The organism is Butyrivibrio sp. X503 (genome assembly GCF_003625475.1).
Classification (GTDB): domain Bacteria; phylum Bacillota; class Clostridia; order Lachnospirales; family Lachnospiraceae; genus Butyrivibrio.
Map to the genome: position 1 here is coordinate 230686 of NZ_RAIQ01000004.1, position 57671 is coordinate 288356.

Consider the following 57671-nt stretch of genomic DNA (forward strand, 5'->3'; position numbering starts at 1 on the left):
GGACACAGTTAGACGCGGAGGTGCCAATAGAATCGACAATCTCCGTAAAGACATTCGTGTCCATGAAGACTTTATTTTCAGACATTTCCCCTATCCTTCCTTTTAATATTATAAGCGTATATGTGAATAACTTATTAACATAGTATCACTTATTGCTTCTCCCTTGCAAGAAAAAAGATTGAAGTTGTGAAAAAATATATCAGAATTAGCTTTGCTATATGACATCCTTTTATTTCTCGGATTCACGGTATTATATTCTGAGATGTGCAGTTCTTGTACGCATGGCTGATTTGCTCAATGAAAAAACAGGAAAATGTCGATTTCAATGAGTAACACGAAATGAGACATTTTCCTGTTTTTGAATTATAAGCAAATCGCTATGCGGCGAAAACAAGCATCTCAGGATATAATACCGTAAATTCGGAAGAAAATAGGATGTCGCCTTTACTTCCTGATTCCCGCGGCCTTAAGCAGCTCTTTTGTGTACTCTGCCTGAGGATTACGATACACGTCCTTCGTTTCGCCGTATTCTACCACTTTTCCATTCTTCATGATCATCACACAGTCGCTTATCTGGTACACTACGCGAAGGTCGTGTGAGATAAATATGATGGAAATGCCAAGTCTCTTGTGTAGCGAACGTAGAAGCTCCATGATCTGCGCCTGTATCGTAACGTCCAAAGCCGATACCGGCTCGTCCGCGATAAGGAGCTTGGGCTCTCTCATAAGCGCGATTCCGATGCAGACTCTCTGCCTCTGTCCGCCCGATAACTGCGAAGGATATCTTTCAAGCATCTCAAGCGGAAGCTCGATCTCCTTCATGATCTCTTTTACCTTGGCAAGGCGCTCTTCCTTGGTCCACTTCCTCGTCTTGTCGACTTTAAGAGGCTCCTCCAAAAGCCAGCCTACTTTTTTGGCCGGATTAAGAGAATTGTACGGATCCTGAAAAACCATCTGCGGGCCTTCATATTTCTGCCACAGCTCGCCCGTGTAGTCCTTGTTTATGCCTACAATGGCGCGCGCAAGCGTAGACTTACCGCAGCCCGATTCTCCCGCGATAGCAAGAACCGTACCCTCTCCCATCTCAAAAGAGACATCGTGAAGAATCTGCACCTTTTTATTGCCCGAAAAGAGCTTTCTTTTTCTGTTTTTGTAAAAGACATTTAGGTCTTTTGCTCTAAGTACCGTTTCGCCCATATTACTCTCCGATATCAATCTTAGGGATGGCAGCGATCAACTTCTTGGTATAAATATCCGTCGGATTTGAAAAGACTCTTGAAGTCTTTCCGCTCTCTACGATATTGCCCTTCTGCATGACTATAACCCTCTCGCACAGCTGGCTTACAAGGCTAAGGTCATGTGATATGAATATGATAGAGGTTCCCCTCTCTTTGTTAATCTTTTTAAGGAGCTCGACGATCTGCGCCTGAACCGTGACATCAAGCGCCGTTGTGGGCTCATCCGCAATAAGGATCTTGGGATTACCGATCATGGCCGCCGCGATCATGACTCTCTGTCTCATACCGCCGGAAAGCTCATGCGGATGCATGTAGTAGATGTTCTCGGCATCATTTAGTCCAACCGCCTTAAGCATCTCTATCGCTCTTTTCTTACGCTCTTTTTTATCGATATCGGGATGATGGATAAAAAGAGATTCCTCAACCTGCCAGCCGATTCTTTTAACCGGATTAAGGCTCGTCATGGGCTCCTGGAAGATCATAGAGATCTCATCGCCCTGATAAGAACGGAGCGTCGCTCTGTCGCAGGTAAGAAGATCATCGCCGTTAAACATGATCCTTCCTGTCTTTTTAAGAGCATGTCTGTTAAGAAGCCCCGCTATCGCAAGAGCACTCATACTCTTTCCGGAACCGGACTCTCCGACAATACCGACGATCTCGCCCTCTTCAAGCATAAGGTCAAAATCCTCAACGACCGTCTCAGGCTCGTCGTGATCGTGGAATTCAATATGAAGATCAGTTACATCAAGTATTATTCCCATCTTCTGAGCCCCTCTCCCAAGAATGAAAAACCAAGCACCATAAGCACAATAACAACACCGGGACATAGACAATAGCTCGGCGTTGTAAACATGTACTGCTGTGCATCCGACAACATCTTTCCAAGGCTTGCGTAAGGAGGCTGCGAACCTACACCGAGATAGCTAAGTCCCGCTTCCGCAAGCACTGCATTGTTAAAACCGATAAGTATAGAAGAAGCCATAACTCCCTTGATATTTGGAAGTATGTGCACAAATATCATCCTGACATCAGATACGCCCTGAAGCTTGGCGCTCGCAACATAGTCCATGTTCCTGCACCTAAGCACTTCGCCCCTTACGATCCTGGCAAAGCTTGGAATAAACGCTATTCCAAGTGACATAAGAAGCTGAACCCATCCCGTTCCGAAAACACTGACAATTACAAGTGCAAGAAGGATGCTGGGGAATGCAAAAAGAGCATCGATAACTCTCATGATAACTTCGTCAAACACGCCGCCGAAATACCCTGTAAGCGCGCCGATCGCAGTACCAAGCACCGCACCGATCGTAACGGTTCCGATCGCTATAAGGAGCGTTACCCTGCTTCCGTACATAACCCTGCTGAACACGTCACGTCCCATGTTGTCGGTACCCATGATATGTTTAAAAGAGATTCCCTGAAGCTTTTCGGACGCACTCATCTTGGTCGGTTCGTAAGGCATCCAAAACAGACCGACAATTATCATCAAAAGGATAATTCCGGTTATTATAAGCCCAAACAACATATATGGGTCTTTTTTTATCTTTTTAAAAGTCCTTTTTAAGTTCTTCATTCTTCAATGCCTATTCTCGGATCGATTATTCTGTAAATGATATCAACCAAAAGATTGGTCACGATAACCACGATCGCAATGCCCATGATTATCGCTTCAACAACCGGATAGTCTCTGTTGCTGATACTTGTTAGAAGTATCCTGCTTATTCCTGGTATGCTGAAAACCTGCTCAATTACGATACTTCCCGCGATCATGTCCGCAAGCACCATTCCAAGGAAGGTGATTACAGGAATAAGCGCATTCTTTAAAACGTGCCTGTACAGCACTCCGTTAGTATTGTTACCTCTGCTGTAGGCGGTTCTCGTATAATCTTTTGCCGCCTCATCTATAACGCTGCCCCTTAGCATCTTAACCGTCATTGCTATCTTGGGAAGCGCAACCGCAACGGCCGGAAAGATCAGATACCTGATAAATCCGCCGAAATCGTCCTTATATGAGATAAATCCCCCGGGAGTAAATAATCTGAGCACCATTCCAAACACAAAGCTTATGAGAATTCCGGAAAAGAAAGGCGGAATCGCCATAACTATCTGGTTGAACACCGTGATAACTCTGTCGAGAATACCACCCTCGTGCTTGGCTGTGATAATACCGAAGGGAATTGAGATCAAGATTGTAAGTAAAAAAGACATTACGGCCATCGTGAGCGTGATCGGAATCTTGCCAAGGATCATGCCGGATACGGGAACACTATAGTTGTAGCTCGTGCCCATATTACCGTGAAGAAAAGCCGTAAACCATCTGAAATATCTGATAAAAAAGGGATCGTTAAGACCCATTCTCTCTCTTGTCTGAGCGATAAGCTCGGGAGAAGCCTCCGTTCCGAGCATCCTAAGTGCCGGATCTCCCGGAATAATACTAAAAGCGAGGAATACGCATAGAGAAACCACCACTAAAGTAATTATCATGGAAATAATTTTTTTAATGATATATTTCATACGCGTATTCCCCGCATTCTTTTGTCTTCTTATGAATCCGACATTGCCCCGGATCCATTGTATGTCGTATTTACTGTGCAGGTCTGATCTTAGCTATATCCTGTACATAAAGGGGATAGAAAACATATCCCGTAAACTTCTTGTTGAGTGCCACAAACTCAGGAAGGTCCTGAATATATACGTTTGCAGCTTCTTTTGCAAGGATTTCCTCACATTCCTTGTAGTACTTGGTCTTCTCGGCATCATCCGATGTGGCCTGCGCGTTCGCATAAGCCTTATCAAACGCCTCGCTGCTGAAGTTGAACATGTTCTTACTTGCATCTGTCTCATATCTTGCAAGAAGAGCCGCAGCTGAAAGTGTTGATGCGTCAAAACCTACAACCGTTGACTCGTACTTTCTGTCATTGTAAACATCAGAGAGCCATGAGTTCCACTCGATCTCCTGGATATTGGCCGTTACGCCGATTGCCTTGAGTTCCTCGGAGATAACCTGAGCAGTGTCAACGTGCTGCTTGTAGTTGGAAGGAACAGTTATCGTAAACTCAAATCCGTTAGGATATCCTGCTTCTGTCAAAAGAGCTTTCGCCTTCTCCACATCCTGATTATAAACATCGTTAAGCTCAGGCATGAAGTACTTACCGAATGAAGGATACATCGCACTTCCGATCTCAACGCCCGCTCCGTCGGAAACAAAATCCATAATCTCCTTGGGATCGATCGCATAGCAAAGTGCCTGACGAACTCTCACATCATCAAAAGGCTTAACCTTATTGTTGAGGTAAAGAGCCTGTACAAGGTTCATTGTTCCCTCGTAGATCTCGAATTTATCGGAGAGCTGAGCTACCTGTGAGCTGGGAATTCTTGCGAACATATCGATTGATCCGCCCTCAAGATCCATAACAACCGCATCTGCGTTGGATTCGATCTTGAAAACTACGTCCTTGATATATGCCTTGTCTCCCCAGTAATCATCAAATGCTGTTACTGTAAAGTTCTCCTGTGGTGCGCTTGATACGTACTTGTAAGGGCCCGTTCCGATGATCTTGTTCTCGGGATGCTCGTTGGATGCGGGAATAATAGCAACCGTGAGCTGAGTAAGGAACTCGGAATTAGCTTCCTTAAGCACTATCTCTACGTGACTGTCATCAAGTATATTCACACTGTCTATGTTGGAAAAAGAAGAAACAAGCGGCTCACTTCCGTCAGCGCCTGCGTTACGGTCGATAGAATATTTGATATCCTCTACTGTAACAGCGGAGCCGTCGTGGAACTTGATTCCGTCTCTGAGTGTGAAAGTATATACCTTATTATCTTCCGATATTGTGTACTCACTGGCTACAGCAGGGTTAAGATTACCGTTCTCATCGGGTTTAACAAGTCCCTCGAATATGTTAAACAAAACCTCTTTGGTTCCTGCCCCCGTCGCATAATGAGGGTCAAAACTATCCAAATCCTGAGGTATACCAACGATAAGCTTAGAAAGATCATCCGCGTTTCCGGCCTGATTATCTGCCTGTGCAGCTTCAGTTTCCGGTTTCTTGGAATCTCCTGTCTTGTCACTTGAGCAGCCGCTCAATGCAACAGTCAGCGTTGTCAACACAACCATCAGAAGACGGCAGCCTACCTTTCTGCCAATACTTCTTTTAATCATGTTAAAAATCTTCCTCCTTATTGAATTATAGGCATTGGCAATGCCATTACTGATAAAATATAAAGCCTTGACAAGTCTCTGTCAAGGCTTCCAAGTCATTCTTTCTTAAGTAGCGGAGTGTTCTTATCTGTTGTATCTGTAATAGTTCCGTCAGCCTCTTTTCGAAGAACAGATTTAAGTTCGTCCATAAAGGTATTTACATCCTTAAATTCTCTGTATACGGAAGCAAATCTTACATATGCGACCGGATCTAAGTTCTTCATCTTGTCCATTACTATCTCACCGATAGCACGGCTTGGTATCTCTTTCTGCTCCATATTGAACACTTCGGTCTCTACAGAATCAACAAGCTTTGTGATCTGCTCAGCACTTACCGGTCTCTTGTGGCAAGCTCTGAATACACCGGCTTCGATCTTGGCTCTGTCGTAAGGCTCACGCACATCGCCCTTCTTTATAACAATAAGCGGAATAGTCTCCACTTTCTCATATGTCGTAAATCTCTTCCCGCAGGAATCGCATACACGTCTTCTTCTGATCGATGTATTCTCATCCGCAGGTCTTGAATCGATTACTCTTGTATCATCTTTTCCGCAGAATGGGCATTTCATACCAAATCCTCCATCTCAACAAAATGACATTTGATGTGCACTGCGGTATTGCGAAAATAAGCCACAATATATTGCCGCAAATACACGCATTTCTACCAGTTATTGTATCATTATTTTGCATAAAAAAAAAGAGGTTCTGCTCTCGCATTCGCTTGCCAGAACTAAGTAGTACACCACGACTCGATAAAACCGAGTCTGGTGATTACTTAAAAAAATACCCTCCGCTTTAGCGGAGGGCGTATTGTCTAATTATTTTCTCTGTAAGAAATCAGGAATCTTGAGAGACTTAGGCTCTACTGTGCTCTTGATCTCACTGGGACGGCTGATTCCAAGTGTAGGTCTGGGACCTGCCGCAGCTGCTGCAGAAGCATCAGCTGATGAAACACCGATAGGTGAGATTGTAGGCTGAATAGGTGTTACAGGTGTAACGGGAGCCACAGGAGCATGTGCTGCAACAGCCTGAGGCTGAGGAGCTACCGTAGCTGCAACAGGTGAAGCTGTCGCTGAAGCAACGGGCTTCACAGGTGTATTGATCTGCTTGTCGTCAATACCTGTAGCAATAACAGTAATCGTACATGATTCCTGCTGATTCTCATCATACATAGCACCGAAGATGATGTTAACATCATTTCCTGCAAGCTGGCGAACATACTCGGAAGCATCTGATGCATCCTGAAGAGTGATGTCACCGGAAATATTGATAATAACACTGGAAGCGCCATTAATCTTGGTCTCAAGAAGAGGAGACTCAACAGCCATCTTAACGGCCTCGGAAGCCTTCTCATCACCCTTACCTGAACCGATACCGATATGAGCAATGCCCTTATCCTTCATAACTGTCTGAACATCGGCGAAGTCAAGGTTGATAACAGCGGGAACATTGATAAGATCAGTAATTCCCTGTACAGCCTGCTGAAGAACCTCATCGGCCTTCTTAAGTGCGTCAGGCATTGTTGTACGTCTGTCAACTATCTGAAGAAGCTTATCGTTAGGGATAACGATAAGTGTATCTACATTCGATTTGATATTCTGTATGCCGAGCATAGCATTCTGCATACGAACACGAGCCTCAAAACTGAAGGGCTTGGTTACAACGCCTACAGTCAGAATACCCATATCCTTTGCAAGCTTAGCTACAACGGGAGCAGCTCCTGTACCGGTTCCGCCACCCATACCACAGGTAACGAACACCATGTCCGCGCCCTTAAGAGCAGCCGAAATCTCCTCGGAACTCTCCTCAGCAGCCTTCTGACCGATCTCAGGCTTAGCACCTGCGCCAAGTCCCTTGGTCAGCTTCTCACCGATCTGCAAAAGCTTGGGTGCCTTACAGAGCTGGAGAGCCTGCTTATCTGTATTTATACCGATGAATTCCACACCGTTTATATTCTCATCTACCATTCTATTAACAGCGTTATTACCTGCGCCACCGACCCCGACAACGATGATCTTGCAGGCAGATTCCGCATCATTTGACTTTATCTCGAGCAAAACGACTCCTCCTTCACGACCTATAAACTCCTGTTATCAATGATACGATTTTTTAAACCAATTATCAACCCGTTTTTTTGTTCGATAATTAATCCAAAAAAACAAAAATATCATTGTTTTTTCTCTTTAAAAGAGATGTTTTTTGTATCTTCATCATAGTCTTTCATCTCGATAATTCCTGACTTTCCTTCGAGTTCGGGCTTAGGAAGAATATTTTTTAGCTGAATAATTTTCTCGTCGATATAATCCTTGGTTCCTATGCTGACTTCAATGCCTCCGAAGTACAGGTATACGTTGTATTCGCTGTCAAAAAAAATCTTGTCCGCGTTAAGCTCATATTTTTCAAGAAGCTGAGTTATGTCCAAAATTTCTTCAAAAATTTCTCCATTTTCAACAGGGAGCTTTTCATGAATTATAACGCTGTCGAAGGAAAGGCCCATAACCTGCGGGACATCGTCCGACGGTTCAAAAGAACTTTCGACCACTATTCCGTCTCTGTCAAAATACATGTAATGGCCAAGATAAGCAATGTAGCCGGCAACAGCCTTCTCATAGACATTGATCTTGACGGAATCGGGTGAGATTATGTCCACATCCATCTTTTCTATGAACGGAATGTCTCTGATACTCTTGTTTCTGTACTTAAAAGACAGATACATCGAATTCTTACAGAACTTGTCCGTCATTACCATTTCGACGATCTCTTCATCGGTGTAGTGCTTATTTCCGTTAACATAGACATTGGTTATTGTATAGTTGTCCGCGATATATTTAATAACGCCGACTATTATCACAAAAACAGCAAGAATGATCAGTGCAATAATATAAAGACTCCTGTTATTTCTGATGGAGTCTTTTATATGCCACCCGTTATGAAACACATGTCTCCTTACAGAGGATGCTCTTTTTCTGCGTCTTCTTGCCATTATTTATCTTCCTATATTTCTTGCAACATTAAGGGCCAGCCCGACCTCAGCGAGCTGAATAATAACTGCAGATCCACCATAGCTTATGAACGGAAGTGTTATTCCGGTGTTGGGAATTGTATTGGTAACAACCGCTATGTTAAGAATAACCTGAATGGAAATATGTCCCATAACGCCGATAACAAGAAGTGCTCCCAGCATATCAGGTGAATTGTTTGCAATGATCATGAGTCTCCAGATAAGAAGAAGGAACATAAGCATAACAGCGATTGCTCCGAAAAGTCCGAGCTCCTCACAGATAACAGAGAATATCATATCGTTCTGAGCCTCGGGAATAAATCCCATCTTCTGCATACTCTCTCCGAGTCCCTTACCAAATATTCCTCCGGAACCTATGGCATAAAGAGCCTGCAATGTCTGGAATCCTTTTCCGCTGGCATGTGCATTGGGATCTATCCACGCAAGAACTCGCTCAAATCTGTAGTTCATTCCGCTTGAATGATCTGCATTAACTATAATGATAACCGCTACCGCTACGACTGCGACAAGCGAAAGAGCGGCTATAATATATTTTTTATATCCCGGAGTAGAGATAAACAGCATAACGACCGTGATTCCCATGATAATGATCGCGGAACTCAGGTTTTTTGTGATTCCGTACACCAGCAAGGAATAAAGTGTCGGAAAAGCAAGCGCCGTCAAATATCCTCTGGGAGTCAAAAGATTTTTCCTAAGCTTGATGATAAGCACCGCAGAAAAAACAATAACGGCGAATTTCGCGACCTCCGCGGGCTGAACCGACATACCCATGATGAAGATCCAACGCTTCGCACCGTTGATCCTTTTTCCGAAAGGAATAACGAGCAATATCAGCACGGCAGCGGCCACATATATCGGAAAAGCAAATTTGGCGATAAATCTGTACGGTATGTAAGAAACAATAAGCATCGCCGCAAGTCCGATAACCGTAGAAACAAGCTGATGTCTGAAATAGTATGAGGAATCGCCGAGATCGAGGTTAGCCTCGTAAGAACTTGTGGAATACACCATTACAAGTCCGAACGCCAAAAGAAACAGTATGATGAATATCAAACTGTAATCAATGTATGACTCTTCTTTTGGTTTTCTAAGTGCTCTGATCCTGTTCAAAACAACCCCTCGCCACAAAATATTATAATTTGCAAACGTATTCTTTGAATCTTTTACCCCTGGTCTCATAATTGGGGAACATATCCCAGCTTGCGCATGCGGGTGAAAGAAGAACCGCATCGCCCTCATTTGCACTCTGAGTACAGAACTCAAGTGCCTCTTCAAAAGTATCCTTAAATACAAAATCATTAAAGCCGTGCTTCTTAGCGCACTCTGCTATCTTCTCTTTGGTCTGACCGATAAGAACAAGGAGTTTAACTTTATCTCCGAAATTCTCGATCCACTCATCGTATTCACTGCCCTTGTCATAGCCGCCACCTATAAGGATGGTAGGCTTACTCATAGCCTTGATTCCCTGAATTGCAGCATCCGGATTGGTTCCCTTGGAATCGTTGTAGTAATCAACGCCATTCTTTGTGGCAACAAACTCGATTCTGTGCTCAACAGCCTTGAAGTTTCTTATAACCTCTAGGATTGTGGACATAGGAACGCCCATGGCAAGAGACATTGCTATCGCAGCCATTACGTTCTCCACATTGCAAAGTCCGACAAGATTCATGTCGTGGATATTCATGACGCTTACGGCATTACCCGCTGTGCTCATGTATATCTCGTCTCCGTCAAGGAAAAGACCGTCCGCAAGCTTTTCTTTTGTTGAAAAGAATACCACCTTGGCGGGACATCTTTTTCCGAAATCTCTTGTATATTCATTATCATAATTAAGAACGCAGGTATCGTCCTTAGTCTGATTGTTGGTGATGTTCTCCTTCATCGCAGCATAGCATTCCATAGTATGATGCCTGTTGAGATGATCGGGTGTAACGTTTAATATAGCAGACACATTGGCATGGAAATTATCAACCGCTTCCAGCTGAAAAGAGCTGATCTCTCCGACCGTAACCGATGAATCATCCATAAGAAGTGAGCTCTCCGCATAGGATACGCCGATATTTCCCACAACGTATACATTTCCGAATTGAGCCTTCATTATATCACCGACAAGTGTCGTTGTTGTTGTCTTTCCGTTGGTTCCCGTTATCGCAACCACCTTGCCCTTTGCAAAATTATAGGCAAGCTCTATCTCGCTCCAGATAGGAATATTCTTTTCTTTAATACGAAGTACAGTAGGTGAATCAAGAGGAACCGCAGGGCTTGGAACCACCAAAACCAGCTCATCAAGAACCTCATCGCTTATCTCTCCTACGATCACGTCTGTCTTATCTCTGTCTTCCTCATGAAGCTTTAATTTAATGTCTTCCACTGTCAAAGACTTGTTTTCTTCAAGAACAATGGGCTTTGCTCCCACCTTGTTAAGCAGGCTCACCGATCCGACGCCCGAAAGTCCGGAACCAATGACCAATACGTTTTTGCCAATAATATCACTTGTTTTCATTACATCTACCTCTGATTACAGTCCAATATATGCAAGCAGGCACAAAAGAATTGTGACTGTTGTAAACACGTTAACGACCTTGGTCTCTGACCATCCGCCCTTTTCAAAATGGTGATGTATGGGTGCCATTCTGAATATACGCTTTCCGTTAGTAAGCTTAAAATATGATACCTGAAGCATTACGGAAATAACCTCAAACATATAGATGAATCCAACTATCGCTATGAAGATCGGCATCTGAAGAACATATGCTATTCCCGTCACAAAGCCTCCGATAGCAAGTGAGCCGGTATCGCCCATCATGACTTTTCCGGGATATACGTTATATACAAGGTAGCCCAAAAGAGCTCCAAGCATTACACAAGATACCACCTGTGCTCCGTCGCTTCCGTATGCTATAGCGGCAACTCCGAAAAATCCCGCAACTACGGCTGTCACCGATGCACATAAGCCGTCAACACCGTCCGTAAAATTGGTGCCGTTGGCTGTTCCGATCGCGATAAAGAACATAATAGGGATATTCCAGAATCCGAAATCAAGCATTTTATCGGTAAAAGGAACTCTCATTGCAAGCGAAAGATCCGTACAACTCTCAATATAAAAAGCAAATATCATAGAAACAACAAACTGGCCGAGGAACTTCTGCCAAGCTCGCAGTCCCAAATTGTCTTTTTTAACAACTTTGATGAAATCATCAAGAAATCCCAAAAATCCAAATCCAAATGTAAGAATGAGAACGGGTATAACTTCCTTATGAGTGGGTGCGTAAAAAAGCCCTACTACCAGAAGCGGAAGGAGAAAGATAATTCCTCCCATTGTAGGTGTTCCTGTCTTTTTCTGATGGGATGCAAGTCCCTCTTTTCTCTCAGTCTGTCCTGCCTTGAGCTTTCTAAGTTCATTTATGATAGTAGGTCCTGAAACTACAGCTATCAAAAATGATACGACCACAGGAATAAACGTTCTCAAAACATAACTACTCACGATAAAACCTCACAAAATATATAAATCACTCACTACTCTTTCCTTCGGAAGCCTCTGCTGTAGGTGCTCCCGTGAAATCAGGCAAATCATCCCCGCCCATTTCATTTCCGTTTTCGGGGTTTACAAGATTACCTGTGTTCGGGTCAATATAATACCCTGTTGTCTCGTCTACGTCAAATGACTCCCAAATATTGGTGTCGTCTTCTTTCTCTTCTTTCTTGTCTTTCTTCTGCTTTTCGGCATCTTCTTTCTTTTCGCCGGCTTTACCTTCTTCAGAAGTGCCTTCCGCCTTTTCACCTTCGGTATTTTCTCCGGTTGCTTCCTCGCCCTCCGCAGCTTCACCTTCCCCGGCCGGCTGTGTGGGAGTTACCATATTGGCGCGAATCTCATCAAGCTCTGCCTGCTCCTTCTCGTTTATCTCTTCAGTCATCTGATAATTTAGATAAGGAAGAGCCTCTGTAAGAACTCTCTTAACGATCCATGTTGCGTTCTTGGCATCATCCTGCAAAGCTACATTTGGTCTGTCCACAACAACATAGATAGCGATCTCCGGATGATCTGCAGGAGCATAGCCCATGAATGATACAACGTACTGTCTGTTTCCACGGGGAAGCGTCTGCGCTGTACCGGTCTTACCGCCGATCATATAACCTGCGGGTCTTGCGGTCTTACCTGTACCCTCGTCACCCGCTACAACTTTATTGCAATACTGAATGATCTTTTCGGAAGTACTCGGAGAAATAGTCTGCCTGAGCACTCTGGGTTCTATATTTTTAATAGTAGATCCGCTGCTTGAAACAATCTTTTTTACCATATGAGGCTCGTAGTAGTAACCACCGTTGATAAGCGAAGAAAAAGCAGTGATCATCTCGATCATGTCACAGTCAAAGTTCTGTCCGAAAGCATTGGTCGCAAGATCCGTCGGTGTCATCTCTTCAGGCTTTTTGACAATATTTTCCGTTCTTGCTTCTCCGGCAAGATCTATATTGGTCTTAAGGCCAAAACCAAATTGTTTTTGGAACTTGGTGAACTTTTCTTTTCCGATTGCCTGCGCCTCATGCATAAGCGCTACGTTACATGAAATCTCAATCGCGCGTTCAACTGAAACATCGCCGTCACCGTATGTATTATGGCAGTGGATCTTCCAATCACCGATCTCCAACGAGCCGTTACAGTTATAGTGTTCATTACCTGTAATAGCCCCGGTTTCAAGTCCTGTAGCTGTTGTAAAAGGCTTGGATACCGATCCCGGCTCATATGTATCACTGATGCAGTAGTTTTTCCAAAGAGCATTGAGCTGCCTGTAAGTCTCTTCGTCGGAAAAACCGTCAAGCATCTCTTGAGTGATATATACACCGGAATCAAAATCCGATTCGCCCGGTACGAGCTTTCCTTTTGCATCCACCATGGGCATTCCGATAAGTTTGGAGGTATCTCTCGGATTATTGGGATCATAATTGGGATAACTCGCCATTGCAAGTATATCACCGTTATTAACGTTCATCATGATGCAACCGATATTGTTGGCGCCATTGCCCTGACGAGCGTTATTTGCATGTTCATCATTGTACTGCTTAATGTATTTCTCAACGATAGTCTGAAGATTACCGTCGATCGTTGTTACAATGCTGTCTCCGTCAGTAGCCGGAATCGTTGTTCTCTCAAGAGTGGAATCATCATCAAGATATCCGTACTCTCTTCCCAAGGTTCCGCTGAGCGTGTCATTATAATACTCCTCAAGTCCGTAAGTTCCGATATTGTCACCTGTTGTAAAACCGATAACATCGCACGCAAGAGTTCCGTTTGGATACTTTCTTATATAATTGTCCTCGAACCATATACCCTGGATATTCTCGTCATAGGTATCGGTTCCCGGTGTCATAAGATCCTGAAAAGGAGCGACCTGATCATACTCAAGCTTTTTGGCCAATGTATAATACTGAGAAGTCGGGTGCTCACTCAAGTAATTCCTGATCTCACCTCCGTCAAGCTTAAAGTACTTAACAAGCGCATTGACCGTAGGATCCACATACTTATCACTTCTGAGAAGGAGCTTGGCGTCAAGGATAACATTGTATACCTTCTCACTGTAAGCAAGAACAGTACCGTTGGAGTCCTTGATCTCTCCTCTTCTGAAAGGAATGGTAACAGAGTCATATTGCTGCTGTGAAAGCACCTGTTTCTCATATTCCTCACCGTTGTTCTTGGTGATCAGAATGAGTCTGACTCCTAACCCAACGAAAGCCAGTAGCACAATTACAAATAGCACTACCAGCTTTTTCTTCATTCCTATAGTAAATTTCTGTTGTTTTACACGGGCATTCTGTTTCATTTTAAAAAGCGTTTCCTTATTACTTACTCTCCGTCTGCGGTATCGGTGCAATCTGTCTTACATAATCATTACCGCCTCCGTCGGAATATGTGACTATCTGTCCGTCCGTAGCATAAGTCATACCATATTCCTGTATGGCAATACGCTTAACTTCTTCCAGGTCGACGTTGCCATTAGCTCTATTATACGCTTCATCATTATCTTGTTTCAAATTATTTAATTGACTCTCGAGCGTTGCTATGTTTTTAACGCTGTTTGTGATCTGTGACTGCAAGGAAATGTACCAAGCCAGTGTTCCGACCATGAGTACCATTGCAAGCGACAAAAACAAAAGATATCCAAGGCTCATGTGGTGACGTCTTCTGTGTTGATGTAAAGGATCGTGAACATGAACTCTTCTGCGCTCATATGCGGGTGCGTTATTTAATTGTCTTGCTGCGTTGCCGCGTACGTACTGTGCCATGTTCTCTCTCCTTTCCATTTATGATGTCATGCCTTTTAATACGTATATTTAACAGTTTCCCCGATCACTTTGCCTTTTCGAATACCCTTAGTTTGGCGCTCTGTGATCTTTTATTTTCTGAAAGCTCTTTTTCACTTGGAAGAATAGGCTTTCTTGTAATAACTTTTCCTTTTGAGACATTGCCGCATACACAAACCGGAAATTCCGGAGGACACGTGCAAGGATTCTCATTCTTTTTAAAATTGGTCTTGGTTATACGATCTTCCAACGAATGGAAAGTTATAACGCATAACCTTCCGCCCGGATTAAGGAAATCTATGAATCCGTCGAGCGAATCCTTGAGAACATCAAGTTCTCTGTTAAGTGCGATCCTAAGTGCCTGATATGTTCTCTTGGAAGGATGTCCTCCCTTTTCCCTCATCTTGGCGGGGATCGCAGCTTTTATGATCTCGTTCAGCTGATAGGTTGTCTCTATCGGAGCTTTCTCTCTTGCCATGCATATGTGCTTGGCTATATTCTTGGCGAATTTATCCTCGCTGTAATCGCGTATTATATGGAAAATCTCCGTCTCCGAATACTCGTTGACTATATTGCCGGCAGTAAGCGGCTGCCTTCTGTCCATTCTCATATCGAGCGGAACATCTTCTTTATAGGTAAATCCTCTGTCAGCGTTATCAAGCTGATAAGATGAAACTCCAAGGTCAAGTATGATCCCGTCTACGCCGGTAACTCCCAGTTCTCTGAGCCTTGAAACAGCGTTCTCGTAATTGTCTCTTATAATGGTGACTTTGTCGCCAAACTCTGATAGTCTCTCGCTTGCGGCCTTTATTGCATCTTCATCCTGATCTGTGCCGTACAGATGTCCCTTATCGGACAATCTGCTTGCTATGTGGTAGGAATGTCCTCCACCGCCAAGCGTTCCGTCGAGATATATCCCGTCGGGCTTTATATTCAGATTTTCCAGCGATTCCTCAAGAAGTACCGAATAATGTTTGAATTCCATCTATGCATCCTTACGATCCGCCATTCGCATAGCTTAGATGCTCAAGCCGTACTCGCTCATCTTAGCCGCTATTCCATTTATATCTTCAAAAGAGCTTGCTTTCTCCCACTCAGTCTTACTCCAGATCTCAGCTCTGTTTCCGACTCCGGCGATAACAGCCTCTTTCTCGATACCTGCGTGCTGTAACAGATTGGCGGGAATAAGTATTCTTCCCTGTTTATCCGTCTCAGCGTCAATGGCTCCGGCGATAAAGAAACGTCCCAGCATACGAGCCTCCGGCTTGTCCATGGGCAGTGATTGAAGCTTTTCTTCGAACTTGTCCCAGCCTTCCTGAGCGAACACAAAAAGACAACCGTCAAATCCCTTGGTAACCACAAATTGTTCACCAAGGAGTTCACGGAACTTAGCAGGAATTATGAGTCTTCCCTTGGCGTCAATGGAATGACTGTATTCGCCTCTAAATGCTGTTCCCAATTATTTTCTACCACTTTCAACCACTTTTTAACACTTTTTACCACTTAACCCCATTATAGACTATAAATTTTTATTTAACAACCTTTAATTTGAAAAAAATTCGTAAATTTAAGTAGGTCTTTTCGAATACTTCATGATGCGTTATCCTATTAGGGACGCTTAAAATTTATTACGAAAGAAAGAGGGAAAGATTATGAGAAGCAAAGCAATCGGATTTGCGCTTGCAGCTATGTTTACGCTCAGCGCCTGCTCAGGGGAAAGCGCTCCAGCGATCGATCCAACAAGCACAGACGCAAAGGCAACTGAGGCGGCAAGCTCAGATGTAACGACAACTGAAGCAGCAAGCACAGACGGAAACAGTGCTGTAACAAACACAGAAAATGCGGATACTGCAGCCGTTTCATACAGCGGTTATAAGAAGGCTTATATCGATCTTATTAAAAGTGAAAATGAGAAGATACAAACCGAGGAGCAATTATCTGCGGATGATACCATAAGCTATTATCGGATATATGACATTGACAAAAACGGAACTCCGGAACTCTTTATAGAGTACGGATCATCAGAAGACGTTTTTCACTCAAAGATTTACACATACGAAGATGACGCTGCGAAATTCATAGAAGATATTAATACAGCTTTCACTTCTCTATGTGCTATTCCCGGCGAAAACGGGGTCCTGCTCCATCTTGCTTACTTAGAAGAGGATGATTACAGCAAACTCACTTTGGAAGGCGGAAAGATAACTTCAGAATCACTTTATGAAGGCACGGTCGATACCGAAGATGAATCCAGTAAGTACAAGATTCCGGATGAAATAATACCGGGATCCTATTACCTTACTTCATATGAATCAAAAAACACCTATCCCATCGAAATGTATGAGGTGATCTCATCCGATCCTGTCACAGCGGACAGCAAGGAGTATGCTTACCCGGATAATGATCCCAATTTCTTCACAGATATCATTGCCAATGATGGTACCGTGAATGCGGTTGCCGACGAAGAATACTTTTATGCAACCGGAAAGATCCCTTTCAGTAAGCTCTTATCAGACGGTGTGACCTATGAATACATCGAAACTCCTATGACTATCGGAGATATATCATACGCCGACCTTAACGGCGACGGAGTTTATGAAGGTATCTTCTATTTAAAAGGAAACGGAAACGATTCTCCCACCGCCAGACCGGCTTTTCGTGGAATCATGAGTAAACAGGATGATGTTGTCTACGTATACCTCACCCTCTATCCTAATGAAGACAGAGTCACTGAAGATGGATTCTTTGTAACAGATCCGAATAAGCATAGCAATAATCGCCTCGTAGAGAGAGTCTTATTTGATAAAGAAAAAATCATGAAATACTCTGTTTCTTCCGACAGCATTAAGTAATATTGTATGAACATCAAAAAGAGCCGACCTCTTTTTCCAAGAGGCCGGCCCTTTTTTATTTATCATTATTCTTCTTTCTTTTCTTCTGAAGATTCTTTTTCCTCAGTATTCTCCGTGGGAGCCTTTACCTTCACAAACTTGCCCCTCACAAGGATCTCGCATACGATGGCAAATACCACGCACACGATAGCAAGTGCCATGGATACGGGAATATGTGTGCCCGCAATATACAAGCGGTCTGTTCTCACGAACTCGATCCATGCTCTTCCGAGGCCATAGCCTCCAAGGTACAAAAGAGTCATCTCGCCGTCAAACTTCTTACGCTTAATATATAGAAGCAATATTATAAGAAGAGCAACATTCCAAAGTGATTCATAAAGGAATGTGGGACTAACCTGAACATAGTTGGTCGCAGTGCTCATATGCTCTCTCATAAGCTCAGAAACGTCACTAGCTCTTACAATTTCAAGAGGAAGTCTCATCGCAAAGGGGCCGTTCGTATATTCTCCGAACACCTCTCTGTTGGTGAAATTGCCCCATCTTCCGATAGCCTGTCCAAGCACAAGTCCCGGCATGATCGTATCCGTATAGCGAAGGAAGGATTTCTTTTTAATCTTCGAATAAATAAATACCGTAAGGAATCCCGCTATTACTCCGCCATAGATCGCAAGTCCGCCGTTTCTTATATAAAGAACACTTATCGGATCACTCTTATACGAATCCCACGCAAACAGAACATAGTAAATTCTTGCTCCTATTATCGAAAAGACAATGAGATAGATCGCAAGATCCCAGTATTCATCGGGATTCTGATCGGTCTTTTTCGCAAGCTTTGCTATAAGAAGAAGTGCAAATAAAAAGCCGCATCCGATTATAACTCCGTATAAAGCTATCTCAAATCCGAAAACAGTAAAACTCTTAGGCACATTGCGAAGATAAATATTGAGATTGGGAAACGCAATGTCCATTTTTTCCATTATGTCCGGCATAGTGTTTTCTCCCCTTTAATAATGTGTAACGATCAAACGTTGAATCTAAAGAGAATCACGTCGCCATCCTGAACAACGTACTCTTTACCTTCCATACGTACAAGGCCCTTTTCCTTAGCGGCTGCAATTGAGCCCTCACGAAGAAGATCCTGATAGTTGATAACTTCAGCTTTGATGAAGCCTCTCTCAAAGTCAGTGTGGATCTTACCTGCTGCCTGAGGTGCCTTTGTTCCGATCTTGATAGTCCAAGCTCTTGTCTCGTCCTCACCTGATGTAAGGAAACTCATAAGTCCGAGAGTCTTATAGCTTGCTGCGATGAGCTTATCAAGTCCTGACTCTGTAAGTCCCATGCTCTCAAGGAACTCAGCCTTCTCATCCTCATCAAGCTCTGAGATCTCAGCTTCAATCTGAGCACTGATAACGAATACTTCGCTGCCTGACTTTGAAGCAAGCTCTTTTACCGCCTTAACATAAGGATTGGATGCTCCGTCGTCAGCAAGATCCTCATCCTTAACGTTTGCAGCATAGATCACAGGCTTCCATGTAAGAAGATCGAGAGTGTTGATAAATGCTTTCTCCTCGACATCGTCTACTTCAAGCTCTCTTGCCATCTTGCCTGCTTCGAGAACCGCTTTGATCTTATTTAAAGTCTCAAGCTCTTTGGCCGCAGCCTTGTCCATTCTGGCTGTCTTGGAAACCTTGGCTATTCTTCTCTCAAGGACCTCGAGATCAGCAAAAACAAGCTCTAAGTTGATCGTCTCTATATCACGCGCAGGATCTACGCTTCCGTCTACGTGAACAACGTTGGGATCTTCAAAGCATCTTACTACGTGCACGATCGCATCAGTCTCACGAATGTTGGCAAGGAACTGGTTTCCGAGTCCCTCTCCCTTGGATGCACCCTTAACAAGTCCGGCGATATCAACGAACTCGATAGTAGCAGGTGTCACCTTCTTGGAATGATAAAGATCACCGAGCTGCTTAAGTCTGTTATCCGGAACGGCAACGACACCCACGTTAGGGTCAATGGTTGCGAAAGGATAGTTCGCAGCAAGTGCTCCTGCATTTGTAAGTGAATTAAAAAGAGTACTCTTTCCGACATTGGGAAGTCCCACGATTCCGAGCTTCATGATTATATACCTGTATCCCTTATTTTAAGGGATTCCTTTCGTTTATATTCTAAATCTCCGACATTTCTCCGACATTTTTTCAATAATATGCCATATCAAGATATCAAAGACTTTATTTTTCTTTTAGTTCTTTTAGTATTTTTTCTCTAAGTTCTTCTTCAATTTCAGCAAGAAGTTCTTCTTTATACTCCGCTCTAATCCTTGCTTTAACTTCAGGCGAAACCTCTATCTCATCTTTAATGGTTCGTTCACCCAACTGAGCAGCTAAATAATTTGAGTATGCTTCCATCTCTCTTTCAAGAGTTGCATCAGTATTATGGACATAAAGGTCGTAAGTGATATTTGTACTCTTATGGCCAACCATCTGACTTAAAGCCTTAACACTAGCCCCAGGACGTTCCATATAACGAGTACACATGGTATGTCTAAGGTCATGCATAGACAAAACCTTAACGCCTGCTTTTTTACACAACTTAACTAAGTCAGCATTATATGTACTGTTTTTAGTAGGGAATCCTGTACGATTCAAAAACACTAAATCCTTAAATTCCTCTGGTGTCTCTTCGTTGATATTACATCTTCCTTCTTTTACACCTTTAAGAATCTCAACAGCCACAGGAGTCAACTTAACTGTACGTCTACCATGCTTTGTTTTAGGTGGTCCCCATGTCCATCCTCCCTGAGAATATCTATTCTCAAGAGTCGTAACAACTTTAAGTTCACGTTTTTTAAGATTTACATACTTCCACTGTAAACCTATAATCTCAGAAGTTCTAAGCCCTAATTCGAGAATCAGGCGATATACTGGGTAATTAGAATAATGTTTAGCAACCTCAATAAACCTTTTCTCTTCTTCAACCGTAAAGAAATCAATCTTCTTTGCGTCCTCTTCAACTTCTTCTTTAGTTGGATTCGGATTTTTGGGAATCGAAACCGTATTACTGCTCACAGGTGATATTGTGATTACCCTCTCAAGAACAGCATACTTGAAAAAGATTTGAAGGCAATCCATAACCTTTTCCATAGTGGAATATGAATAACCCTTCCCTCGTGGGCCATCAGGAATCTGCCTATACATTTCATCAAGAATCTTCTGACAATCTCTTCCTCGTACATCTACAACTTTCATACGTCCTATTTCAGGTAAGATGTTTCTTTCGAATCTCTCACGATAATTCCTCACGGTATTGGGGCGCCGCCCTGAAGATTTCATTTCAATCCAGTCTTCGTACAATTCTTGCACTGTAATGCCCGGATTATGTGATATTTCTTCGTGAGAATCTTTATAACGTGCATCAATAAGCCATTGCTTAGCATCCGCAAGCGAATCAAAAGTCTTCTCTGGACGTTTACCTGTATGAAGTTTTAATTTAGCTGAGTATTTTCCATCCTTCCTTTGGGTTAAGCCTTTTCCAAGCTCGTGCCCTTTCAGATCCTTGCCCAATAGTTCAGCTCCTTTCTGTTTTCAATAAACAAAAAAATCTAAAAAAGAGCCCAAAAATACAACGTAAAATTCTAACATATAACCCAAAAAATGTCGAGCTAAATCGCTGTATATTCAGCCTTATATCACACCATAAACGAAAAGCCAGAGGCAAACCTCTGGCTCTCCTTGCTAAGCTGTTAAGTCATAGTGACTATCAAGAAATTCCTCTAACTTATGGCGGATGATAACGCATTTGCGATCACCAACTCGGCAGCAAAACTTTGCACCCTCTCTTTTGATAAGAGAATACATTGTGTTTTCACCGATGCCTGTATACTCACAGGCTTCCTCAACCGAGATAGAGTACTTCTTGTCGATACTTAGCGCTTGCACATTTTTTTCCATGCATTTTTTCCTCTGCATGAGGTAAATTACACAAATAGAAACTGAATACAGAAAAAATATATGCAAATTAAGTATAACTCTTCACCCATAATTGCATCAACCAATTCCTCCTTATAACAAACTATCTTTTTTATAATTCCAACAAAAAAATAAAGCATCTCTATCCCCCTAAGAGGGGCCCCTGAGATGTCAGCTTAAGCAAATATATGTATTTACACCACGTGTCACTCTTTTCAATTATTGAGGTAAACTATGGCCCGAGTTTTAAAGCTTTCAGTTCCCTTGTTGAAAACATTACACGCTTTTTTGCTCAGTGTGTGTAAAATATGCAGAGCCCGATTTCACTAGCTTTATAGACATTTGGCAATTGTATTTCAGAATCATGAGCCAAATATCCAAAACAGGATAAGAACCCCTAACACATCACGCTGTTCGTGCTCGTCATAGACGAGACGGCTTCTTATCCATCGGAGCCAAAGCTCCTAAACAAAACGCAAAGCAAAAACATGAGCAAATACTTTGCAAAAATATCGTTAGGACAATAAAAAAGCGACAGCAAACGCCATCGCAAACTCGTTATATAAAATCTCGAAAAATATTGTTCTCGTTATAATAAACTCGAAAGAATAAAACTCGTAATAAAAAACTCGAAAATCAAAACAAATTCAATCAACCAGATCTACAAGTGATTCATACTCCTCAAGCATCTTTTTCTTCAAATCCTTATGACAATTTGAATACACTTCATTAATGTAATGAAATGCTGGAAGACTATGAGACGTGCGCATTTCAGCTTTAGAAAAAATCATATTAATTAATTCCTGCATAGCATCTTGCGCAGCATTGTTCATATCAACTATTTCAGCAGCAAATTTTTCATTATAGCACCTCTTGTACGATTCATTTTTCATAATGCCATCCAAAAGGAGTTTTACAACCAAAAGACTTGCATGTATGAATGGAAAATCTTTTGCAGGATTAGCTGATGTTGCCTTATTATCACTCATAACTCTCACCACCTTTCCGTTAATTAGTATATGTTAATTTTACAATTTCCCGTCACAAAAAACCATTCACATAATAGCCAAAATCCTTGATTTTTAGAGGCTTAGAAGACGTTTTTATTCTATTCATAAATGAGAAAAATAAAATTAATTTTACTCATTTATGAGAACGGATAATTCAAAAATCATGTCCACACACAAGAAATTTATTGTGCATATTGCACTATCATTTACACAATGCAACTAACCTATAAAAAACGGATAGGTCATCAGAACAAATCAGACACTATCCGCCATAAAAAATATTACTCTTACTTCTAAATTCTCGGAAAGAGATTTCCAAAATCTGGCTTCTGTTTTTTCACATCCCAGATTCCGACTTTCATCTTTTTAATTTTCTTTCCATCTCCAAAATCCAATAAATCTTCTCGATTAAATCCAAGAAGCAATTTTCTTAAACTACCCAAATCACTTGAAGTCAACAACCATGCTTCGTCTGGGTCAACAAGTTTGCAGTACGCCCATAGCTGTCCTAAATCTCGCAAAGTAAGTTTTGTCTTCTTTGCCTCAATAAAAAACAGTTTTGTTGCATTTCCCTTTCGAGCTATCCCTAAAACATCAATCTGAATATCCACTCCATTAGCTTGCTCATTAACAACTCCAAATCTTTGTAGAGCTTTATCCAAACGTTCTAGGCTTGTATCTGCAACAATAATCTCATAGCCCTTATAATGGTCTTTCAAGTACTGTTCTAGCCATTTACACATTGGCTCATATAAATCTTTTTCTAACATTCCGACTCCTCATTATAGCCCAATTCTTTTGCTATATCTTTCCAAGAATCAAAATGCTTACCCCTTATTTCTTCTGGAATAAATGGGTCATTTTCACCTGGATGTGAAGGCTTCTCTTTCTTTCTATCCGTTAATTCCCAATAGTAACGATGCAACGCTTTTAATCTGTCTTTCTTATCGCCTTGCTTCTCAATGAATATCTCGTGTTCATGCGCAAAATAATCAAGTGCTTCTTGCTTATGAATTACGCCAAATCCAACGGGCTCAAACTCAAGCGCCCAAATCTTAACTTGATGCTCTTTTTTCCAAAAATCTGGCTTTCCTTCGTTGTATTTTTTTACGTTGCCATCACGCATATTCGGATGACCCCAATCGATGTTTTGAACCGGGATATCTACACTTTTAAGCAAATTACAGAAGTCTACTACAAGCTCCCAATTTTGAGGGATTTCAAAATAAACTCTGTACTGAGGCTCTTTGAAAAAATAATTACTTCTACGGATATAACCGGTTACATCAGCAAAACCTCTTATAAATTCAACTCTTTCATCTCTGGTAAACTTAAAAACTTCTGGAGAAATTCTCATATTTGCATGGGTAGTAGCATTGCCGATATATCTCAGAACTTCACGCATCAAATAATCTTCATTTGCCTTTGTAAAAGAAATATCAGACACGTTTGCACTCTGGCTAAACTTTAATCCTGTACCAATTAAAGGCTCAATAATAGCTCTGATATCAGTTATACTTGCTTTGACATAAATCCCAACATCTTTCTGAAATTCAGTTTCCAATTTTTTATGTGGAATCTCAATGACGATTGTGGTTTCACTTGTTCCTCGCTGAACCTCGCCATTCCCCACTATCATTCCTAAAAGGTATGACATTTGTACGTTCATGTTTATCTACCCCCAATAATAAATGTTGCTTCCTTCATCTGTCTTGGATGAAATAGCTGTTCATAAGGATTTAAAATAGAGATTATATCTGGTGCACCATCATCTAAAAGTCTCTCTAAATAATTTACTTTTACTAAAACATAATCCTCTAGTTCTTCTTCCATCAATCTCATTTCATTTGATGTCATCTTGAAATACGGGTACTCCCTTTTACTTGATTTTACCTCAATATAAATTGTAGTTCCATTATCAAGGATAACCTCTATATCACATCCTCGACCTACTGATTGGTCCTCCCAGCTATTTATATCTGCTTCATCAAAGCCTCTATTAAACCAATTAAATGTATATCCCATTCTTGGTGGAATATCTAATGATGCCAGAAAATCCGAGTCTGCTACCTCTAAAAGGTAAGCTATATATGCTTCACCAATCCATCCTAAATTCGAAATTTGACGTTGGGATAACGCTGTTCCTTCCGTACTTTGTCTTCTTCTCCCTGCGCGTCTAGCAATCCCTCTCGGCTCATAAGATAAAATGTTTGGCGTTGGTAATCTCCTAGATTGAGTTACAATATCTGTTACTTCTTCGATGAAGCTCTGATAGATACCAAATCCTTGATCGAAAGCTCTTAAAAATCTTTCTCCATGTATATTGGCTACACAGTATCTAATCTGTTCAACATTCTGAATTCCATTCTTAAATCTAAAACCATAATTCGTTACTAATTCAGCAATTAAAGCATTATTATTGATTCTGTTCCCGTATCTTTCGTCTAATAAATTTCTAATTGCTTCTGGACATCCGTCAGTATCATTAAGCTGTATTCTAAATTGCCATGTATACTTCGACATAGGTTTAGTCACATATGGATATTCAGAATCAAACAGTCCTTCGAATTCTCTTCTAAATCTATTTTCCAAATTTGCGGGAACAGTAGCTGATATTGCTTGAATCACATTAGGAATTGCTAAAAATCCTATTGCAATAACCTTTTCCTCTTCCGATTGCCATATATATTCAGCCATAATCAGTTCACCTCGCTTTGTTCTACGATAAGAGTTCTATCTATCTGGTCAGCAATAGCTTTGGCAAGGAGCGGTGGAACAGCATTTCCAATCTGCTTTCTGATACGTACCTTAGAACCATAAAAGATAAAATTATCATCAAAAGATTGTATTCTAGCTGCCTCCCTTGGAGTTATCGCTCTGTGCAAATATGGGTGATTATTTGTTCCATTTGATGAAGCATCAAATCTAGTATCTATAGTCGGAGATACATCATCCCATTTCAAACGCCCCCATGTTGTCTTAAACTTTTGATTTCCTATCAGCTCATCTGGTAGAAATTCTTTTCCCTTTTCGGGTGGGATCATCTTTAACTTATCAATAGCGACTTGTTTATGGTTTGAAGCTTTATGGTTGTATAGTTTTTTGCTTCCTTTACGCATCAGTTTTTGATAATCACTCGAAATAGGCATTGAATAATCTTGCTCATATTCACCTTGCCCCGACTCCAAATATGATAAATCGCCGATAGCATCCCTTACTGTAACTACTTTATTAACAGTTTTCTTTGGGAGTGGCACTCTATTATGCTTAGAACAAATAAAAATTGCTCGTTCTCTTGCTTGTGGGACTCCATAATCCGAAGCGTTTAGAACTCCATACTCAACAGTATAGCCCAATTCCCCGATTGTTTTAACAATTTCATCTCGAAACCATCCATTTGATGCCAATAGCAAGCCTTTTACATTTTCGATAACAAAGACATCTGGTTTCAACTGCTCAACGAAATTAAGGTATTCTCTAAACAAGAAATTTCTCGGGTCTTTTAATCCTAACTTTTTCCCTTTCATTGAATAGCCCTGACAAGGGGGGCCGCCGATAATCATATTGATTCCAAGTTTTTTTGCTTTCTCAACAATGTCTGCTTTTGTCTTATCGTCTGTAATATCGCCGATTACAACATCAGCCTTGGGAATATTTCTTTTAAATGTTTCTCCTGCGTATTCATCATTATCTAACGCAATAAGTGTTTCAAAATTTGGGTTCTTATCCATGCCATACGAGAACCCACCCGCACCACAGAAGAGGTCAAGTATTCTATATTTAGCCATTTATCATTGCTCCCATCGGTAATTTATTGCGGATTAAAATTCTCTTGAATTTAAGCTTTCCGTTTATTGTTGGCTTAAACAAATCAAATGAATTATCTGAACCATGATTTGCTTCACCTATAATCTCAAACTGCTCTGGATTATACTTGTTCAGGAATGTAATAGGTACTCCCATCACGCCTTTATAATCTTGTGGAATATTTGCAACCTTAGAAACCTCAATAGCATCATATTCGTCATATCTAGGATATGCTTCAGCATCATAAAACTTTGTCAATTCAAGTCTTTCATGCCTTCTATTCATATCCATGTTTGTTAACCACATGGCATTTCCTAAGCTTCTCCACTTCTGTCCGGTAGCATCAATCCAAAATCTTGTTTCTCTTGGTTCTGAATCATCCGGAACTCTAAATGCCATATCTCCAAACTGATAGCCAATCCATGCCTTATTTTCTTGAATCAACGGAAAGATTTCTTTGTATGTTATGGCATTCTGATTACCTATAACCAAGAACTGTTTCTCATACTCTGTAACCAAAGAAATAAGCTCTCTAAAAAGAGAAAAAGGTGGATTTGTAACAACTATATCAGCAAGTTTTAAATACTCAATGCATTCATCACTTCTAAAATCGCCATCACCAATAAGTTTTCTTACAGATTTTTGACTCTGAAGGAATTCATGCACCTCTTTGTCTGTAGACGTAGGAGTAATTGTTTCAGAAACTTTAGATAGCACCAAAACATAACCATTATCATTAGATAATGGTTCCCCTTGCATATCCACTAGGCTACTATCAGTTCCCAGAACTCGTGACGCACAATAAGATGTGCAAATTAACCCCTTAAGTCCAAGAGTATTGAAGTTCTTGATAAAATATTTGGAAAAGCTAGATTCAAAAGGATCGTCACAATTACAAAGAACAGTCTTCCCTTTGAACTCGCTAACATAATGAGCCACTTCATTTTCAACAGTCTCATATGTTGTATAAAACTCATCGTTATCCTTCGCGGACTTTGCCTTATTCAATATAGCATTACCGGTGTTCTGCTTTGCTTGACGCTCTGATTCGAGAAGCTTATCTATCATACCAACTACATAGATTGGCGGCGTACGTCTATTATGCTCCCAATCTTGTAGTGTACTCGTTGGAATTTCAAACTTTTCAGCAAAAGTTGTCTGTGATAACCCCGATACTTTCCTTAATTCCCTAATCTGTGCATTTAATGTATACATGAGTCATAATCCTCCTACACCAAATTATAAGGCAATGCCCTACTCTAATCAACATACTTCGCATATACACTATCATCAGTTTTTATTTAATCCTTTTTCTCTCAGAATCTTATCCAACGTTGGTCTACTAATCCCAAGAGCAATTGCGAGTTCCTTCTTGTTGATTATTCTTTCTTTGTATTCATCATACTTTTTTTGAAAAATGTCATCATCAATCTTCTTAACCTGACCACCCTTGTATTTACCCTCGCGCTTTGCAATAGCAATTCCTTCTCGTTGACGTTCAAGAAGATTCTCACGTTCAAATTCCGCAATGGCAGCTATCATGGTAAGCATAAGCTTTCCAGTAGCAGTACTGGTATCAAAATTTTCTTTATTGCTTACAAGATGTACATTTTTCTCTTTTAAATACTCAACAATAGTAAGCAAGTCTTTTGTACTCCTCGCAAGTCTCGAAAAGTCATGAACGTAGATTGTATCTCCCTCACGGCAGTAATCAAGCATTGCCTGCAATTTCTTGCGTTTGGTATCCTTTCCGCTCACTTTTTCTTCAAACCATTTATCAATATTGTACTTTTCAAGAGCTTCCTTCTGGCGAGCATCATTCTGTTCAACCGTACTCACTCTTACATATCCAAGGTTAGCCATAATATACACCCATCTTTCTCCAAATACAGCATTCTTAAATAGAGTTTACCATTATGTAAAATCTAATTCAATAACGTTCTTTACATTTTGTAAATTAAATCTTTTTATGATTTCTATTTTACATAATCTAAGTCAAACAAAACGTAAATCTTGGGTATACCCTGTTTTTCTTTTGTTCGTCATGAAAGAGTTAAGCAACTGCGTTGCTCGGTACAAATCTTGATATAAATAAAAACATATTAAGGAGGTATCCACAATGGACGCCAATAGCTATGAACATCCATGGTGGGATGATCGCACAGCTTTCAGTCCTCAAAAGGAAGCCACAAACTCTTATGACGAAAAAATCTTCGCCACTCCAAAATCCATATACGAGTATTTCGATTCAAAGCTATATGGATGTGAGGAATATAAAAAGAAAATGTCTGTAGCAATCTGGAGTTCAATCCACAGAAACACCAAAACCAATTTTCTTGTTATTGGAGAATCCGGTTGTGGAAAAACAGAACTCGCACGTATTCTCAGGGACATCTATCCAAACACCGTGATCTACGACGCTTCAAACGCATCTCCAAAATCTTTTAGAGGAAACAACTCATTAACTGACTGCCTTTTAAATGTTGACGCATCTCAAAAGCCATGGGTTTTCATCGATGAATTCGACAAGTGTATAACCAAAGGTTCAGAAGTTGGTTCCATGATGGCTGCTGAGATTCTAAAGCTTGCAGAAGGCGCTCAAGTCTTTGTAGGCGAGGAAAAACAGCGTAAGCTCGTGGATACATCCCTTGTCAATTTTGTATTTCTTGGCACATTTGCAGAACTAAAAAAGGAACGCGAAACCAGTATCGGTTTTGGTTCAAAAGATTCTTCTTTATCGAAAGATTCCCCCATTACCAAAGAGGAGCTTATCGAATCAGATGCACTTTCAAATGAATTTCTCGGAAGAATCAATGGTGGAATAATCCAATTGCCATCTATGAACACTGAGACAGCCATGAAAATACTAAAAGACACCCGTTATAGTCCTATTTCTAAGCTTGAGAAACAATACGGAGTGTCTATCACGCTTTCTCCTGAACAATTGGAGAAACTTGCAAATATTACGCCGGAATATGGTGTAAGAGGTATTTATTCAGAGCTACACGAAAAAATCTGTGATGCTCTTTTTGAGAATTCAGAAACATCAAGCATACAAATATAACCCCAAGGAGGTTTAACATGATTACAAGAGAAAACATTATCGAAAGACTTGCACAAAAATACCCGCAGTATAACTTTGTTCCTACAGACGTTACCAAGAACGGCGACGTGCATCTCCAAGGAATCAGCGTAAGAGATAACTCTCCCATAGCTCCGACAATCTACACCGATTCTATCATCGAGCGTTGCAACGACAATCTTGACAAAGCAATTGAGATCATCAGTAACATCATCGAGCAGCATCAAGCTCCAAATATCGACCTCACCAAGTTGCAGGATAGAGATTTCATCCTAGAACGAATCCGCATTGGCGTCCAGAAGATTTCTTCCGAAAGTCTAGTCAAGCGAAACGTTGATGAATTTCCGGGGATGGAAGCATACCTTTACTTTGCCGAGGCAGGCAACGAACACGATATGTGGTCTGTAAAACTCAGACAAGAGCTTCTGGATACCGCAGGTATTTCGCTCGAAGAAGCGTGGCAAATCGCAGAAAAGAATACATTCGAAGCAACTACATTGCAGAGCATGACCGAAGTATTAGCTGAAATGATGGGAGAAGCTTTTGACCCTTGTCTAGCTGATACAATGCCATGTGAGATGTATATTGTTAGCAACAGGGAGAAATGTAAAGGAGCCGCCGGAATTCTCAATCACGAGTTATTAAGGCGCTTCGCTACAGATCATGATTGCAAAAGCATCGCGGTATTATGTAGTTCCATACATGAGATAATCCTCATCCCATTAAGAGATGCATACAGCATTGATGAACTTTCAAATATGGTTCAGGAAATCAACGCCACTCAGGTTAGCCCAGAGGACAGGCTTGTTGATAGAGCCTATGCTGTGAATTTTGATTAAGGCAGGAAGGCACTATGTTTAAGTTAAAGTTTCATGCCTCGTCATCCAATGAAGTGTATTTAATTGAGTTGGATGACGGGTCATATAGCAGCTCCGAAATAGCTGAAATCAAACCCGCTCTCAATAAGCTCATGATTGAAAATCCATGTTTGACATTTGCTAGAAAACATAAAGCTGGTTACTTCGAAAACGTACCCTCTCCGCTCGTAAATGACATTGCATTCATAACGGACTCAATATTAGGTGACTGTTGGCAATACTGTCCTGTCGATACTCCAGAAGAAGCAGAAAAGCCCGATATACGCCCATATATAGGCGCTCTAAACTTAATCAACTCCCTACTAAACCATAGTTTGCAGAGTTACCGTAGAATCCTTGAACTCGAAGATACCATAAAAGATTTTAGAAATGTATACGGTGATCTACCATCCGAAATCTTTGGAGAATCATAACAAAATGCCTACCGAACTATAACCGGTAGGCATTTTTTCTTATGAATTGAGAACATCTAAATCAATTGTATTACCAGAAAAAGACTCCATATACTCTGCGATATACTTATCAAACTTTTCCTTAAATAATCTAAAGGTAGTAGTATATTCTTCTACTTCCTCATTAGAAAGGCAAATTTTTGGAGCACTTTTGCATTGTAATTTTCCATCCTTGATTTCGCAGCAGAAGTATCTTTCATTTCTCTCCAACTTTTCAACTCTAGTAACAACAATAATAGTATTTCCTGCCCATACCTGTTTCTCTCTATTTTTTCCAATTGCAGTTATATGCTCATCTGACAGAGAATATAGAATTTTCATTTTGTTACTATCATTTGTATCTAAATAAGTTACAATCGCTTCTGTATCAGGTTCAATAAGCAAAGACTCTCCCGTTACCCCACTTGTAATTCTTTTACCAGAAAGAGCTTTTTCTGCAGCACGGGTACATATTTCCATCATTTCATTGTTTTCAACTAGTACATGCATCAAGAATCTACGTACTTTTTCATGTTCTCTAGCTCTTCTTTCAGCCCCCGACAAATAGCAAGACCGAATTCTTCTTTCTGCATCAGCCGTCAAATTAGGCAATCCAAGGCTCTTTATAAATTCATCAAAATTTTCTAGATTATAACCTGCTTCCCTCGCCAAATCATTATATGAGTAATTGTTATTTTTCTTGGTTGTGATTCTCTCTCCCGCTAATATTTTATCAATATCTTCATCAGATAGATTCGTTACAAAATCCGTTTTTTCATATGGCGCCTTCCCTTCGCTTATAGCTGCCTCAGTCTGATGCAAAAGATATTTTGCATACTTAGCATAATTACCACCATAAGCCCCTGTCCTTTCAACTCCATGGTGATACCATAATTTATCATCTATACCTTCTCTAAAAACGATACACAATGTTTCCAAAGTTTTCTTTATGCGTTCTGACTTTTTACCTGGGCAGCTCACTATTATATGCCAATGCGCCTTTTCAGAACTCTTATAATGCTTAATCGCAATAATCTTTAATACATCAGCAGAAGTAGTTTTAATAGCATTAACCAATGCTTCCTCACCCTTGGGTAATTGTTCCTCATAGCATTTTATTGCAACAGAACTATATGTACCTGTTTTTTCTAAAGGTTCACGCTTATCACTCATCGTATTACCTCCACATCATCACACGATGTTATACTCTGTTATACTATATTATACAATCGTTATAATATATTACCGTAGCTATATTATAGCCTATATACGCGTATAATTCAATATAATGTAATATTGTAATACTTGTTATACATATATTTTTTCATTTATAAATGCTTGTAATATATAGTTTTTGAAAAAATATGGGACAATGGTACTTTCCCTCTCAAACCCGCATTATCACTAGCTTTTTGATGTCTCGTTTTTATTTTTTAAATTTGAGACACATTAATCCCCATCCCAAATACCTTATTTATAAGCCTTTTCTCAAATCTGGAATGTCTCAAAAATGTCTCAAAAAATGAGACAAACATTTTCCATCACAAAAAGGAGTTTCAACCATGAAAAAACAAAAGAATTCCTACTGGGATCACTCAAAAACCTGCAAAGACCATCTAGGTAATAAATACCCTACATTAACTGCAATGGCTACCGCCTATGGATTAACGGATGCATGCCTCTCTCGAAGACTCAATATCTATCATTTTCCTCTAGAAAAAGCATTAACAACCCCTACTCGCAATTCTCCGAAGCCCATTTATGATCACAAAGGAAATTGGTTCAAATCTGTAAGCGAACTCGCCGAGCATTATCACATCGAGAGAAAAACACTAACATATAGACTCAGCCATGGTTGGACTATGGAAGAAGCATTAAATACCCCCGCAGGCGAAAAGCCATCTCGAAAAGAAAAGGAGCAACCTCAATAACGGTTGCTCCCATTTTTTTGTATTTCTAGGCTTATTTTTGCATCAATTTCATCGACATTTCTCCGACACTATCGACACAATTTTTACATTTCTAATACCTTTTAAGACTTTTTAAGGCATTTCATATTTTCAACAAATCCAGTATTTATCGTACTTTCCCGTAATTACAAGGCTTACCAACATTGTGACCTGTAATTACGATTCCTAGTTTCATGTTTTTCTCCTATATCCCAATAATACTGGGTTTCTTAAAAAATTTTTTATCGTTTTTTGTACCAATTGTACCAGAAATCCTAAGTTTTGATTATTAATTTTATCCCCAAGCAATTTCGTTAAAAAAAATTCAAGACTCATATTGCAGCCTCAAATGTCTTCATCGCAAGCTCAAGAGATTCATCTGTCACATGTACATATGTGTCCATTGTGGTGGACAGCTGTGCATGACCTAAGATTTTCTGTAGAGATTTAGGACTAACTCCTCTCTCAATACATCTGGTAGCAAAGGTGTGCCTGAGTACGTGCATACAGAAGGGTTTTATCCCTGCCTTATCACATATCTTGTATATGTCGTTGTCATAGGTTGAATTTTTCATCGGCTTACCGGTTCTCCAGTTGATGAAGATCAGGTCTCTCATACAAACCTCGCGTTCAATACCGCTTCGAGGGTCAACAAACGTCAAAACCTGTGAAAGACTTTCATCCTCTTTGCGATCCATACGTTCTTTGTAAAGCTCCATCAATATATCATAAGCTTCTTCTGTAAGGGGAATCTTCCGAAATCCTGACATTGTCTTTGGAGGACCTGCACGCCATGTTTTCCATTCGTGCCTATACTCTAATGCCTTATCTACAGTAAGCATACGGTTCTTCCTGTCAAAATTGTCCCATGTAAGTCCAATCAGTTCTCCGGTTCGAAGTCCTGTGTTTAACAGCAACCTGAACTGCTTTGAATTGCGAGTCTTCTTTGCATACTCCAAAAATGTTTCCTGCTCTTCGATAGTAAGTGCCCTGACCTGCTTCTTCTTAAGCCTCTTGAACTTAAGCTCTACAGAATCAAGTGGGTGCTTTTCTATCAGTTCGTTCTTAAGAGCACATTTAAACATGGTGCCGAGACAAATGTAAGTCTGATAGACTGTTCCTCTGGCATACACAGCCTGAATATCATTTAAAATCTTCTGGCAATGCACTCCCTTAACATCCGCAAGTAACATCTTGCCAATCTGCTGTCTGCAATCGTTATTATAACGTTCTCTGTAGTTTCGTACTGTATTAGGAGATAAATCCTTCTTAAAGTTCTTAATCCAGTAATCAAACCACTCGTCAACGGTCATGGAATACTGCACAGCAACATGATCTTCGCTCATATCCTCATACTTGGCAGTTAAAATCCATTTCCTTGCATCAGCAACATTATCAAAGTACTTAACGACTCGTTTTCCACTAGCATTCGTGAACCGGGCCAAGAAATAACCGTCACTTCTCTGACTGATTCCTTCACCTATTTCGCGACCTTTCAAGTCTTTACCCATAAGAGAAGCCTCCTTCCATTAATTACGAAAAGAAGCATTCCTACGCCGAGTATTAAATTACCACAGAAATGCGATATTATCAAGCATAGCTCCGCTTTCAGGCACCCTCTATAACGCCTCTATATCACGGAGATATTTGTCGAATGCTTCTCTCTTTATAAGTATTTTTCTACCTACCAGAAACGTAAAATTGTTGTGTGGAACTTTGCATAATTCCCTGATACGATTTAGCCCTATATTGGTGTATGCAGCAGCCTCTTCCACTGTCAGAGATGCTTTATGCCATATAGGTACTTCACAGGATTCCGAAGCCCTGTCAGGAGCTTCCTTCCTGATATCAGTTCTATTATCAGCTTTAAGTCCCAATTGAATACCTAAGGTCTTATCTATCTTCGTAGCCATGAAATGGTCTGAAAGGCTTCCAATGTACCTCACCAACTTGTCTCGGCTGATTGTAGTTATCTGTTCAGCCATGGATGCTGATTCCTCATCTAAGCCTCCCATATGGTCCAGGATGACATGTGTAGGAAAACCTTTGCTCCTATGTATTTTGGTTGTGGTGGGTATCACTGTTATGGTTGGAGAAAATCTATTGCCTTTATTATTCTGAACGACTATCACAGGTCGCTCTCCCCTCTGGACTGATCCTATGTTTTGTCCAAGGTCTGCTAAATAAATATCTCCCCTCTTTATCTCTCTCATATGTTTTCTCCTATATGGATGTAAAAAGAAGGCTGCCCACCGCCAGTACACGATGGGTGCCTTCTTACAATACAGTTATCATTTCTCTAATTTGTCCTCGACACCCCGGAGAAACGGGAATCACTAAGCGGCTGCAGCACAGCTCCATAGGTTAATCCTCCTCGCGGTTCTCGCCAGGCCGCTCCCATTGCGTGTTCAGCGCAAAGCTTACTTGCTGTGGCTAAGCGGAAGTATCATTATCCCTGCATCCATCATGGCAAATGCCGGTGCTACCGGCTTTCCAGTGAGGCTATCTCGCGCAAGGCGTACCTATGGTGCTCCGGTATACAGGAACGTACTTAGTGAATGTGTATTCTGATGTCAAGGTACCAAGGATAAAAATCCTTCTACCTATAACTACAGAAAGTGGGCAAATTATAAGTCTAAAACGAAAAAATTTTAGATATCCAGCATGTACCTTAGCTGCCTTATCCCGCTCTGGATAGAATAATGCACTGCAGGCTGCGATACTCCCTCGATGTCTGCTATCTCCTGCTCACTAAGACCATGGAAAAAGAACATACGAAGTCTTCTCTGTAAAAGCTCAGGAAGCTGCTTAATAGCCACGCGGATAAGATAAGCATTCAGAGCTTCATCAGAATCTACTTCCCTGCTAAGACCGTGAATATAGTCTGTAGCACGAAGACTTATCTCCATACCGTCCTCATAGGCATTCATGTCCGTATGGCGAAAGTCCTGCATACGGAGCTTTTTCTGCATACGCTCGAACTCTTCAAATACCTCGCCCTGCTCAGGCGTAATTATGATATAAGGCTTAAAAGATTGAAGCTCGCACCCATCAGACGCCTCAAGCTCTTCTCTGGTTAGATCAGTAGCTACAGCCCACCTAACGCCGCCTTTAATTCCTGGGTACTGTACCTCTAAGCTGTGAAGCTTAAACATATCCTGGCTATCATTTATCTTCTTTGCTATTGCAAGCTTACCTTCATGATTTTTCTCCATATTTGACCTCCGATTTTGAAAAAGTGAATAGTTTCAAAACCAGCTGTCATGGATACCTGCCTACATATGTCTCCCACTCATGCACCGCTTCTCACTCTCAGAGCACAGAAGAAAGCGCACAAAAAGAAGACGAAGCAAAACAGCGTATTTGAATAAAATACTTTCTTCTGTTTTGCTCCGCCTTCCAACGAAACTTAGCCGTTCATAGCCGTTAACAAACTCTTGCCGCCAACTGACAAGCCTTCCGGTCCCTACACCGAATACAATGCCAGCTTACAGGCAGCTCATTTCATTATTTTCTTTATAGTCACCCCTCTGGAACCTGATGCACTTCCAGAACAATACGAATACCAACATCCTCACGCTCCAAGTCTATATTGGAGCCACAATTTGGGCAGTCCATTTCCAGATCAAAGCTGCTCCCTCTGAAAAGCCTGTGCCCGCATTTAGGACAAAAAATCTTATACCTCTGTTTTTTTACCTTCTCCACCGCATAGAATTCCTCCTCACATGTTTAGTCCCCTCATGAAATAAAGCGTACGTCTTATTGGCATTATGATAACACGCATGAACACTGGAAACTCCATCAACATTGTGTCAATCTGCCCTAACAGCAGGCATCACTGTGCCATCAAGTATCCATCAAAGAACCATCAACGATAGAAGGCTGCTGTCTCACATTTTCATGCAAAACAGCAGCCTACAAATCACCTTGTTCCAACATATGAATTTTCTTCTACATCCTCCATTTCTCGCCTATGAGCAAAGCGATACAAACAAATCCCCAAAAATTTGATTGCTTCGCGCTTCTTGCGTTCAATTGATGCCGTTGACAGATGCTCGACACGAGCCATATCCTCATTGGAACGTCCACCAGACTGCAAATAGTAATTCTCGATGATCCGCTTATAAAGTGGTCCATCTTCAATACTGGCGCCTATCGCATCCAGAATCGTATCCAACACTTGCCTCATCCAGGGACAATCCCTCAGATTCTGATAAAGCCTGTCCTGATACTCCTTAGATTCCTCCATAGGCATTTTAATCGCTTCCAAGAAGTCCCTCCGCATCTGTGCCTTTTGTCTTTTGATCCCCTCTTCGTCAAGATTAAACCGAAACAACTCAGATGTCCCAAATCCATTGCGATAATGTTCCAGCAAGATCTTGGTCAGGTCGTAGACATCCTTGGGTTCGAAGCCCTCCGAAATACACAGATTATCAATCCTTTTTTCATTCCTCGATAACATATCTTATACCTCCCTCCTTGTATAAACGCGTGTATAACAAAAAGAGAAGTATCGGAACTTAAGTCCAACCTTCTCTTTAGCTATCTAGACACTAATCTGAGACCTCAATCCCGATGCGAATCCTACGTATTATCCTGTTGTCCGCCATCGACGTAGCCGCATATTCCCTCAGCATAGGCCATAAGCCTTTCTTTCTGATTCTTATCAATCAGCCTAGAGTAACTTACAAGTCTCAGCTCATACTCCGTCAGGAACTCCCCATTGCGAGCCTCCGATGACATATTAAAAAATTCGCTCAGCGATACTTCTAACGCTTCACATATCTTCTGCAATGTATCTAATCTGGGAAAATTGCCCTTTCCGCGAAGCTTGCTCATACAGCCTGTGGAAAGATTCCCCCTCTTAGTGATATCGTAATCAGACATGTGCCTTTCGCTCTGGAGTTGATTAATTCTAGCAATAATATCTTGGCCTGTTAACATGGTGAAGACACCTCCTTATCTCCCACGAAAGTGCTACACCAATATTGTAAGAAAGATTCTTACCTTAGATAATTGAATGCAGGAAGAATATAACTTCCTAAGGTAAGAATCTTTCTTTATTCATCCTATCTGTTACTTCTTTTTATTATCTTTTTGCATTTTCTTAAACATCTTCTGAGCAGCCTTTATATCCTTACCATCAATATAATAAGCAATAGCTGTCTTCCCAATAGATTCTGTTCCTGCAAACGCCACTGTTGAACTTACCGCTGAACCTGCACCGGGGAACAAACCATTCAAAAGTTTTGCAGTCTGCTGTGCAATAAATCTAAATATTTGTCCTGCTCCTGCAACACCACCCAAACTAAATATAAACTCTATAGCAGTCTCTAAGCTAATATCCCTTCCGCTCAGAGAAGCAATAAGCGATACTAAGATTCCCTGCAAAACAACAAGAACATAGATATCTGCAATAGGAATAGGTGTAATTGCTACTGTTGCTGCTATACCGGCAAATATATTAGTAATATGATTTGACAGCCTTCTTACAAGTTCCTCTAATCTAAAAGCCATCCTTAATCCCATTTGAGCTTCAGTGTCGACCATCGCTTTATCTAGCATCTGCAATAACTCATCAATGTTATATCTTCCGTCAAAAGCCATTTCTAAATCTTCAATATCATGTTTGGGCAGATTCTTTATATTTTCCGGATCAACTTCTACACCATCTTTTGTTTGCCAATCAATCAATGCAGAAATGCCAATAATATCATCAATCTTTAATCCGTTGTTGACGATGATTCCTTTGAAATATTTCACAGCCTCTTCAATTTTATCAATCTTATTCTGTGGATACTCGTTGGCTGTTTTGAATCTTGTAGGCGACATCTCATCACACTTATTCACAGCAACAATAATTGGCAATCTAACATTATTTATTTTCTTGTACTGAGCAGCAATATCCTTCATAAAGAGAGCATCTTTATCAACGTCATCTCTATGTGTGCAATTCAAAACCAACATTGCTACATCAGGAGAAAACTCATTAATTTCATTTATCAGCGTATTCTCTGCACTCTTTTCATTCAATGCCTCAGATTCTGCAATACCTCTTGTATCCAGAATCTCCATCAAAGTCCTGCCATTATCAGTACAGTTATATATCTTGGTTCCTTCTGTACAACTTCTGACATCACCTACTTCAGCAACATATCCTCCGCACAAAGCATTTACGAGACTACTTTTACCTGCTCCGGTTCTTCCCACTAAGAAAATTCTGGGTGGACGATTCTTATCTATCCCCTCCATCAATTCCTTTAGTTCCTTATCACCAAGAATTTTATCCTTGATCATTTTCTTGGTATCAGCAGGAATGGATTCCGGCAATTTATCCATCATCTCATCAAGTTTCAAGTAAAAATTTTTCATTTTCTGCAAACGCTCATTAATATCTGCGCATTTGTTCATGATAGCCTCCTACATCAAATCGGATCATTGCTGCTTAAAACATTTTAATCTTCTTAAATTATATCAAATTTTGTAGGGGCTATATGCGATATTTTGTAATCACATTTTCAAAATAGTTATAAGTTCCTCATCTAAATACTTCTTCAACATCCCCTCTACATCCACACTTCCAAACCCACCATAAAACTCCTCAGCCACACCCCCGGCGATAGCTCCGAAGGTGTCAGAATCGCACTCCAGGCTAAAGATATTTCTAATAAAGCTCTCATAATCAGTGCTTTCATAGAAACATCTCATAGCTGCCGGCACAGATCCCTGGCAGCTCTCGTTCCACTTATAGCGAGGACGGATTTCATCAAGGCTATAACCAGTACTGTATTCATACTCATCAATTGGATATTGTTCCAAGACATAATCATAGATTTCCTGCTTACTTTTACCGTGTCTTGCCATCCATATGCAGGTTGCGGTTACAACAGCGCCCTTGATTCCTTCAGGATGATTATGAGAGACAACAGCTGTAGCTTCTGCCATGCGCTGCATCTCATCGAAGTCTTCATAATACTCCCCTACGAATGCAACTCTCATAGCGGAGCCATTGCCCCAGCTATTGTAAGGTTCATGATTATCTCCATTTATCCAGTTATAGAATCTTCCGCCATATCCTGAGAATGGATATTCTCTGCCTACTGACACCATTGTCTCCACGAGATCCGCACCTGTAATAAGCGCCTTCTTAATAGCCAAAGTCATTACTGTATCATCTGTAAATCCAATAGCATCACCTTCTGCTAATGGCACATTCTTCCAATCCAGATCCTTGGGTCTGTCAAACTCAAACTGTGCGCCTAATATATCTCCTAAAACCGCTCCTTTTACTGCCATATCAATTATCTCCTTCTCTGCTTTCTGCCACGTTTCTGAAAATCAGCGTTTATCTCTTCATCCCAGTCACTGTTATCAAGGCATCCTTCAACCTCACATAGACTTTCAGCCATCATTACTGAGCAAACAGCCTTAGAAACACCTGCATATACATTGGCTGTTCCTACATCATCACAGACATAATTCACTGCTCTATCCTTGCGGATTCCGTACTTCTGAGCCTCAGCGTAAGCATCAATATTTGCACCGATAAAAATGAACTCCCAGCCGTATTTCTTTTGCTGACGCTTAACCATCTTCTCAATCTTTTCTCTGGAATACTTGCTACTTGCGTTCTCCATACCGTCCGTAGTGATAACTACGATAGTCTTCTCCGGTCTATCCTCTTCCCTGGCATATTTATGTACATTACCGATATGATGAATAGCGCCACCAACTGCATCGAGAAGAGCTGTGCAACCCCTTACGTAATACTGCTTGTCTGTCATCTTCTCAATCTTTTCAATCGGTACTCTGTCATGAATCACTTCACAGACATCATCGAAAAGAACTGTTGACACAACCGCCTTTTCTCCGGTCTTTTTCTGTTTTGCCATCATGGAATTGAAACCACCGATTGTATCTGCTTCAAGCCCGCTCATTGAACCTGATCTATCCAATATGTAAATAATCTCTGTATATCCTTTACTCATAATCCTTAACCTCCTGGCATCTCTGGTGCCTCCCTGCAGTGAGGCTTTTGTTATTTGTTGATTTGATGATACCAATTGGCAAAAGAAAAAAGGTCAACCCGAAGGCGACCTTGTAATCAACCGTTTGAAAGCGGATCTAAGCCATAATCAAACAGCACAATATCTATTTTTAATACGTTGTAATCCTCATGCTCAATGAAATACTCTACCACAGCATCTGTCTGAGATATAGGAGATAAAGCATATCCGGCAAGCTTGAGAAAATCAACAGTTTCATCTATGTTTAGACGTAAACCTACAGCTAGAGCCAACACTTTCTCTTTTGAAGGCTTCACCTGCCCTTTTAAAAGCTTTGAAAAATACTGCTTGGAAATATTTGCAGCAGCATATACTTCTGAGTTCTTGAGCCCCTTCTTATTAATCAACTTTTGTAAATGCTTTTCAAAAGAATCTGTGTAAATTCCCTTCAGTACATCTTCCAAAGAGCCTTTCTTTTTAGCCGCTTTCTCTATTGGCGCCGAGCCAACCATAGCCTGGGTTGCAAGCAAATGCCCCCGCTCACGCCTGCTAATAGAAGCTGCACCCGGAGCATTATCCTCAGGCTCTCCTTCCTCTTCATCGGAAAGCATTAAGCACTCTTCCTCAGCCAAAAGCTCATCAGGTACACCTTCGGAGCGGTACTCTTCACTCAATGCCTCAGACACATATTCATCATCAATGAAGCTAGCAACCTCTTCGCCCAGTTCGCCGGAGATTTTCACAGACTGTTGTCCAAATACTACAAGAAAAATCTCCATATCGTGTTCTTCCAGGAATCTGGTAAAAGAATCTACGGCCACCTCAACACCAAGTCTCTGTGGAAATCCATAGGTTCCTGTTGCAAGAAGCGGAAAAGCGATTGACTTGCACTTATTCTCCGCTGCAAGCTGCAAAGACTTATCATAACAAGCCTTCAGAAGCTCAATTTCACCCTTATCGCCACCGTCCCACCAAGGACCACTTGCATGGATAATATACTTTGCATCCAGATCAAACGCCGAAGTAATAGCCACTTCTCCAGGCGCAAGTATACCTATCTTCTGGCGCTCTGCCAAAAGCTTTTCTTCTCCAGCAGCCTTATATATGGCAGAATCCACACCAGCACCGATACCCACCTCAGGGTTAGCGGTATTTACTATGGCATCCGCTTTTACCTTTGTAATATCATTTCTGATAATTTGAAATGGCATTGATTACACCTTCTTTAATCGTTCTGCAGACTCATGGTAATTCGTTTCTTTATCTCATCAGATGTTTCCTGACATGACTTCATTAATTCAAGAAGCTTTTCATGATTACTCCAATGTTCCCCCCATAACTCTTCTCCTACAATTCCTATAAAATCAAGCTTTGTAGGCACATACTTTTTCTCGTATTCTTCCAGCTTCTGACATCTTTCATCTATGTCTGCGATGCCTCTTGTTTTGGGAGAAAGCGAAGCATCACTGTACATCCATTTCTTCCACTCTTTATTTCCCTTGCTCTGATTACACTTACCACAAGCAGGAACAAGATTATGTATTTCTGATATATAACCTGTAGGTCCTTTATCGACTATCAGCGGTCTAAAGTGATCCCATTCTGTATAGGTATCGCCACAATACGCACAACAAATACTCTCTCTTGTCATTCCAAGAGTTGCAAGCGCATCATCAATTTCATCGTCAGATGGATCAACTACAGGAATGATTCCATTAACAAACGCATTTGTAATACTTGATGTTCTACCGGTAATCTTTACCGGAGTGGGCATTCTAAATACCTGCTTTTTCATAGCTGAATCTCCTGGGTAATATTCTTATAAAAAGCCTTTACCTCATTTAAGTCATTCGTTTTGTTCTTGATTGGAATAGCGTCCCAAACAACACCCTTATATTGAGCATTTGAACCATCTCCAATACGTGGATCAAGAATAGATACTATGCCGTAATCGCCCTCTTTTCTTATCAGCCGACCAATGCCTTGTTTAAGCTTTAATACCATCTCTGGCACAAGTACTTCCATCAAGCCATTTTTGCACCGTTCCATCTTTTTTTCATATATAGGATCCGGCACTGGAAAAGGTAGTTTAAATATAACCAAGTTTGAAAGCGCTACACCTTCAACACTAACCCCTTCCCAATACGATCCTGCCCCCAATAAAACAGAATTAATATCACTTTTGAACTGTGATATTACCTCTTTTTGTGGAACTCTTTCATCCTGAATGATAATTTTATACGGGACACGACCAACAAGTTTATTATAAACCTTTTTCATATCGCTTTTTGCAGTAAAGAGAACCATTGCCTTACCCTTCGTGATTTCTAAGATTTTAATTAGTTCTTCAACTCCCTGTTCAATAAATAGTTCTCGGTTTTCGCTCGGATTAGCAAGGTAGTCATTGTAATAAACTATAGCCTGTTTATCATAATCAAACGGCGATTCTTTGGGTTCTGATAATATACACGATTTATCTGAAAGTCCTGTTGTTTTAAGAAAATAAGCATAATCTTCTTTGGAATCTCCGCTATTTCCCGCCGTTATCGTAGCCGACGTCATTATTGTCCTTATCCTTTTATCTGAAAAAAACAATTTTTTCACATCATTGGCGATATCCGAAGGGCAATAATATAAAACAATACCTTCTTTCTTCTTTTTAGGACATGTAATCCAAAATACGTTCGATTCACTATTTATAAAAGCTTCCAATAATCCGCGCTGCTCTTCTAGAGAATCCAAAATATCATATATATGTTCATTATTCTTCTCAAATTCTGCCGTTGCTTCCGCTGTCGTATATATATCCGAATATAGTTTCTTTAATTGATGTGCTTTTTGCATTTGTTTTTGGGGAACACTATACTTTTCAATATCACAATTATCCTTACTGGCCGCTTGGTCCTGTCTTGTGATATCCTGCATAAATGCATCAAACATAGAATCTATTATAGATATATATTCCTTTGAGCTCCTATGAATCGAATCATTTCTTCGACAAGCTTTTACCAATTTGTTTATACTTTTTTTAATGTCATAATACCCAAGTGAACCAGTTAAAGCATTTCTGACTTTTCCCTCAATATTATGTACTTCATCTATAACAACATATTTATAATCGTCAGTTAGAATTGAACGAGTATCGCCATATTCCCACGATTTTTTCATAAGATCACTGATTAGAAGATCTTGATTGCACACTACAAAACCTTTAGTTCGTCTAACCTCTTTTCTCAATCCATAATAAGTGCAATAAGTTTTATGTACACACTTATCGCACAATCTGGGATTATAATTATTTACATTTATTTTATCCCATAGTTTTTCTGATATATCGAAATCAGCATCCTCTTGATTTCCACTATTATCGATTGTGTTTAAAATAATCTTTGTCTCTTCATCACATTCTTCCGAATAATCGTGTAGCCTTTCTTTGCACAAATAATGTGCTTGTCCTTTTATCAAAATAACATCAGCTCTAGCCTTCAAGTCACTTTTCATTCGTTCGATATCGCCAAGAAGCTGATTTTGTAACGCTATCGTTGAAGTTGCGATTATTATCGGTTCCGTACACTTTTTCCAGTACAACATAAGCGGAACCAAATATGCATATGTTTTTCCTATCCCAACTCCTGCTTCGCACAAAAAATGTTTATCTTCTATCATGGCATCTACTATTTCACATGCCATATCTCTCTGTCCCTCCCTAGAACAAAGTCCCCTTTCTTCTATCTTTTCAAAAAAGTATTCATAAACCTTTTCCCCTACCCCTCTCAGGATAGTCTTCCTTTTAAAAGCCAATTCTTCTCGTTGTTTTTCATCCCAATAATTATATCCATACATAAGCTTCTCCCTTGTGATTACTGTATCATAAGCTAATTAATGGCTTTCTTGATAATGTCTTGATAATTCTATTTATACTCAAAGAGCTGTACCAAAATCTGTACAGCTCCAAAATTCATTCCTGTAAAATTTTTATACCCTATCAAATAAACGGTTGCAAGAATTGATATAATGCTACTACCGCTGCCCCAAATTCAGCAGATCCCTTTATCGCCTGCAATGCACCTATTGCTAATTTTAAATGCTGCTTTCTAGGCGTTGTATTTTTAGCTTCATCGGTAATTACAGACAATGAACTCTCAATGCTTTCTTTGTCATCATCGCTTAAATTACAATCGTCCGACTGTTTTCTAATATCAGCAAGCAATGCGGTAAGTTTATCCATATCAAGCTGTGTCACGTTATTGGTAGCATTGATAACTGCGTTATCATTTGCAATATTTACTTGCCCATCCTTAAGTGTAATGTTGTAAACAACTTTATCGTCCAAGCCCATATCTATTCCTATCTTTGTGACATAATTTTCTATATGACGAATAAGAATCATGGTGACTCTCTCATTAAACTCCTTGAGACTATCTTGAAACTTTCTTGAATGCGAGTACGACAATGCCACACCATGAGGAATTGATATACCATTGTCAACAGCATACTTTAAGATTGCATAAACATTACGAACTTCCTCTTCATCTGTATCACCTAACTCAAAGATTGCCTGCATGGATCTAACGGCTTTAAACTCCTCTTCCATGTTCTGTGTACACTCACCACAGCTAACAATATAATCATTTATGACTTCTGTATCTGTGATAAACCTTACAAATCTCGCCAGTACTGTCTTATAATCGTCAAAATTTGTTTGAAGCAATCTATTGGACAGACTGTTAAAATCATTAAGGATTTTTCTAAGATCATTTCTAGTCAACTTCATAGTTTTTCACCCCACAAAAAGGACAATAACATCCTGTTATTTTCAATAGTGGCTTTATTTTTGCCTGCTTTTTACAACACTCAAATTCAGCCACTTCCATAGCCTCTATTCCCGTCCGTATAGGATTTTCCTCCTCGTGCTTAGGGCGTTTACCAGCTTTAAATGAAACCAAGCTATTTTTTGTGCTACGCTCTAAATCTTTAAATGCATCATAAATCATATCCATGGCATAATTACTCACCATGTTTTGTGCTAGTTCTATTACATCTTCGGTCAAATAGTTGTCACTCACCAATCCACAGCTAGGACAATAAATGAATAGATTATCATCATTATTACTCTCAGCTGCAGTAATTTTAAAAAATTCTCCACAATGACCACACTGCAATAATATGAATCCATCGTCATCAGACGGAATACTTATTTCAAAACTGATATCATTTGACATCACAATCCCCAACCATCTAATAATATCTTTTCAGCGCTTATAGATTCTTTATATGCATAGCAAGTTCATATGCCAACTTGACCGGTACTGCGTTTCCTACTTGTATGCATTGATTCTGTCTTGTTCCCTCAAATACCACATCATCAGGAAATGTCTGTATCCTTGCAGCCTCTCTTACAGTAAGACTCCTATTTTCTGTTGGATGCAGCGGAAATGCATTATGACCAGGCACCATTGTTGTAGCTGGCTTGTATCGGCTTAATCTTTTATAAACATGACTAAAATTCTTAAGCTTATTTCCTTTGTAATCAGATCTTGATCCGTTAGCAACATCCTCTGGTAGCCCTTCTTCTGGTATTCCCTCTCCCTCTTTAATACATGCAATTCTTTTTGTAACTATATCATTATGTTTCATTGGAACATGATTTGGAAACTCATTCTCTTTCCCAACCAAATCCATTATTGCATCGCCTACAGTTGCATATTCTTCCTTCGATAACTTTTTCTTTGGAAAAGTAGGTTCTGCATCAACGTCATTCCTCACGCCAAGAAAAAGCACCCTATGACGCATTTGTGGCACTCCATAATCCGCTGCGCAAATCACCTCATGGTGCACTTTATATCCAATAGCCTCGAACTCAGCAGTAATTGCATCTTTTACCAATCCATTATTAGCAGATAATAAGCCACGCACATTCTCCATTAAGAAAACCTTCGGCTTTATTACATTAACAAATCGGATAAACTCAAAAACCAACTCATTTCTAGGATCCTTCACTAATCTTTTTCCGATTGTCGAAAATCCCTGGCATGGTGGCCCGCCTATAATAAGATCTACTTTGCCCTTATACTTTTCTATTTCCTCATTAGAGATTGTTCTAATATCTCTGTCCCAAACTGGCACTTCAGGATAATTTCTCTGATGGGTTTGAATTGCTGGCTCCCAAACCTCTACTGAAAACTCAGGTTTCAAGCCAGCATCCATAAAACCTCTTAAGAATCCCCCAGCACCACTAAACAAATCAATAAAACTATTTATTTCCATAGTATTTATCAAGTTCCTCCCTCAGATACTTGGCCCAGCATTGTGCCATAATTGGTGGTACTGCATTTCCCACCTGCATGCATTGTTTTTGCCTAGGTCCCATGAAAATATAATCATCTGGAAATGTTTGTATTCTTGCCGCTTCCCTAACCGTAAGGCTTCTATTCAACCATGGATGTATAGGAAAAGCATTATGTCCTGGTACCATAGTTAAAGACGGCTTATCTCTATGAAGTCGTTTGAATGTATTTCCAAAATTTTTTCTATATAACTCTGGAGGAAGCTGATCCTCCGGCAGTCTTCCACCCTCAGGGATAAGCGCATATCTTCGAATATTAATATCTCCATGCTTTAGCGCAACATGATTGATACTTGCATCGTCAGGAACAGATGCCAAATCTCCAATTGCTTCGCCAACCGTTTTATAAGGCTTTTCTTCAGAACCATCGCATGATGGAATCGGAGGAGTCATTTTTACTCCAACTCTATTGCCGTAAAAGAACACCCTATTTCTAATCTGCGGTGCCCCATAATCAGCCGCATTAAGTATCACATAATTAAACTCATATCCCGTTTTTCTAAATGTTTCTTTTACCTCTTCAAATATTCTTCCTTTATCTCTCGTCAATAACCCCTGCACATTCTCCATGACGAAAAATTTAGGTTTTAAATAATTCAGTATTCTAATATACTCTCTAAAAAGGGTATTTCGAGGATCAAATGCGGTTCTCTTTTCAGGGTCAGATGAAACTCTCTTTCCTATGGTAGAGAAACCTTGGCATGGAGGCCCGCCAATTAACACATCTATATTTGTATCTTTACCAACATATTTATCTAAAATCTCAGAAGACAAATCATGTACATCCATCCGTAAAAAAGGTACATTGGGTCTGTTCTTCTTATGCACCTTTTCACAATCCTCATCAAAATCTGTAGATAGAATTGTTTCAAAGCCTTCTCTTTCAAAACCGATTTGAAAGCCACCCGCTCCGCTAAACAAATCTACTATTTTATAATTACTCATTTTTGTCCTCCTGGATGCCTGTAGTCAGTAGTATTTCATTTATTTTAGGCCAATCAAACTTTAAGCCCTTAAACGGCCAATAATATCGCCCTTTGCCCGAAGGTATTATTATCCCAAGCTTATTCCATAATTTGGGTTCATCTCTAACATAAGCTCTTTTAGCACCTGTCTTTACAGCTGAAGGTTTCCTTGTTCCGAGAGAATTCTTGGTTTCCATATAATCATCAAACAAAACAAAGAAATCCGCGCTAGATTCAGGAATATATTCAGCACAACTTTTTTGAAACTCATCTAAATCTTTTATAAGATCCAAATGCTTGCCATCCAGTAATATGATTTTTGCTAGATAGCTGAAAAATATCTGGCTACTATCACCATTTCTTCGCTCTACCTCTAAAAGAAGTCGCCCCTTATCAGTCAAGTGACCTGTAGGCACATCCCAAAATCCCAACTGGCACATAGGTATTTTATAATTCTGCTTTTCTGCCTTAAAAGATGCCTTACTATAATTTTTGTGCCTTGGCGTTCCATCCCATTGCTTTGTTTGTTCTGATATCATCATTTCATAGAACTCAGGATAGACTTTGTTTGTATAAATATCCTCATCCAAGTCATCATATTTATCACTGAGTTCTAGCAATGTTGCAACTTCATAATGGCTTGCGTCTCTCCACCAACACCAATATGATTTTTGCTCACTCTGTGACCTTTTCTTTGTTTTTGTGTCTGACTTACTATACATTCTAAGCACAATCACATGACCTGCCATATCATATGCAACTGTCCCGATCTGAAGCATCTGTATTTCCTTTTCTACTAGACTGTCGCAATAATAGTTGGCTTCATTAAGTGCATCTGAAGGAAAGCATACAATACATGAATCGTAATAACTCAATGTATATAATGTCTCTTTAATCCAATCTTCTTCCGTTTTTGCCATCTCTGGAAAGAAGAATGCTATAGTATCTAAGTTCTCAACATTTTGATAGGCATACTCTATTTGCGGAGTATCCCATGTGGCTATTCTTCTTACACGAAGTTCTTCAGATTCTTCAGCCTTTGCAAGCGCTTCGGTTTTCAATATTTCTTGTACTACTAATTTTTTATCCATATATCCACCTAAATTTTTGAGTTTTCAAATACCGGAGGGAACTGTAATACGCTGGAATTCTCCCCCGACTCTTCGATAGCAGCGATATCATCTAGCCAAACTCTCAAAAACTGCTCCGTATTAGGATCATCACCTGTTACTTTTCTAAATGTAACTTTGTTTGGCAAACTAATTCGTGTAGGCTTTCTTCTTCCATCACTTGGTACATCATCTGACTCCAACCCATCCTTGAGATTCAATCCTGCTGCAAATCGCCTTATATCTGAAACAAAATCCAATACAATAACTTTATCTTTTCCTTCAGATATTCTTAAACCACGTCCTAGTTGCTGTATAAAAATTCTCCTTGAATGTGTAACCCGTTGAAATACAAGAATATTAACATCCGGCACATCTATGCCCTCATTAAAAATATCTACTGTACAAACAACGTTTATCATTCCATCCGCAAAATCTGCCAATATTCTATTCTTTTCAAACTGAGTCATTTGATACCCATTCCCAGAATTAGAATATATTGCCGCTGCATTGCAAAATCCCAACGCATTCAATTTTGTGCACATTATATTTGCATGATCTATTGTTCCGCAGAACACAATAGCTCTTGGATTAGGTTGTTCACTCCATGTTTTTCTCAATTCATAAACAACTGAATCATCCCACTGTTCAATGAAAAGGGTTTTATTTATCTGCTTTGGAGTAAACGACTGCCCTTCCAAATGTCTCAATGCATCCCAATCAATATTATCTGTATACATGCGATAATCGACATTTGAAAGAAATCCTTTTTTCAGCCCTTCAACCATATCAATACATACAACAGTCTCTCCAAAAATTTCAGCCAAATCCACTTCATCTGGACGCCACGGCGTAGCTGTAAGTCCTAACAAAAATGGTCCATTATATTTACCAGCTTCTGTTTTTTCAAAAATAGATTGATACATTGAAGATCCTGCATGATGGCATTCATCAACAATAATAACGTCAAATTCTGGAAAATCCTCTTCGCGCTTTATATAATCTGCAACTGTATTCACGCAAGCAAATACAAATGAAGCCCTGTTAAGTTCTCTTTTATCAGGTTCCTCATATCCATTCCAAACAACGGAGTTTTGATGCTTAGTCATAAATTTCCAAAAAGACTGCTCCAGCTGATAAACCAAAGGATTTGTATGTGCAAGTACCAAAACTCTCAGGCTATTATTTCCAGCATACATACGATGAATTGTTTCAGCTGCAATAAAAGTTTTACCCAATCCAGTAGCTAATACAGCTAATGCTCTCCCGTCCTTACGCATATATGCGTTCATAATTCCCTGAATGGCTTTTTCCTGATACTCTCTAATAGGATGCTTATTGGGAATTCCATCTCCCAATCTTGATGCATGCTCCACAAGAGTGTCAGGCGTCCATAATTGGATATTTATACCAGACTGCATTAAGTCTCTCTGATATGCCAATGCTTTTGAATCAAATCCATTCGAAGCTACTATAACTGGAACCTTCGCCTTATAAATTTGTGCAGCACGTAATGTTTCATCAATAACTTCTACTCCAACTGGTTTTTTCCAATGTTTTGCCTGAAACAGCCATCTGATTCCATTGCGCGATGCTATAATATCTGCTCCGTGATCATTGCTCTGTCCAACAACTCTGGCACCTTCAAATCCTTCAGCCATAGCAATTCTACAAATCAATCTTTCAAATGCCTGCCATGAATTTGATTTTACACTTTCTTTGTTTACAAACATTACTCAGACACCTTCTGTTTTAAAATATCAACCGCCAACATTGTCTTTTGTAGAACTAATTCGCTAGGAGACTTATACTTAATGAAGAATAAAATATCTTCCAAACATCCCTTATATAGTGCCTTAGTTCTTTCTTGCATAAAAGCTGTTATTTCTTCGCCAATACCACTCTCTGAATACTTCTCATCCCACACAGCACCATCAAAAAACAGTTCAGGTTTTACGTCAAATAAATGAATTAAAAATGCTGCTGGAACATATTTCAAGTAACTGCCATCTGACTGAAAATCTGACAATCTAGCAATATCCTCGCCCTGATTTATCATTTCATTTACGAGTTCCTTTTGCTGCTCAGAAGACAATAAATCAAAATAATTACCTAATTCTGATTTAGCAGAAAGCATCAATCTATCCTTTATAGTTCTAAAAATGCTTTCGACAGATGTACTTAAATCACTTGTACTTCCTTCAAGCCTATCAGCCCAATATTTCTCTATTATCTGCCACGCAATATACGAAGTAGAATGAGTTCCATCTGCTGCACTTATAGAACGATTAATCTTAAATATAAAGTCTGCTATTTCTTCAGCTATCAGCTGCTCAGGAATAATCTTGCACTGTTTAAACACTCGATGATTTGGATTAATAAATATAGTAATTGAGCTCAAGTCAGTTTTATCTGAATACAATGGCAAGCTTTTAGTTCCACCATTTGATTTAAGAGCTTCTTCTACTTCATATACCTGAACTTTCACAGGAGTACTTAATACTCCATTAGCGAGCTCAATTGAGCAATCATCTATTGACAATGCATCATTCTTATTGCTATGTTTGCTTAGATATTCAACCGAAAGATGATTTTCCTCTCCTCTATGTGCTCCACATGAAGTGCAGTCATCAAAGGTAGGATCATTTTTCGTTCCACATATGTTACAAGTCCATGGCTTAATTATTTCCGGTTCCTGACTCTTTCCACATTTAGGGCAAGTCTTTGCAGAAAGTGGAATTTTTTCACCACAGGAAATACAATCCTTTCCTTTTAAAACTGTTTGGCAGGATATACATACCTCTGCTTCTTCCAAGTTTTGGCATCCACAAACAGGACAAAGCGGCATCTCCTTGACAGGCTTTTTATCCGCATCTTCAACCTTTTTCCACCATTCAGCATCATCATAAAAGCCTGGTTCCTTCTTTTTGAACTTTTCATAAAACTCTTTTTCTACATCTCTACTAATACGCCTAGGCTCTTCTTTTACAGGATCCCACACACCCATATACATGTCTGTCTTACCAGCGGTTTTAACCTTTCTATAACCCTGGAACAGCTTAAATATAGGCGAATCATTTCTATCTGCCCCTGGCTGTGTAGGCTGCAATGAACTTTCTCCTCTCAGAAAAGTCATTGCCCTATGCCATTCAGGGCTGCTTCGCTGGAAATCTTGTTTCATGAAATCAACAGGAACATGATTAAGATGTACTTCTCCTACAATTCTTCCGTAATTGCTATCAATAGGATAGTCTTTAATTACTTTCTGGAATTCATCTACAAACTCAAAAAAAGCCGACTTCTCAGAAATACGAATTGCACGTCCATTTCTAATGAGATCAATTCCATATTCAGCCATATCGTCAAATCGCTGAATACCAACCCAGCCTCTTACTCTCTCTTCAATTGTTCTTGTTTCATGAGAACCACATGCAGGACATACTGACTGAAAACTCTCTAAGGTTGTGGTGCAGTTAGCGCACTTCTTCTGGGTATAAAGTACCTTGTCAAATCTAAATACTGCAGGTATTTTGCCGTGCTTATTTCTCTCAACAAATCTTTCATCGCCCCATACACAGTGCTCGAATGCTTCACATTCACCCTCATTAACAAATATTTTCACTCTATTTTCGCGCAGAATAGTTGCATATCTTCTGCCAAGTTCTTCTCTTATTTTTTTCGCACCATAGCTGACAAGATTCTTTGTAAAGCCACGGTTGTCATTTCCATTTGGCCACCAATTACTAATTTCAATTATGGTTCCATGATCCAGTTTTCCCTTGTCCACATAATATGCAACAACGTTATAATCTTTATTTGCGTTAATCTGATTTAAGTCTATCGTTACTTCCAACGCTCTGTCAGAATCTTCTCTTGCAGAATAAAACTTAGTAACACTTCCAATTTTTCCAGTGGAAATATTAAATCCCATTCCAAATAAGCCCAAAGTATCATATGGATTATTACCGGAAAAACCTGCTCTAAGAGCTTTCTCGGTAGAATCCATTGTCAATCCTGGTCCATTATCCGAAATTCTCACAACGCCCTCACCATTTGCTACCTCTTTCGCTGATGGCAAATCAATTCTAATGCAAGGGTTTGATATGTTTATTCCTTGAAGCTTTGCCGAGGAAAACGAATCAATAGCATTATCTATCAGTTCACATAATGCATCCAAAGGTTTTATGTCAGTATGCGTTAAAGCAATTAAGACTTTTGTATCCGGCGTTAAATTCAATACTACTTCTTCTGGCATATTACATGTCCTCCTGATTATTGTTTTCTATGTTAAACGACACCACGTCCCCGATATCACATACAAGATATTCACAAATTCGTTCTAAAACAGTCAAAGAAACAGGTTCTCCTTTTCCCATCTTTGCAAACGTAGACGAGCTGATATTTAAGGTTTCAATCAGGTCTTTTCTTTGCAAATTCTTATCAATTAGTTTTTTCCATAACCCATTGTATGAAATGCTCATTGCAATACCTCTCAAATAGTTTTGTGTCACGATGGCTCCATGATGTAATCATACCATACAACGAAGCTATAATCACTCAAAAACTTTAGGTTCTCGAAGTCAACATTTTGCCTGTTGCATTTTGAATGTCACATTTCGCATTGCAATATTCTCTATTTCTTGGGGCTGATTTTATCTGATTCTATTATGCACACATGACATGTCCCTTAAAAAGGACACTGCCTTTCCCAGCCCGGATCTCTCAAAGTATCACTTAAACTACCACTATCGCTCAAAGATTTACCCTCTTTACAAAAGTATGCACAACTTCCAAAAAAATGAGCAACCCCACCATAGTGAGATTGCTCATTTTTTTAATCTATAATGCCTTGTTGTCTTAATATCTCTTCAACTTGTTCAATTTTCTTCGTCTTGTATGATATCTCCATAAGCTTAATATTATGATTTTCAGCATATTGCCTTTTCAGGGAATCATTCTTGACCTGAATCTTGAATTGTTCTTCACCTCCAAACTCCTCCACTGGTCTAAAATGTTGTTCTCCCTGGCACTCAATTAAGCATTTTATGGAACCATCTCTGTTAAAGATTGCAAAGTCAAATCTAAGCTGATTAACACCGCCACAACCATATAAATCATCAAATGAATATTCAACAGCATATGGTACATCGTTTTCAAATAATATTTTTGTGACAATCCATTGAAATGATGAAATAGGATGGCAATCACAATAGACGTCACTCCAATAACCATTATATGCATTGTAGCCATATTCAGTTGGCGGATATATACCAAATTTATTACACGTAACTAATTGTTCTTTTCCACAGAGTAAGCACCTACATTTATATCGCTTATATACGGTAATATTGTACCAATATTTTTTGTGCCTTTGAGTGAACCCATAATGCGGTTCACTTTCAAAATGATCATCTACACATTCTTCAACATATAAAGACTCATATTGTTTTCCACAAAAATCCACATCATAATTTTTGGCATTAACTCTTGGTATTTGAGCAATTGTTTCAGCAAGTACTTGCTCTTTTTCTATAATCTGCTTCGTTTTGTAATCGTTATATAGGTCACAATATGTATCAGATGGAAGACTATAATCCTTAGATTCAAGTGATCCTCCAGTTTGAAGCCATCTGTTAAAATCCTCCTCAATTATTGACCCCTTTTCCCATAAAACTACATTTTCGATACCTTCATATTTTGCAAGTTTACGATAAGTAGCATTTTGAGCTCTAATACTATAGTTTCCTTTATTATTTGCATATGAAACCGGATAGATGCAAAATTTCGGCTTTTTCCCAAGCGTTTTTTCATTGTAATAATGCACTTTCCCGCATCTGCATTGGCATTTATAGTGCAGGCTAGTTTTCGATTCAATCCTGCTGATTTCTGACTGTCTCATTTTTATTTTGAAACATAATTCATACATCGAAGAATGAAATGAGTGTATCTCACTCTCCATGCGTTTTTGTTTTATACATTCCTTCCATTTTTCATATAAATCTGGATTATCATCTATCAGCTTTTTCTTTTGTAGAATAAATGGCTCTAACTCCTGTTTTTTATCATTTAATTCTTCAAGAAGTGATAAATACTTTTCTGTCTTTTTATATTCTTCTCCATCATCCAATACAGTAAGACAACCGTATTTTTTACCTATCTCAATCATTTAGGTCCTCCAAATCCAAAATAATAAAAAGCCCCTAATCAATGTCGTTGCGTTTTGATTAGAGGCGTCTTGTCTTAGATTGTTCTGTCTTTGCTTGTTTTGTCTTTGTTTGTTTTGTCTTTGTTTGCTTTGTCTTTGTTTGCTTTGTCTTTGTTTGCTTTGTCTTTGTTTGCTTTGTCTTTGTTTGCTTTTGTTTGAACAATAATTATGATACGTCACTAATGCAAATCTCGCAAGTTCATAATATGTTATTATCTTCCCAAAATAAAAAAACTGGCCAGCCCCATTTCTGAGACCAGCCAGTAATCAAAGCTAATAACAATGCCCAAACTCGCGCTTGAAGTAATTATAGGAATCAATAAAGTGCCTATCCCCATGTAGCAGATCCATAAACGAATGATAATCCACCAGATTACAAGTTCCGACTTCCATGAGTTTGTCAGCGAGACCATTTCTTAGTTCATTAAGAAACGCATCCTGCTCGGCGGGGTTATCCGTGTAAGCATAGATGCGTTCCTGGTAGTCTCCATGGCAGAACTCTTTCATCTTGAGGTCGATGTCGCCACTTTTGTAGAGGCAAATGTCGAACATTTCCTTAAAGCCGGAGAACTTGATATAACGGTTATAGCTTTTCATGGTAATTGTGAGTCTCTGACCGGAAGATACTCTGCCGATCTGTCTGATGTAGGCTTCCATGAGAATCGTGAAAGCTTCTGCTACCATCTCACTCTTCATGCGAGGTTTTACTTTCTTACCATTCAAACTCTACCACCTCCCCAGACTCATAGCTTTCCTTGATCTTCGCATAAAGCTCTTCGCGAAACTCCTTGGTTATTGGAAAAGCAATATCCTTGAAGATCGGATTTCCTTCTTCATCGACAGTTTTGGTTTTGAAGCTGGGCATTGAGACGAAGGTGCCACCTTTTCTGCTTTCAACGATCGAGACGTTTCTTACAGCGAAGCTGTCTCCAAATGTTACTGTGCACAGTCCTCTTACATTGTTGGAGCTGGCTTCTATCTTATTTGCTTTAACGCTTACTTTCATTTCTTTAATCCTCCTGAATAAAATCGTTTTTCTCTTCCTGCTGGCGCTGATGGTCGTTGTGGCGAGCAGTGCGTTTGTCCGACAAACGCTTTATGCGGCTCTTACAACACATTCTCGGAATGTGAGTTTCGGGTGCGTTTATCACGACCCTCTTTTTCATTTTTGTCAGCATCCATCTGGTATAGCATTTCTAGATTTTTCTTCGCAATCATATACTCATGCATGTCTTTGTTAAGCTGGACATATTCCAGGAACTCTTTTTTCTTCTCTTCAAGGATGTGACCATATTCATCACGGAGCTTTTGCATGTTGAGCTTCTGACCTTTTGGTACTGACTTATAGACTTCCTCTGCTGCCTTATAGAGAAGAAGCTCAGACTCGTGCTCAGCGTAAAACTTCTTACTGTAGCCGCTCTCCTTGTAGGATTCAAATACACTTCTGTTCTTGGAATAATCGATTATGGCCTGCTGTCGCTTTTTGTTTTCAGACAGAAGTGCTTCCTTCTCCTTCATGGAGTCCTTAAGTTCCTGTAGTCTTCCACTTCTTTCATCTGTAATTTTCCGAAGTTCCTCGTAGGATGAAATCTTATGATCCTGAAGGAAAAGAACAGTCTTTGCCATCTGTTTTGCATTAAAGCGCCGAGCCCAGGTTACATAACCTTTGCCCTTTCCTTCATGGAGCTTTGCTTCAATATCTTTAAGAAACTCCAGTCTCTTATCTGTAAAATGCCCTTTCCTTGAATACCTCCCCTGACTTTTCCGTTCTTTGTAGGGAGCTGGCTTTATAACAGACAAGCCATTTTCAAGACAGAGGATATCTGAAATCCTACGAAGGGCAATTCCTGAAAAGTAAAAATCTCTGAATTTCTTAGTCCCATCGATGGAGATAGCATTGAAGATTATGTGATTATGGATATGGGCTTTATCTGTATGAGTGCAGACCGTGAATGCGTATTTTCCTTTGGTGAACCTCATGGCAAGCTCGTATCCAATCTCATTTGCTTTATCCGGCGTTATCTCTCCCGGCTTAAAGGACTGCCTGATCTGGTATGCGATTATCTCTTTTTTCCTGATATCCCTGACACTGTTGTGGTACTGCTGGTGAGATAACAAGAACTCTTCATCAGCGGTTTCGATATCGCAGCCATAGGTGGAAATATACTTTTTCTCCTCTGTCTTAAGATCATTTTCTGTATAATCCATTCGCTCCTTTAAGCTCGAAGAAAGGCTCCTGCCCCGGACGATATGAAGAGCCATAAGCCTTGTAGCTGCCATGAAATTCTCCTTTCTTTTGGAC

General features: G+C 40.0%; 57 protein-coding genes (2 of these 57 only partly in view). 5 read left to right on the forward strand and 52 right to left on the reverse strand.

Translation table 11 applies throughout. From position 1 onward, the window contains the following. From D6853_RS08895 to mraZ, 16 genes are all read right to left on the reverse strand, one after another. Nucleotides 1-85: the beginning of a hypothetical protein gene (locus D6853_RS08895; RefSeq protein WP_120657654.1), read on the reverse strand. The gene continues 218 nt to the left of window position 1, outside the view; only the first 85 of its 303 coding nucleotides appear in the window; the start codon lies at nucleotides 83-85; its stop codon lies beyond the left edge, outside the window. Nucleotides 86-444: 359 nt separating this feature from the next. Next, nucleotides 445-1197: an ABC transporter ATP-binding protein gene (locus tag D6853_RS08900; RefSeq protein ID WP_120657655.1), complete on the reverse strand. Its 753-nt coding sequence runs from the start codon at nucleotides 1195-1197 to the stop codon at nucleotides 445-447. Nucleotide 1198: 1 nt separating this feature from the next. Further along, nucleotides 1199-1999: an ABC transporter ATP-binding protein gene (locus D6853_RS08905; RefSeq protein WP_120657656.1), complete on the reverse strand. Its 801-nt coding sequence runs from the start codon at nucleotides 1997-1999 to the stop codon at nucleotides 1199-1201. Then, nucleotides 1990-2811 carry an ABC transporter permease gene (locus D6853_RS08910; RefSeq protein WP_120657657.1) on the reverse strand — a complete coding sequence of 274 codons (822 nt, stop codon included), beginning with the start codon at nucleotides 2809-2811 and terminating at the stop codon, nucleotides 1990-1992. Before D6853_RS08910 ends, D6853_RS08905 begins: the two co-directional genes overlap by 10 nt. Continuing rightward, on the reverse strand, nucleotides 2808-3752 hold the full coding sequence (locus D6853_RS08915; protein ID WP_120657658.1) for an ABC transporter permease: 945 nt from the start codon (nucleotides 3750-3752) through the stop codon (nucleotides 2808-2810). Before D6853_RS08915 ends, D6853_RS08910 begins: the two co-directional genes overlap by 4 nt. Before the next feature lie 70 nt (nucleotides 3753-3822). Further along, a complete protein-coding gene (locus D6853_RS08920) occupies nucleotides 3823-5403 on the reverse strand; it encodes an ABC transporter substrate-binding protein (RefSeq protein ID WP_120657659.1) in 1581 nt (526 codons plus the stop codon). A 95-nt stretch (nucleotides 5404-5498) separates the two neighbouring features. Next, a complete protein-coding gene (nrdR, locus tag D6853_RS08925) occupies nucleotides 5499-6011 on the reverse strand; it encodes a transcriptional regulator NrdR (RefSeq protein ID WP_092249718.1) in 513 nt (170 codons plus the stop codon). A gap of 249 nt (nucleotides 6012-6260) precedes the next feature. Then, entirely contained in the window at nucleotides 6261-7499 is a 1239-nt protein-coding gene (gene ftsZ / locus D6853_RS08930) for a cell division protein FtsZ (protein ID WP_120657660.1), read from the reverse strand. 110 nt (nucleotides 7500-7609) lie between these two features. Continuing rightward, complete coding sequence (locus D6853_RS08935) at nucleotides 7610-8425, reverse strand: cell division protein FtsQ/DivIB (RefSeq protein WP_120657661.1); 816 nt, start codon at nucleotides 8423-8425, stop codon at nucleotides 7610-7612. Between the two features lie 3 nt (nucleotides 8426-8428). Further along, nucleotides 8429-9574, reverse strand: a complete 1146-nt coding sequence (locus tag D6853_RS08940) for an FtsW/RodA/SpoVE family cell cycle protein (protein WP_243108322.1) — start codon at nucleotides 9572-9574, stop codon at nucleotides 8429-8431. Between the two features lie 22 nt (nucleotides 9575-9596). Next, complete coding sequence (gene murD / locus D6853_RS08945; protein WP_120657663.1) at nucleotides 9597-10967, reverse strand: UDP-N-acetylmuramoyl-L-alanine--D-glutamate ligase; 1371 nt, start codon at nucleotides 10965-10967, stop codon at nucleotides 9597-9599. 15 nt (nucleotides 10968-10982) lie between these two features. Next, nucleotides 10983-11948, reverse strand: coding sequence for a phospho-N-acetylmuramoyl-pentapeptide-transferase (mraY, locus tag D6853_RS08950; protein ID WP_120657664.1), 966 nt, complete (start codon nucleotides 11946-11948; stop codon nucleotides 10983-10985). Between the two features lie 25 nt (nucleotides 11949-11973). Beyond that, nucleotides 11974-14280: a peptidoglycan D,D-transpeptidase FtsI family protein gene (locus D6853_RS08955; RefSeq protein WP_120657665.1), complete on the reverse strand. Its 2307-nt coding sequence runs from the start codon at nucleotides 14278-14280 to the stop codon at nucleotides 11974-11976. 19 nt (nucleotides 14281-14299) lie between these two features. After that, the gene (locus D6853_RS08960; RefSeq protein ID WP_120657666.1) at nucleotides 14300-14743 is read right to left on the reverse strand and encodes a cell division protein FtsL; all 444 of its coding nucleotides are present in this window, start codon (nucleotides 14741-14743) and stop codon (nucleotides 14300-14302) included. A 64-nt stretch (nucleotides 14744-14807) separates the two neighbouring features. After that, a complete protein-coding gene (gene rsmH, locus D6853_RS08965; protein WP_120657667.1) occupies nucleotides 14808-15746 on the reverse strand; it encodes a 16S rRNA (cytosine(1402)-N(4))-methyltransferase RsmH in 939 nt (312 codons plus the stop codon). 33 nt (nucleotides 15747-15779) lie between these two features. Then, nucleotides 15780-16220 (reverse strand): division/cell wall cluster transcriptional repressor MraZ, encoded by a 441-nt coding sequence (mraZ, locus tag D6853_RS08970; RefSeq protein ID WP_120657668.1) that lies wholly within the window; start codon nucleotides 16218-16220, stop codon nucleotides 15780-15782. 193 nt (nucleotides 16221-16413) lie between these two features. On the opposite strand from mraZ, the gene D6853_RS08975 reads away from it, so the two are divergent. Next, complete coding sequence (locus D6853_RS08975; RefSeq protein ID WP_120657669.1) at nucleotides 16414-17613, forward strand: hypothetical protein; 1200 nt, start codon at nucleotides 16414-16416, stop codon at nucleotides 17611-17613. Nucleotides 17614-17678: 65 nt separating this feature from the next. Here D6853_RS08975 and lgt read toward each other — a convergent pair whose 3' ends face one another. The 11 genes from lgt to D6853_RS09030 all read right to left on the reverse strand — a co-directional run bounded on the left by lgt (nucleotide 17679) and on the right by D6853_RS09030 (nucleotide 28261). Next, complete coding sequence (gene lgt, locus D6853_RS08980; protein ID WP_120657670.1) at nucleotides 17679-18602, reverse strand: prolipoprotein diacylglyceryl transferase; 924 nt, start codon at nucleotides 18600-18602, stop codon at nucleotides 17679-17681. Nucleotides 18603-18634: 32 nt separating this feature from the next. Next, on the reverse strand, nucleotides 18635-19732 hold the full coding sequence (gene ychF / locus D6853_RS08985) for a redox-regulated ATPase YchF (RefSeq protein WP_120657671.1): 1098 nt from the start codon (nucleotides 19730-19732) through the stop codon (nucleotides 18635-18637). Between the two features lie 112 nt (nucleotides 19733-19844). Further along, complete coding sequence (locus tag D6853_RS08990) at nucleotides 19845-21176, reverse strand: tyrosine-type recombinase/integrase (protein WP_120657672.1); 1332 nt, start codon at nucleotides 21174-21176, stop codon at nucleotides 19845-19847. 171 nt (nucleotides 21177-21347) lie between these two features. Next, the gene (locus D6853_RS15640; RefSeq protein ID WP_120657673.1) at nucleotides 21348-21581 is read right to left on the reverse strand and encodes an excisionase; all 234 of its coding nucleotides are present in this window, start codon (nucleotides 21579-21581) and stop codon (nucleotides 21348-21350) included. A gap of 647 nt (nucleotides 21582-22228) precedes the next feature. Beyond that, nucleotides 22229-22570 carry a hypothetical protein gene (locus D6853_RS09000; RefSeq protein WP_120657674.1) on the reverse strand — a complete coding sequence of 114 codons (342 nt, stop codon included), beginning with the start codon at nucleotides 22568-22570 and terminating at the stop codon, nucleotides 22229-22231. A gap of 314 nt (nucleotides 22571-22884) precedes the next feature. Further along, a complete protein-coding gene (locus D6853_RS09005; protein ID WP_120657675.1) occupies nucleotides 22885-23361 on the reverse strand; it encodes a hypothetical protein in 477 nt (158 codons plus the stop codon). Further along, nucleotides 23355-24260, reverse strand: coding sequence for a hypothetical protein (locus D6853_RS09010; protein ID WP_120657676.1), 906 nt, complete (start codon nucleotides 24258-24260; stop codon nucleotides 23355-23357). The genes D6853_RS09005 and D6853_RS09010 overlap by 7 nt, the downstream gene beginning before the upstream one ends. Before the next feature lie 2 nt (nucleotides 24261-24262). Then, on the reverse strand, nucleotides 24263-25288 hold the full coding sequence (locus D6853_RS09015; RefSeq protein WP_120657677.1) for a protein NO VEIN domain-containing protein: 1026 nt from the start codon (nucleotides 25286-25288) through the stop codon (nucleotides 24263-24265). Between the two features lie 2 nt (nucleotides 25289-25290). Continuing rightward, on the reverse strand, nucleotides 25291-26379 hold the full coding sequence (locus D6853_RS09020; protein ID WP_120657678.1) for a DNA cytosine methyltransferase: 1089 nt from the start codon (nucleotides 26377-26379) through the stop codon (nucleotides 25291-25293). Next, nucleotides 26372-27613, reverse strand: coding sequence for an adenine-specific methyltransferase EcoRI family protein (locus D6853_RS09025; protein ID WP_158588706.1), 1242 nt, complete (start codon nucleotides 27611-27613; stop codon nucleotides 26372-26374). The genes D6853_RS09020 and D6853_RS09025 overlap by 8 nt, the downstream gene beginning before the upstream one ends. 75 nt (nucleotides 27614-27688) lie before the next feature. Further along, nucleotides 27689-28261, reverse strand: coding sequence for a recombinase family protein (locus tag D6853_RS09030; protein WP_120657907.1), 573 nt, complete (start codon nucleotides 28259-28261; stop codon nucleotides 27689-27691). 256 nt (nucleotides 28262-28517) lie between these two features. Here D6853_RS09030 and D6853_RS09035 point away from each other — a divergent pair, with 256 nt between their 5' ends. Genes D6853_RS09035 through D6853_RS09045 form a run of 3 tightly spaced genes read left to right on the forward strand, consistent with a single transcriptional unit; the run spans nucleotide 28518 to nucleotide 30771 of the window. Further along, nucleotides 28518-29462, forward strand: coding sequence for an AAA family ATPase (locus tag D6853_RS09035; protein ID WP_120657679.1), 945 nt, complete (start codon nucleotides 28518-28520; stop codon nucleotides 29460-29462). A 17-nt stretch (nucleotides 29463-29479) separates the two neighbouring features. After that, on the forward strand, nucleotides 29480-30319 hold the full coding sequence (locus tag D6853_RS09040) for a DUF5688 family protein (RefSeq protein WP_120657680.1): 840 nt from the start codon (nucleotides 29480-29482) through the stop codon (nucleotides 30317-30319). A gap of 14 nt (nucleotides 30320-30333) precedes the next feature. Beyond that, nucleotides 30334-30771 carry a hypothetical protein gene (locus tag D6853_RS09045; protein WP_120657681.1) on the forward strand — a complete coding sequence of 146 codons (438 nt, stop codon included), beginning with the start codon at nucleotides 30334-30336 and terminating at the stop codon, nucleotides 30769-30771. A 39-nt stretch (nucleotides 30772-30810) separates the two neighbouring features. On the opposite strand, the gene D6853_RS09050 is transcribed toward D6853_RS09045, so the two are convergent. After that, on the reverse strand, nucleotides 30811-31962 hold the full coding sequence (locus D6853_RS09050; RefSeq protein WP_120657682.1) for a hypothetical protein: 1152 nt from the start codon (nucleotides 31960-31962) through the stop codon (nucleotides 30811-30813). Nucleotides 31963-32351: 389 nt separating this feature from the next. On the opposite strand from D6853_RS09050, the gene D6853_RS09055 reads away from it, so the two are divergent. Beyond that, on the forward strand, nucleotides 32352-32720 hold the full coding sequence (locus D6853_RS09055) for a hypothetical protein (protein ID WP_120657683.1): 369 nt from the start codon (nucleotides 32352-32354) through the stop codon (nucleotides 32718-32720). Between the two features lie 350 nt (nucleotides 32721-33070). Here the strand turns inward: D6853_RS09055 and D6853_RS09060 are convergent, their stop codons facing one another. From D6853_RS09060 to D6853_RS09175, 24 genes are all read right to left on the reverse strand, one after another. After that, on the reverse strand, nucleotides 33071-34249 hold the full coding sequence (locus tag D6853_RS09060) for a tyrosine-type recombinase/integrase (protein ID WP_120657684.1): 1179 nt from the start codon (nucleotides 34247-34249) through the stop codon (nucleotides 33071-33073). Nucleotides 34250-34357: 108 nt separating this feature from the next. Next, a complete protein-coding gene (locus D6853_RS09065; protein ID WP_120657685.1) occupies nucleotides 34358-34951 on the reverse strand; it encodes an excisionase in 594 nt (197 codons plus the stop codon). Nucleotides 34952-35389: 438 nt separating this feature from the next. Continuing rightward, nucleotides 35390-35953, reverse strand: a complete 564-nt coding sequence (locus D6853_RS09070; protein WP_120657686.1) for a sigma factor-like helix-turn-helix DNA-binding protein — start codon at nucleotides 35951-35953, stop codon at nucleotides 35390-35392. A gap of 307 nt (nucleotides 35954-36260) precedes the next feature. Beyond that, nucleotides 36261-36443, reverse strand: a complete 183-nt coding sequence (locus D6853_RS09075; protein ID WP_120657687.1) for a hypothetical protein — start codon at nucleotides 36441-36443, stop codon at nucleotides 36261-36263. A 217-nt stretch (nucleotides 36444-36660) separates the two neighbouring features. After that, nucleotides 36661-37200 (reverse strand): hypothetical protein, encoded by a 540-nt coding sequence (locus tag D6853_RS09080; RefSeq protein WP_120657688.1) that lies wholly within the window; start codon nucleotides 37198-37200, stop codon nucleotides 36661-36663. Nucleotides 37201-37322: 122 nt separating this feature from the next. Continuing rightward, nucleotides 37323-37682 carry a helix-turn-helix domain-containing protein gene (locus D6853_RS09085; RefSeq protein ID WP_120657689.1) on the reverse strand — a complete coding sequence of 120 codons (360 nt, stop codon included), beginning with the start codon at nucleotides 37680-37682 and terminating at the stop codon, nucleotides 37323-37325. Between the two features lie 132 nt (nucleotides 37683-37814). Beyond that, a complete protein-coding gene (locus tag D6853_RS09090) occupies nucleotides 37815-39149 on the reverse strand; it encodes a GTPase family protein (protein WP_120657690.1) in 1335 nt (444 codons plus the stop codon). Nucleotides 39150-39248: 99 nt separating this feature from the next. Next, nucleotides 39249-40034 carry an ADP-ribosylglycohydrolase family protein gene (locus tag D6853_RS09095; protein WP_120657691.1) on the reverse strand — a complete coding sequence of 262 codons (786 nt, stop codon included), beginning with the start codon at nucleotides 40032-40034 and terminating at the stop codon, nucleotides 39249-39251. A gap of 5 nt (nucleotides 40035-40039) precedes the next feature. Continuing rightward, on the reverse strand, nucleotides 40040-40726 hold the full coding sequence (locus D6853_RS09100) for a vWA domain-containing protein (RefSeq protein ID WP_120657692.1): 687 nt from the start codon (nucleotides 40724-40726) through the stop codon (nucleotides 40040-40042). 116 nt (nucleotides 40727-40842) lie between these two features. Beyond that, entirely contained in the window at nucleotides 40843-41955 is a 1113-nt protein-coding gene (locus D6853_RS09105; protein ID WP_120657693.1) for a macro domain-containing protein, read from the reverse strand. 14 nt (nucleotides 41956-41969) lie between these two features. After that, nucleotides 41970-42539 carry an HNH endonuclease gene (locus tag D6853_RS09110; protein WP_120657694.1) on the reverse strand — a complete coding sequence of 190 codons (570 nt, stop codon included), beginning with the start codon at nucleotides 42537-42539 and terminating at the stop codon, nucleotides 41970-41972. Continuing rightward, a complete protein-coding gene (locus D6853_RS09115; protein ID WP_120657695.1) occupies nucleotides 42536-44587 on the reverse strand; it encodes an ATP-dependent DNA helicase in 2052 nt (683 codons plus the stop codon). The genes D6853_RS09110 and D6853_RS09115 overlap by 4 nt, the downstream gene beginning before the upstream one ends. 142 nt (nucleotides 44588-44729) lie before the next feature. Further along, entirely contained in the window at nucleotides 44730-45518 is a 789-nt protein-coding gene (locus D6853_RS09120) for a hypothetical protein (protein ID WP_120657696.1), read from the reverse strand. Then, nucleotides 45505-45966, reverse strand: a complete 462-nt coding sequence (locus D6853_RS09125) for a TFIIB-type zinc ribbon-containing protein (protein WP_120657697.1) — start codon at nucleotides 45964-45966, stop codon at nucleotides 45505-45507. Before D6853_RS09125 ends, D6853_RS09120 begins: the two co-directional genes overlap by 14 nt. A gap of 37 nt (nucleotides 45967-46003) precedes the next feature. Continuing rightward, a complete protein-coding gene (locus tag D6853_RS09130; protein WP_120657698.1) occupies nucleotides 46004-47011 on the reverse strand; it encodes a DNA cytosine methyltransferase in 1008 nt (335 codons plus the stop codon). Further along, nucleotides 46998-48035 (reverse strand): DNA cytosine methyltransferase, encoded by a 1038-nt coding sequence (locus D6853_RS09135; protein ID WP_120657699.1) that lies wholly within the window; start codon nucleotides 48033-48035, stop codon nucleotides 46998-47000. The genes D6853_RS09130 and D6853_RS09135 overlap by 14 nt, the downstream gene beginning before the upstream one ends. Beyond that, nucleotides 48028-49146 (reverse strand): hypothetical protein, encoded by a 1119-nt coding sequence (locus D6853_RS09140; RefSeq protein ID WP_120657700.1) that lies wholly within the window; start codon nucleotides 49144-49146, stop codon nucleotides 48028-48030. The genes D6853_RS09135 and D6853_RS09140 overlap by 8 nt, the downstream gene beginning before the upstream one ends. A gap of 8 nt (nucleotides 49147-49154) precedes the next feature. Continuing rightward, nucleotides 49155-50897: a DEAD/DEAH box helicase family protein gene (locus D6853_RS09145; RefSeq protein ID WP_120657701.1), complete on the reverse strand. Its 1743-nt coding sequence runs from the start codon at nucleotides 50895-50897 to the stop codon at nucleotides 49155-49157. Beyond that, a complete protein-coding gene (locus tag D6853_RS09150) occupies nucleotides 50897-53419 on the reverse strand; it encodes a double zinc ribbon domain-containing protein (protein WP_120657702.1) in 2523 nt (840 codons plus the stop codon). The genes D6853_RS09145 and D6853_RS09150 overlap by 1 nt, the downstream gene beginning before the upstream one ends. Before the next feature lies 1 nt (nucleotide 53420). After that, complete coding sequence (locus D6853_RS09155; protein ID WP_120657703.1) at nucleotides 53421-53645, reverse strand: helix-turn-helix domain-containing protein; 225 nt, start codon at nucleotides 53643-53645, stop codon at nucleotides 53421-53423. A 353-nt stretch (nucleotides 53646-53998) separates the two neighbouring features. After that, on the reverse strand, nucleotides 53999-55330 hold the full coding sequence (locus tag D6853_RS09160; protein ID WP_120657704.1) for a hypothetical protein: 1332 nt from the start codon (nucleotides 55328-55330) through the stop codon (nucleotides 53999-54001). Nucleotides 55331-55642: 312 nt separating this feature from the next. After that, on the reverse strand, nucleotides 55643-56092 hold the full coding sequence (locus tag D6853_RS09165) for a hypothetical protein (RefSeq protein WP_120657705.1): 450 nt from the start codon (nucleotides 56090-56092) through the stop codon (nucleotides 55643-55645). Further along, on the reverse strand, nucleotides 56082-56375 hold the full coding sequence (locus D6853_RS09170) for a SpoVG family protein (RefSeq protein ID WP_120657706.1): 294 nt from the start codon (nucleotides 56373-56375) through the stop codon (nucleotides 56082-56084). The genes D6853_RS09165 and D6853_RS09170 overlap by 11 nt, the downstream gene beginning before the upstream one ends. Nucleotides 56376-56476: 101 nt before the next feature. Further along, nucleotides 56477-57671: the 3' portion of a relaxase/mobilization nuclease domain-containing protein gene (locus tag D6853_RS09175; RefSeq protein ID WP_120657707.1), read on the reverse strand. It continues 2 nt past the right edge of the window; only the last 1195 of its 1197 coding nucleotides appear in the window; only part of the start codon is in view: it crosses the right edge, with 1 base visible at nucleotide 57671; its stop codon occupies nucleotides 56477-56479.

Coding starts and splice junctions, on each gene's coding strand:
- D6853_RS09160 (WP_120657704.1), bottom strand. CDS start 55,330: ATGATTGAGATAGGTAAAAAATACGGTTGTCTTACTGTATTGGATGAT.
- D6853_RS08960 (WP_120657666.1), bottom strand. CDS start 14,743: ATGGCACAGTACGTACGCGGCAACGCAGCAAGACAATTAAATAACGCA.
- D6853_RS08900 (WP_120657655.1), bottom strand. CDS start 1,197: ATGGGCGAAACGGTACTTAGAGCAAAAGACCTAAATGTCTTTTACAAA.
- D6853_RS09010 (WP_120657676.1), bottom strand. CDS start 24,260: ATGAACGTACAAATGTCATACCTTTTAGGAATGATAGTGGGGAATGGC.
- D6853_RS09060 (WP_120657684.1), bottom strand. CDS start 34,249: ATGGGTAAAGACTTGAAAGGTCGCGAAATAGGTGAAGGAATCAGTCAG.
- lgt (WP_120657670.1), bottom strand. CDS start 18,602: ATGCCGGACATAATGGAAAAAATGGACATTGCGTTTCCCAATCTCAAT.
- D6853_RS08975 (WP_120657669.1), top strand. CDS start 16,414: ATGAGAAGCAAAGCAATCGGATTTGCGCTTGCAGCTATGTTTACGCTC.
- D6853_RS09035 (WP_120657679.1), top strand. CDS start 28,518: ATGGACGCCAATAGCTATGAACATCCATGGTGGGATGATCGCACAGCT.
- murD (WP_120657663.1), bottom strand. CDS start 10,967: ATGAAAACAAGTGATATTATTGGCAAAAACGTATTGGTCATTGGTTCC.
- D6853_RS09090 (WP_120657690.1), bottom strand. CDS start 39,149: ATGAACAAATGCGCAGATATTAATGAGCGTTTGCAGAAAATGAAAAAT.
- D6853_RS09120 (WP_120657696.1), bottom strand. CDS start 45,518: ATGAAGTTGACTAGAAATGATCTTAGAAAAATCCTTAATGATTTTAAC.
- D6853_RS09145 (WP_120657701.1), bottom strand. CDS start 50,897: ATGTTTGTAAACAAAGAAAGTGTAAAATCAAATTCATGGCAGGCATTT.
- D6853_RS09085 (WP_120657689.1), bottom strand. CDS start 37,682: ATGTTAACAGGCCAAGATATTATTGCTAGAATTAATCAACTCCAGAGC.
- D6853_RS09140 (WP_120657700.1), bottom strand. CDS start 49,146: ATGGATAAAAAATTAGTAGTACAAGAAATATTGAAAACCGAAGCGCTT.
- D6853_RS09065 (WP_120657685.1), bottom strand. CDS start 34,951: ATGAGAGAGATAAAGAGGGGAGATATTTATTTAGCAGACCTTGGACAA.
- D6853_RS09005 (WP_120657675.1), bottom strand. CDS start 23,361: ATGTTAGAAAAAGATTTATATGAGCCAATGTGTAAATGGCTAGAACAG.
- D6853_RS09025 (WP_158588706.1), bottom strand. CDS start 27,613: ATGTATACATTAAATGCACAGATTAGGGAATTAAGGAAAGTATCGGGG.
- D6853_RS09045 (WP_120657681.1), top strand. CDS start 30,334: ATGTTTAAGTTAAAGTTTCATGCCTCGTCATCCAATGAAGTGTATTTA.
- rsmH (WP_120657667.1), bottom strand. CDS start 15,746: ATGGAATTCAAACATTATTCGGTACTTCTTGAGGAATCGCTGGAAAAT.
- ychF (WP_120657671.1), bottom strand. CDS start 19,732: ATGAAGCTCGGAATCGTGGGACTTCCCAATGTCGGAAAGAGTACTCTT.
- D6853_RS09105 (WP_120657693.1), bottom strand. CDS start 41,955: ATGCCATTTCAAATTATCAGAAATGATATTACAAAGGTAAAAGCGGAT.
- D6853_RS08915 (WP_120657658.1), bottom strand. CDS start 3,752: ATGAAATATATCATTAAAAAAATTATTTCCATGATAATTACTTTAGTG.
- D6853_RS08910 (WP_120657657.1), bottom strand. CDS start 2,811: ATGAAGAACTTAAAAAGGACTTTTAAAAAGATAAAAAAAGACCCATAT.
- D6853_RS09080 (WP_120657688.1), bottom strand. CDS start 37,200: ATGTTATCGAGGAATGAAAAAAGGATTGATAATCTGTGTATTTCGGAG.
- D6853_RS09020 (WP_120657678.1), bottom strand. CDS start 26,379: ATGGCTAAATATAGAATACTTGACCTCTTCTGTGGTGCGGGTGGGTTC.
- D6853_RS09100 (WP_120657692.1), bottom strand. CDS start 40,726: ATGAGTAAAGGATATACAGAGATTATTTACATATTGGATAGATCAGGT.
- D6853_RS09030 (WP_120657907.1), bottom strand. CDS start 28,261: ATGGCTAACCTTGGATATGTAAGAGTGAGTACGGTTGAACAGAATGAT.
- D6853_RS09000 (WP_120657674.1), bottom strand. CDS start 22,570: ATGAGTGATAATAAGGCAACATCAGCTAATCCTGCAAAAGATTTTCCA.
- D6853_RS09115 (WP_120657695.1), bottom strand. CDS start 44,587: ATGTATGGATATAATTATTGGGATGAAAAACAACGAGAAGAATTGGCT.
- nrdR (WP_092249718.1), bottom strand. CDS start 6,011: ATGAAATGCCCATTCTGCGGAAAAGATGATACAAGAGTAATCGATTCA.
- D6853_RS09125 (WP_120657697.1), bottom strand. CDS start 45,966: ATGTCAAATGATATCAGTTTTGAAATAAGTATTCCGTCTGATGACGAT.
- D6853_RS09040 (WP_120657680.1), top strand. CDS start 29,480: ATGATTACAAGAGAAAACATTATCGAAAGACTTGCACAAAAATACCCG.
- D6853_RS08955 (WP_120657665.1), bottom strand. CDS start 14,280: ATGAAACAGAATGCCCGTGTAAAACAACAGAAATTTACTATAGGAATG.
- D6853_RS08920 (WP_120657659.1), bottom strand. CDS start 5,403: ATGATTAAAAGAAGTATTGGCAGAAAGGTAGGCTGCCGTCTTCTGATG.
- D6853_RS09170 (WP_120657706.1), bottom strand. CDS start 56,375: ATGAAAGTAAGCGTTAAAGCAAATAAGATAGAAGCCAGCTCCAACAAT.
- D6853_RS09150 (WP_120657702.1), bottom strand. CDS start 53,419: ATGCCAGAAGAAGTAGTATTGAATTTAACGCCGGATACAAAAGTCTTA.
- D6853_RS09055 (WP_120657683.1), top strand. CDS start 32,352: ATGAAAAAACAAAAGAATTCCTACTGGGATCACTCAAAAACCTGCAAA.
- D6853_RS15640 (WP_120657673.1), bottom strand. CDS start 21,581: ATGCAGAGGAAAAAATGCATGGAAAAAAATGTGCAAGCGCTAAGTATC.
- D6853_RS09130 (WP_120657698.1), bottom strand. CDS start 47,011: ATGGAAATAAATAGTTTTATTGATTTGTTTAGTGGTGCTGGGGGATTC.
- D6853_RS09110 (WP_120657694.1), bottom strand. CDS start 42,539: ATGAAAAAGCAGGTATTTAGAATGCCCACTCCGGTAAAGATTACCGGT.
- D6853_RS09095 (WP_120657691.1), bottom strand. CDS start 40,034: ATGGCAGTAAAAGGAGCGGTTTTAGGAGATATATTAGGCGCACAGTTT.
- D6853_RS08905 (WP_120657656.1), bottom strand. CDS start 1,999: ATGGGAATAATACTTGATGTAACTGATCTTCATATTGAATTCCACGAT.
- D6853_RS08935 (WP_120657661.1), bottom strand. CDS start 8,425: ATGGCAAGAAGACGCAGAAAAAGAGCATCCTCTGTAAGGAGACATGTG.
- D6853_RS09015 (WP_120657677.1), bottom strand. CDS start 25,288: ATGGCTGAATATATATGGCAATCGGAAGAGGAAAAGGTTATTGCAATA.
- D6853_RS09050 (WP_120657682.1), bottom strand. CDS start 31,962: ATGAGTGATAAGCGTGAACCTTTAGAAAAAACAGGTACATATAGTTCT.
- D6853_RS09135 (WP_120657699.1), bottom strand. CDS start 48,035: ATGAGTAATTATAAAATAGTAGATTTGTTTAGCGGAGCGGGTGGCTTT.
- D6853_RS09070 (WP_120657686.1), bottom strand. CDS start 35,953: ATGGAGAAAAATCATGAAGGTAAGCTTGCAATAGCAAAGAAGATAAAT.
- D6853_RS09155 (WP_120657703.1), bottom strand. CDS start 53,645: ATGAGCATTTCATACAATGGGTTATGGAAAAAACTAATTGATAAGAAT.